Genomic DNA, 55,751 nt, shown 5'->3' on the forward strand with positions numbered 1-55,751 from the left:
CGAGGACGGCCGAGGTGCCCTCGGCCAGCGCCTGGAAGATGTGCGGGTGGTCGCCCGGGTAGGCGACGTAGTCGCCGGGGTGGAGTTCGATCGGGTCCTCGGTCGGGCCGACGAGGGCCCGTCCGGAACTGAGGACGACGTGCTCGACGACGCCGGGCATGTGGGGTTCGGAGATCCGGCCGGGTCCGGGGGAGGCAACGATCCGGTAGACGTCGCGGCGGGCGTTCGGTGGGCAGGACGCGACCAGAGTGGCGGAGTACTCGGCCTGGTCGGAGTAGATGACCGGACCCTCGCCCGCGCGGATCACCTGGACCTTCGGGCGGGGCGGATCGAGCAGCGCGGCGAACGGCGTGTCGAGCGCGACGGCCAGCGCCCACAAAGTCTCCACGCTGGGGTTGCCGGTGCCCGACTCCAACTGAGACAGCGTCGACTTCGCGACGCCGGCGCGTTTCGCCACCTCGGTGAGCGACAGTCCCGCGCGGGCGCGGTGCCGGCGCAGGGAGGCCGCGATGACGTCGAGCGGCGCCTTGCTGTCCATCGTGTTCGCTCCATCGGTCTAGTTGTTCGGCTTGACGAACGGACGGCCTGCTGTTCATCATAAAACCCATGCGTTCGATCTGGCGAACACTCGACCGTGGTCTGGCCCGCGACATCGGGCTGGTCTGCCTGGCCGACGGCGTCGTCGGGATCTCGTACGGCGCGATCAGCGTGGGCAACGGCCTGCCGCTGTGGGTGCCGGTGCTGTTGTCGATCGTGGTCTTCGCGGGTGCGTCGCAGTTCCTGTTCGTCGGGATCGTCGCGGCCGGCGGCAGCCCGATCGCGGCGATGGTCGCCGGGTTGCTGGTGAACTCCCGGCACGTCGCCTTCGGCCTCGCGCTCAGTGACGTCATCGGCGGCGGGTGGCGCCGGGTGCCGGGCAGTCACCTGATGACCGACGAGAACGTCGCGTTCGCGCTCGGGCAGGACGAAGTACGGCAGCGGCGGGCAGCGTACTGGGCCGCCGGGATCGGGATCTTCGTCTGCTGGAACGTCGGCGTGCTGGCCGGCGGTCTGGCCGGGTCCGTGATCACCGACACCGACGTCTTCGGTCTGGACGCGGCGTTCCCGGCGGTGCTGCTGGCCCTGGTACTCCCGGCGATGCGTGACAGATCGACGCGTACGGCGGCCTTGGCCGGAAGCGTCGTCGCCTTGGCCGCGACGCCGTTCCTGCCCGCCGGTCTGCCGGTGCTGCTCGCCCTGGCAGGTCTGGTCTTCTACCGCGCGGCCAAACCCGCGCTGGAGGTCTCCCGATGACTGTGCTGAATGCCACGCCTCCGGCGCGGCGGGTGTTGAATGCCACGCCTCCGGCGCGGCGGGTCATGGGGCCTTGTTTCCCGGCCTTCCCTCGTCGCTTCGGTCGCTTCGCTCCCTCCGCTCCTCAGTCCAGGCCGGGGGCCCCATGACCGGCACACCGGTGCTGCTCGCCGCGATCGCGGTCCTTGCCATTGGCACCTTTTCGCTGCGGTTCGCCGGACCGTTGCTGCGCAGCCGGTTCGAGATCCCGGAGCGGACCCAGCAGTTCCTGGCCGCCGCGGCGATCGTCCTGCTCGCCGCGCTGGTCGCGACCTCCACTCTGATGGACGGGCAGGGGCCTGCGGGGGTCGCCAGGCCTGCCGGTGTCCTGGTCGGCGGCGTCCTGGCCTGGCGCAAGGCGCCGTTCGTGCTGGTCGTCGTGGCCGCCGCCGCGACCGCGGCCGGTCTGAGGCTGCTCGGCGTACCCTAAACCGCGCGGCGGCTACGGTTCAGCCATGAGCGCATATCCGGGGCAGGCGGAGCCGAAGAAGAACAAGACGCTGACCTGGGTCGCGATCGCGTGCTTCGTGATCGGGCTCGGCCTGGCCGGATTCTTCACCTACCGGATCGTCGCGACGGTTCCGAGGACGCCGCAGCCGATCGAGGACGGCGTCGTCCACCTGGACAAGGAAGGCCTGACGGTCTACGCGTCGATCCCGGTGCTCACCCCGCCGTGCCAGGCAAAGGACTCCAGTGGCGCCGACGTCCCGCTGACGCCGGCGAAGGGCTCCGAGCAGATCACCGTCAACTCCGCGACCTGGTACGTCGTCGCCCGCTCGACCGACCCGGTCCCGGCCGGTGACTACAGCATCTCGTGCACCGACGACGAGACCGGCGCGACGTACGCCGCCGGTCCGCGGATGTCGGTCGTCGGTTTCGTCGTCTCCATCCTCGGTGCGATCTTCTCGTTCCTGATCTTCTTCGGGATCGGCATCGTCCTGCTGGTCGTCGGCGCGGTCAGGAACCGCCGCCGCAACCGCCCCTTCCCGGGGCCGCCGCAACAAGGTGCCCCGGGCACCTATCCGCCTCCCGGGCACACCTTTCCCACCCAGCACCCGGGCACCGGTCACCCGCCGTACCAGCCCGGCCCGAACCCGGACCGGCCGCAGGACCGCTAACTTCGGACCACCTCGCGGACCTTCGGCGTCAGCAGGAACGCACCCACGTAGAGCAGCGCCGCGACGATCAGCAGCCCGTCGAACCCGATCAGCAGGGCGGCGTACTCGAGGCAGCCTCCGAGCATCGCACCGAGCAGGTTCGCGCCGAACGACGCGGTTCCGTCCGCGGTGTCGGTGAACCGCTTGGCGAAGATGACGTTCGCGGCGAAGATCGGCAGGAACGCGATCAGGACGGCGACCACCGCGCGCGGGCCGACCGGCATCGCGAGCAGCCACTCGTCGGGGAAGATCCACGACAACGCCAGCCCGCCGAACAGGACGACGTACATCATCTTCAACGGTGGTGTCTTGAACCGTCTGGTCACCTCGACCGCGGCCAGCACGGCGACCAGGACGCCGGCGAACACGATCGCGTTCACCACCCACGTCGTACCGAACAGCAGGGCGAACCCGGTGATGCTCTTGGTCTCCAGCAGCATGAAGCCGGCGCCGAGCAGGAACAGGTCGGCGTACGGGCGCATCCGCCGGTACGACGATCCGCCGCCGGCGATCCCGACGCCGATCAGCCCGGCGACCATGATCAGGCCGAGCGTTACCAGGTAGAGCGACGGGATGCGGTCGGTGAACAGGTACAGGAACGGCCGGTTGTCGGTCGCGGGCGGAGGGGTGATCGAGGTCGCCCCGGCCCAGGCCTTCTCGCCGCAGGTCTGGTCGGCCTCGGTCAGCCCGACCGTGACAACGGCCTGCTGCAGGTCGTCGCCCACCTGGTCAACACACGGCTTGTGCCCGAACGCGGTCTCCGCGGTCGACGCCAGCCGGTCGATCAACCAGGTCTCGCGGTAGTAGTTGTACATCGCGAAGGCACCACCCGGGTTCAGGTGCTCCTTCGCGCTCCTGAACGCCTCCTCGGTGAACAGGTAGCTCTCCAGCCGCAGCGAGCTCGCGCCGTTCACCAGCGTCAGCGAGTCCGGCAGGGCCAGCAGGATCAGGTCGTACTTCTTGTCGGTCCGGGACAGGAACGCCCGGCCGTCGTCGATGTGCGACGACACCCGCGGGTCCTGGTACGGACGGTCCGGGTGCAGTTCCTTGCCGAGGTCACGGATCCGCGGGTCGATCTCGACCGCGTCGACGTGCTCCGCGCCCTTCTTCAGTGCGATCGCGACGTCCGAACCCGAGCCGGCCCCGATGATCAGCACGTTCTTCGGGGCCTTGCCGGCGTTCGCCCGCTCGTACGGCAGGCCGTACTGCGGCTCCCACTGCAGCCGCGAGTCGGCCGGGATCGCCTGCTGGTGCGGTACGCCGTTCACCGTGATGGTCAGCAGCGGAACGCCCTGCCAGGTGTAGCTCTTGGTCTGCACCTTGTAGTACGGCGACCAGCTGTTCTCCGGCTGCCTCGACTCGTGGAACAACACCCCGACCATCACCAGCAGCGGCGACAGCACCAGCGCCGCGCTCAACCCGGTGGCGACGACGGTACGACGCGACCACGCGGCGGTCCGGGTCCGCGGAATCATCAGGACGCCGAACAGCCAGGTGACGATCGCGCCCCACCAGATCGGCGGCGCACCGAGGAACGACAGCGCGGTGAACGCCCCGATGCCGATCAGGCTGCCGATCAGGTCGAAACGGTACGCCGTCAGCCGGGGGAGCTCGGTGAAACAGCGGCCGACCAGCTCGGCCGGCCCGGCCAGGATCACCGCGGCGGCAATGAAGACGATCGGGAGGATCACCCAGACCGGCGGCCCGGTGGTGTTCAGGCTGGTGAAGTAGATGACGCTGTCGGAGCCGCCGCGGTCGACGGTGACCGGCTTCCAGGCGACCACCAGGACCAGCAGCCCGAGCATCAACGGAGAGTAGTAAGGCAGTCGTTTGGCCCGGCTCGACCGCAGGATGCCGACACCGATACCGAGGAACGAGCCGAGCAGCACGAAGTTCGAGAAGTAGCTGAGGTGGACCACGTTCGAGCCGGTCCAGCGGATCAGCGCGAGCTCCAGGAAGAGCATCAGCGCGCTGGACGCGATCAACCGTGTCCGGAGCCCGAACGGGCTCGGCCAATTCGTCGTACCGACCTGGTCGGTGGAGGAGTCGACTGCCATGCGCCGCGACGTTACCCGATCCCGAGTGTGATGCGTCACTCGTACGGTGTCCCACCCCGGTCACACGGTCAACCTCCCGCGTGCCGCCTCCCGCCGTCTCAGGGGGTTGACCCCTGAGCGGGGGATCGGAGAGCTGGGGTCAGAGGCGGCGGGTGGGCTTGGGGAGCTGGCAGCCGGACTTGTTCAGGTCGAGGGTTCGGGTCGCGGTGAGGCAGGTGTAGATCCACCAGGTCTGCTGGCCGTAGGCGGCGCCCTGGTCGACGGTGACGGTGCCGTTCGCGTCGACCTCGCACGGGTTGTTCATCGTGCAGCGCTCGCCGTCCTCGTTGCCGGTGTTGTTGACCCCGATCACCTCACCGGTCGAGGTGCTGACCACCGGGGATCCCGACGTACCGCCGATCGTCTCGCAACCGGGCTGCTGGTACTTGATCGAGCTCTGCCAGGTCCAGCTGCCCTCGCGCAGTTGCGGGATCGTCGCCTGCACCGAGCAGGTGTAGATGCGCTTCCAGTAACCGGAGACGACCGCCATCCCGGCGCCGTCGGCCGGTCCCTGCTTGGCCAGCGTCAGCGGCGTGACGTTCAGCCGGGACCTGATCGACGCGTACGACTCGGTCACCTCGTAGACGAGCATGTCGGTCTTGGTCATGGTGCCGTAGACGATCCGGCTCGCCCGGACGGTCCCGGCCCGGCTCGCGTCGGGCCGCAGCAGCGTGATCGAGCGGCTCGACGCGCGGTTCACCAGGACGACGCCCGGGTTCAGGAAGCCGCCTTCGTAGCAGTGCCCATTGGTCAGGACGAGTGCGCGGTCGGTGTCGGCGGACTCGGCGTACCGGACCAGGGAGGCGGAGCAGTTGCTGAGCGCCGCGATACCGGTGAAATCGGCACCCGGAGCCTGAACGGCCGGTGCCGGTACGGCGGCCTCGACGGCCTGGGCCCAACTCGCGCCGGCCAGGGTGGTGGTGACTGCCGCGGCAGCGACCAGAAGGGTACGGAACAGTTTCATGGGGGCGGTTTCCTGTTCTCACGGATTGTGCTTGAAGCACTTCGTAACGCATTCGGCCCGGCGTCGACCATCACAATCGTGTGAAACCGGTTCGCCCAGGGTGTCGGCAGGGGTTTTCCTGCGCTGCGTGAGAAGACTGCTACTCTTCGTCTCCGGATCCGCCTCTGCTCGAACCATCACACCGCCCGGCACGTCGTACCCCGTGGTGGTGGGGACGACAAGGTACGGTCGACAACAGCTTCGGTCCGCCGTGCTGGATCAGATCAGGGAACGGAAGGACGTCATGCCGCAGGAGAAGCCTGACCTGCGCAGTCTCAGCGAGCCGGTGCGATTCAAGCGGGCGGTGACCCTGGTCTTGATGACGCTGGTGCTGCCCGGCTCCGCGCAGATCGCGGCCGGCAGCAAGCGCGCCGGCCGGTGGGCCTGGCGGGTGATCGCCGGGCTGATCGCGATCGTGGTCTTCCTGGTCCTGCTGTCCCTGGTGTGGCGGTCCGGCACGATCAACCTGATGGCCCGGCCGGGCACGCTGCGGATCGTCCAGATCCTGCTGATCGTGCTCGCGATCGGCTGGGCCGCCCTGTTCGTCGACGCCTACCGGCTCGGCCAGCCGCTGATGCTGGAGCGCAACCACCGGCTGGCGACCAGCATCCTGGACGCGGTGCTGGTGTTCGCGGTCGTCGGCGCGCTGATCTATGGCAGCGTGATCGTGAACGCCCAGCGCGACTTCGTCGCCAGTGTGTTCGGCAGCGGGCAGAGGTCGAAGGCCGAGAAGGGCCGGTACAACGTCCTGCTGCTCGGCGGCGACTCCGGTGCGGACCGGATCGGCACCCGGCCGGACAGCATCACGCTGGCCAGTATCGACGCCGACACCGGCCGGACCGTGCTGATCGGTCTACCGCGGAACATGGCGAGGGTCCCGTTCCCGGCCGGTACGGCGATGGCCAAGCAGTTCCCCGAGGGTTTCCGGTGGAAGAACTGCGGGTCGAACTGCCTGCTCAACGGCGTCTACATGTACGCCTCCGAGCACAAGGACCTGTTCCCCGGCGACCCGAACCCGGGCGTGACCGCGACCCGGCAGGCGGTCGAGGCGATCACCGGGCTGAAGGTGAACTACCACGTGCTGATCGACCTGGCCGGGTTCCGGGACCTGCTGAACGCGGTCGGCGGGATCACGCTGGACGTCGGCAAGCGGGTCCCGATCGGCGGCGGCAGTTCGCCGATCAAGGGCTACATCGAGCCGGGGAAGAACGTCCACCTGGACGGGTACCACGCGCTCTGGTTCGCCCGGTCCCGGGAGGGCTCGTCGGACTACGAGCGGATGACCCGGCAGAAGTGCGTGATGTCGGCGATGCTGAACCAGTTGTCGCCGCAGACCGTGCTGACCAAGTTCCAGGGCATCGCCGCGGCCAGCAAGCAGGTGGTCCAGACCGACATCCCGGCCGGTGAGCTGGGCACCTTCACCGACCTCGCGCTGGACGCGAAGAAGCTCCCGGTGTCAAGCTTCTCCGCGGTTCCCCCGCTGATCCGGACGAGCGACCCCGACTTCGCGCTGATCAGGACCAAGGTCGCCGAGGCGGTCGCGCGGTCGGAAGCGCTGGACAAGGGGGCGCCGGAAGGAGACGGTAAGACTTCGAGCACTCCCAGTAGCCCGAAGAGCAAGCCCACGACCAGCAGCACCACCAAGAAGACCCCGAAACCCAGCAGCTCACCGTCCAAACCCACCAACGACGTCGACGACGTCGCTTCGATCTGTAAGGCCTGACCTGATATGCCGCTGTCCCACTGGCCGCCCGTGTCCGTCGTGATGCCCGTGCTGAACGAGGAACGCCACCTCGAGGAGGCGGTCGGCCGCGTCCTCGACCAGGACTACCCCGGTGAGCTGGAGGTCGTGCTCGCCATCGGCCCGAGCAAGGACCGGACCCAGGAGATCGCGGAGAAGCTCGCCGACCGCGATCCGCGGATCACGATCGTGCCGAACCCGACCGGCAAGACGCCGGCCGCGCTGAACGTCGGCATCGCGCACGCCAAGCACGACATCCTGGTCCGGGTCGACGGCCACGGCGCCCTCACCGACGGCTACATCACCCGCGCGGTCGAGGTGCTCGAGGAGAGCGGTGCGGACAACGTCGGCGGCGTGATGGCGGCCGAGGGCCGGACGCCGACCGAGATGGCGGTCGCCTGCGCGTACCGGTCCCGGCTGGGGCTGGGCGCGTCCACGTTCCACCAGGGCGGTAAGGCCGGGCCGGCCGACACCGTCTACCTCGGTGTATTCCGGCGGGCCGCGCTGGAGCGGGTCGGCGGGTTCGACGAGACCATGCACCGGGCGCAGGACTGGGAGCTGAACTACCGGATCCGCAAGACCGGCGGCCTAATCTGGTTCAGCCCGGACCTGTCCGTCACCTACCGGCCGCGGTCGTCGCTGTCGGCGGTGGCCAAGCAGTTCTTCCACACCGGCCAGTGGCGCCGTGAGGTGATCCGCCGGCACCCGGAGACCGCGAACAAGCGCTACCTGGCGCCGCCGGTCGCGGTGATCCTGCTGGCGCTCGGCACCGTGCTGGGCATCATCGGCCTGATCACCGGGATCAGCTGGCTCGACCTGGGCTTCCTCGCCCCGCTCGGCTACGCGCTCCTGCTGCTGGTCGGCTCGGCCGTCGAGGGCCGCTACCTACCCTGGAAGGCGCTGTTCTGGATGCCGCTGGTCTGCGCCACCATGCACATCTCCTGGGGCCTCGGCTTCCTGATCGGCCTCCGCGAGAGCCCCAAGACAGCTTGAGGGGTTGTCCCTTCGTGTTGCCCCTTCTCCCGCCTTGATAGGAGGGGAGAAGGGGTGTGTCGGGGGGTTATCCCCTCGTGTTGTCGGGGGCGGGTGGGGTCAGCCGCGGGTTGATTTGGTGTAGGCGGCGACCACCTCGTCGGCGGGGCCGTCGAGGCGCAGTACGCCCTGGTCCAGCCACAGCGCGCGGTTGCAGGTGTCCAGGACGACGTCCAGGCTGTGGCTGACCAGGAAAACCGTGCCGGCCTGGTCGCGCAGTTCGCGGATCTTGCGTTCCGACCGGACCCGGAACTCGGCGTCCCCGGTCGCCAGTGCCTCGTCGACGAGCAGGATGTCATGCGTCTTCGCCGACGCGATCGCGAACTTCAGCCGGGCCGCCATCCCGGACGAGTACGTCGACATCGGCAGGTCGATGAACTCGCCGATCCCGGAGAACTCGACGATCTCGTCGTACCGCCGCTCGATCTCGGCCGCCGACATGCCCATCGCCAGGCAGCCGAGGACCACGTTCCGGTCGCCGGTGAGGTCGTTCATCATCGCCGCGTTGACGCCGAGCAGCGACGGCCGGCCGCCGGTGTAGATCGCGCCGGACGCGGGCGGCAGCAGCCCGGCGATCGCGCGCAGCAGCGTCGACTTGCCGGAGCCGTTGCGGCCGATCACGCCGATCGCGTCACCCTTGTAGGCGGTGAAGCTGACGTCCTTGACCGCGTGCACCTCGCGGATCGTCGGCCGGTCCTGCCGCTTCAGGATCCGCCGGAACGCGGTGGCCGCCGTACCCTTGCCGCCCTGGCCGGCGATCACCTTGTAGACGATGTCGACCCGGTCGGCGATGACCGTGGGCTCGGCCCCGGAATCAGCCTCGGCCATAACGGTCCTCCGCCTGCCAGAAGTACACGAAGCCACCGGCCAGCACGACGACCGACCAGCCGACCGCGATCGCCCACGCGTGGGGGAGCTGGTTGACCTCGTGCTCGTCGAGCAAGGCCCGCCGGACGATGTCGATGTACGCCGAGATCGGGTTGAACGCCAGGACCTGGATGACCCAGTCCGGTGCGTTCGCGTCGGTCAGCTTGGCCGGCAGGGAGAAGAAGATCCCGGACGCGTACAGCCAGGTCCGGGTGACGAACGGCAGCAACTGGGTGACGTCGGAGACGAACGTGCCGATCCGGGCGAAGATCAGCGTCATCCCGATGTTGAACATGATCTGCAGCACCAGCGCCGGTACGACCAGCAGCCAGCGCCAGCTGAGTCCGTCGGTCACGCCGACGATGACGAGCAGTAGGCCCATCGAGACGAGCAGCTGGTTCAGCTCGTTCAGCACGTAGGCCAGCGGGAGCGTGGCGCGCGGGAAGTGCAGGGTGCGGATGAGCGACAGGTTGAGGGCGAGCGACCGCGAACCCTCGGTCATGCAGCGCTGGGTGAAGGTGAAGACGAAGATGCCGCTGAGCAGGAACGCGACGTAGTTGTCGATCCCGTTCCTGGTGCCGAGCAGGACACCGAACGCTAGGTAGTACACGGCCGCGTTGAGCAGCGGGGTCAGCACCTGCCAGATCGAGCCGAGACGGGCGCCGGCGTACATCGCATAGGTGCGTGCCGCCGCATAGCTGACGACGAACCTGCGGCGGCTCCACAGTTCCCGCAGATAGGCGACCAGCGGCGGTCGGAGTGAGCTCTTGGTCAGCCCGTAACGTTCGGCCAATACCGCCGGGTCTGTCGCTCCGGTCGCATCGGCGGTTGGCATGGGGGCCAATGTACTGCGCAGGGTGACCCGGTGGTGACGGAGGCTCAGGTCAGTCGGCGGCGAAGGCGGTCGAGATCCTCGGTGGTGAGGCCGCCGTGGCGCAGGTACGCCTCCGGGCCGCCGTACTTCTCGTCAAGGTGGCGCAGGATCGCGACCATCGACTCGGCCCGGGTGTCGCGGAACTCGATCATCTCCGCGTGGAGCGAGGCGTCGGGTTCGTCGGCGAGTTGCTCGGCCAGCCAGGCCGCGAGCCGCTGCTGGGTGAGGAAGTAGTCGGCCACGATCTCTTCCTCGGGTACGCCGGCCACGCTCAGCGCCAGCGCGACGACCATGCCGGTGCGGTCCTTCCCGCCGTGACAGTGCACCACCACGGCGCCGTCGGGTGCGTCGGCGATCGCCTTCACCGCGGCCGCGAACAGCTCCGGCCGGCGGTCGAGCATCCACGTGCACGCTTCGACGATGGTCGCCTGCCCGTGGTCGGGATCCGCCGGATCCTGCAACGACTGCCGAACTCCCAACGGGTCGCCGGTGAACGCCGTCGGCCACGCGGACACCTCACCGTCGCCGCGCAGATCCAGGATCCGGCTCACGCCGGCCCGCCGCACCGCCTCCACGCCCTCGGGCGACAGGAACTGCAGGCTGTCCGCCCGGATCAGCACCCCCTCCCGAATCCGCCCACCGTCACCCGTCGGCAACCCACCCACATCACGAACGTTCCGGCACCCCGGCCAGTCGAGATCCACCTCGTCATCCAATCAGAGTCAGGCGTCGAGGTTGCGGCCCTCGGGGGTGATCGGCGGCTGGGTGGTCCGGACGTAGGCGTAGTCGTTGAAGTCGGCGATCTTGGCCATCGTTCGCTCCGGCGTCAGCGCGGCCTCCTCCAGCACGGTGAAGCGTCCCGGCCGGGTATGAGGCGCGAACGCGACGATCTCGGCGAACTCCTCGAGGGTGAACCCGAGATCGGTCGGCCGCACCGGCAGTCCGTGGCGGTGGAGGCAGTCGACGGTGGCGTGGAACTGCTCGAGTTCGCCGCGCAGGAACCATGCGAACGCGGCCCCCACGCCCACTTGCTCACCGTGGAACCCGTCCCGCCCCGGATGCAGCAGGTCGATCGCGTGCGAGATCTCGTGACAGGCACCGGAACAGGGCCGCGACGACCCCGCCACCACCATCGAGATCCCGGACAGCACCAGCCCCTCGGCCAACGCGGTGAGAAACGTGTCGTCGCCGATGCCACCCGGATGGTTCATCACCGCCTGCGCGGCGGTCCGGGCCAGCGACACCGCCAGTCCGTCGATCGACTCACCGCGCACGAGGTGCGAGATCTCCCAGTCGGCGATCGCGGACAGGTTCGAGACGATCTCCCCGATTCCGCTGGTGACCGACCGGGCCGGTGCCTGGCTGATCAGGTCCAGGTCGACCAGGACCGCCATCGGCGCCGGTACGCCGTACGAGCCGCGGCCGGCGTCGTTGCCCAGCGTGCAGATCGGGGAGGCGAACCCGTCGTGGGCCAGGTTCGTGGCGACCGCGACCATCGGCAGGCCGAGCCGGGCGGCGGCGAACTTGGTCACGTCCAGGACGGTCCCGCCGCCGATGCCGACGATCGCGTCGTACCGCTGCAGCCGGACCTCCTCGACCAGCTTGATCGCGGCGTCCAGGGTGCCGCCGGTCACCGTGAACCAGTCCGCACCGGGCAGCCCGTGGTGGAACTTCTCCCGCACCACCGGCCCGTACGTCGCCCCGACGGCGACCGCCATCCTGCCGGACGACGAGATCCGCCGGTCGGCGAGGACCTTGCGCAGGTCGGCGAGCGCTCCCCGCCGAACATCGACGAGGATCGGCGCCGGGATCATCCGGGCTAGGTAGGACATATGATCTCCCGGGCCCGGGCCAGGTCGGCGTGGTTGTCGATCTCGACCCAGTCCACGGCGCCGATCGCAGCGACGTCGATCCGGAATCCTTTGTCGACCAGAATCTGGTACCCATCCTCGTAATACAGATGCGGATCGCGCTCCCACGTCTCGCGCAGCGCGGTGGTCAGGTCGGCCGCGGCCTCGGGCTCGATGAGGGTGACACCGATGTACTCGCCGGTGGCGGTGGCCGGGTCCATCAGCTTGGTGATCCGCTCGACACCGGCCGCCTCCGACCAGATCACCTTCATCTCCTCGTCGGCCAGCGTCTTCACGGTGTCGAGCGCGAGAACGATCCGCCGGTCCGCGCCGCGGGCGTCCAGCAGGGTGCGCTGGACCGACGCCGGATGCACGGTGTCACCGTTGGTGAGCATCACGCCGTTCTTCAGCAGGTCACGGGCGCACCACAGCGAGTAAGCGTTGTTCCAGGTTTCGGCCTTGTCGTTGTGCACCAGTTCGAGGCGTACGCCGTACCGCTCCTCGAAACCCTTCACCCGGGCCTCGACCTGGTCGGCGGCGTACCCGACCACGATCGCGACGTCGGTGATGCCGACCTCGGCGTAGTTGGCCAGGGTGAGGTCGAGAACGGTGGTGGCTGGATCGGACCCGGGATCGATCGGGACCAGTGCCTTCGGCAACGTGTCCGTGTAGGGGCGGAGGCGGCGACCGGCGCCGGCAGCGAGTACAAGTCCGATCATTGCCTGATGGTACGGGTTCGGCCCGTCTGCGCGCCCTGGATCACGGTGTGGTGGCAGGATCGAAGACATGACATGGCTGGTGACTGGTGGTGCCGGATACATCGGGGCGCACGTGGTGCGCGCGTTCCTCGCGGACGGGATCGACGTGGTGGTGATCGACGACCTGTCCAGCGGGAAGACCGCGTTCGTCCCGGACGGGGTCCCGTTCGTGCAGGCGAACCTGCTCGATGGTCCGGCGGTCCGCCAGGCGCTCGACGGGGTGAGTGGCGTCGTGCACCTGGCCGGGTTCAAGTACGCCGGGGTCTCGGTCGAGCGGCCGCTGCACACCTACACACAGAACGTGACCGCGATGGTGTCGCTGCTGGAGGCGATGGCCGACCAGGAGGTCCGCAACATCGTCTTCTCGTCCAGCGCCGGCGTCTACGGGACGCCGAAGGACGAGGTGGTGACCGAGCAGACGCCGCCGGACCCGCAGAGCCCGTACGGCGAGTCGAAGCTGGTCGGGGAGTGGCTGCTCCGTGACCAGGCCCGCGCGACCGAGTTGCACCACACCTCGCTGCGGTACTTCAACGTGGTCGGTTCCGGGGATCCGTCGGTGTACGACGCCAGCCCCTACAACCTGTTCCCGATCGTGTGCGATCTGTTGACGCAGGGCAAGACCCCGCAGATCTACGGCACCGACCACCCGACCCCGGACGGTACGTCGGTCAAGGACTACGTCCACGTCGCCGACCTGGCGCGCGCCCACGTCGCCGCGGCCCGGGCGCTGGAGGAGGGCAAGACGCTCGAGCCGGTCTACAACCTCGGCAGCGGAACGGGTACGTCGGTCCGCGAGATCATGGACGCCGCCCGCCGCGTCACCGGCATCGACTTCACCCCGAGCGAAGGCCCCCGCCGGCCCGGCGATCCCTCCCGGGTCGTCGCGAACGGCGACCTGGCCGCCCGCGATCTGGACTGGAAGAACACCTTCACGGTCGACGAGATGTTCGCCACCGCCTGGGAAGCCTGGCCGAAGGCCTGACCCGGACCCCGGCCTACCATCTGGCCCATGACCGTCGAGCCGGGGAATCCTGCCGGCTCGCCCAAGGCCGGTGCCGGGCCGGGTGCCGCCGACGTGACGTGTCCGTGCGGGCGGCCGGTTCGGCAGCCGTGGCGGACGCGGAACGCGCTGTGGAGTCCGGCGTCGTTCATCGGCGGGCTGGTCTGGCTGGGACTCGCGCTCGGCTCCGTCGTCGGCGGCTGGACGAGATTCGGGTACGGGCTTCTCGGGGTCCTCGCGGTTCTGGTCCTCGGATCCCTTGTCCTGCAGGCGATCCGCCGCCATCGCGGCGGATGCCTGCTCGGCCGTGCCTGCTGGTTCGGTCTGGCCGCCCCCGGGCTGCCGCTCCGCGTGACCTTCTGGCTCCCCTGACCACCCTCGCCGCCGAAGGCGGCTGCCATGACCACCCCGCCGCCGTAGGCGGCTGCCTTTAATACTCTTTGCGGAAGTGGCCGGAGGGCGTCAGGTCGATCAGGCCGGGACCGGTGAGGACGCCACCTTCGACCGGCAAAGTGTGGCCGGTGATCCACGACGCGTCGTCGGAGGCGAGGAACGCCACCGCGGCCGCGATGTCCTCGGGCTCGCCGACCCTGCCGAGCGGGTACATCTTGGCGAACCGCTCCAGGGTCTCCGGCTGGTTGTCCCAGTTCGGGGTCCGGATGGTGCCGGGCGCGACGACGTTGAACCGGACGCCCATCGCGCCGTACCGGGCGGCGTAGTTGACCGTCATCGCGATCTGGCCGGCCTTCGCGGCGGAGTACTCGATGTTGCCGAAGGCAGCGAGGCCGTTGACCGAGCTGATCGTGACCACGTTGCCGCGGCTCTTCACCAGGTGCGGGAGCGCCGCCTGGATGCAGCGGGCCGCGCCGACCAGGGTGAGGTCCAGTTGGCGGTGCCATTCCTCCGCGGTCGCGTCCTCCGGTACCGACGTGACGATGCAGCCGCCGGCGTTGTTCACCACCACGTCGAGCCGGCCGAACCGCTCCACCGCGGCCGCGACCGCCGCGTCCACGTCGTCGCGGTTCGTCACGTCGACCCGCAGGCCGATCGCCTGCTCGCCGAGCTCTCCGGCGACCTCGGCGACCTTGTCCTCCTGGAGATCGGTCACCACCACCGAGCCGCCCTCGGCCGCGATCCGCCGCGCCACCGCCGCGCCGATTCCCTGCGCCGCCGCCGTGACCAGTGCCACCCGCCCCTTGAACCGCTGCGCCACGCTCTCCGCCACCCCTCAGCCCTCCACCACTCGATCGACCTTTTCGTCCGCCACCCGCCGCTCGAGCTTCGCCTCGTCGAGGTTGCGGCAGAGCACGATCGAACCACCTCCGGAGATCACTCCGACCAGCAGGCGCACGCCGTCCCGGCCGACCAGGTCGCGGGTGACCAGGATCCGGTCCGCGACCGGTTCCGCCGTACTGATCAGGTCCTCGTGCGTCAGTTCGTCGTACGCCGGTGACGTCGGCGCGGGCGGATCGAAGGGGACGAACAGGTCGGGGTGGTTGTACACCTCGGCGCCGTAGTCGTGGATGCCGTCCGGGAGCGGCTCGCGGAACCGGCCGCCGAGCGGCAGCAACGCCGACGCGACCGTCTCCCGCTCGCCGCGGATCGCGAAGTCCGGCCCGGTGATCGCCAGCGCGCCGGTGCCGCTGGTGAGCGAGGCGCCGGCCGACCAGGTGGACAGCGCCCAGACGACGCCGAGCCAGTGCGGCGGCAGCCCGATCGCGACCGTCTCGCCGGGCTCCAGGTCGTACTCGTCGACCAGCAGGTTGGCGGTCTTGGCGACCCAGTTCGCGGTGGTCACCGCGCTCAACTCGATCCGCTCACCGGTCGCGTCGTCGTAGTACGTGAGGAACGGAGCGGCGCCGTCGCGCCGGACCGCGGCGGCGAAAAGTTCCGGCAGAACTCGTGACATACGGCCCACCCTACGGTTCCCCCGCCGACATATCGTGGCCGGGGATTTCTCCGGAAGAAGGCTTGCCATGGTGCCACTGCTCGAACTGCCGCAGGGCGGCGAATGGATCGTCATCCTGGTCGTCGTGGTGCTGCTGTTCGGCGCGCGGAAGCTGCCCGAACTCACCCGCAACACCGCCCGCGCCCTGATCGAGTTCAAGAAGGCCACCGCCTCGGAGGACGACGAGGAGACCGACGCAGCCTCAGCCGACGTCCGAACTCGCCGCCCGTCGTCGTAGTTCACTCCTCGGGTACGCAGGGGCGCGGGCGGTCTACAGTCGGTGCATGCTGATTCTGGCCGGCCTGGGCCTCATCCTGGCGCTGACCGTTGCCACCGGCTACTTCGTGGCGCAGGAGTTCTCGTACGTCGCGGTGGACCGCAACCGGCTGCGGTCACTGGCCGACGGGGGTGACGCGGCGGCGGCCCGGGCGCTGAAGGTGACGGGTCGGCTGTCGTTCGTGCTGTCCGGCGCACAGCTCGGCATCACCATCACCGCCCTGCTGGCCGGGTACGTCGCCGAGCCCTATCTCGGCGAGGGACTGGCCCGCGTGCTCGGATCGGCCGGCGTACCGGACGCCGTCAGCCTGTCCGTCTCGGTCGTCCTCGCGTTGCTGGCGGCAACGATCATCCAGATGGTGCTGGGCGAACTGGCACCGAAGACCCTGGCGATCGCGAAGGCCGAGGCAATCGCGCTCAGCTTGTCCCGGTCGACCCTGCTGTACCTGGCGGTTGCCGGCCCGTTGATCAAGGTCTTCGACACGGCCTCGAACCGGATCCTGCGCCGGGTCGGGATCGAGCCGGTCGAGGAACTGCCGCAGGGTGCGACGGCCCAGGAGCTCGACCGGATCATCGTCACCTCGTACGAGCAGGGCCTGCTGGACGAGGACACGATGCGGCTGCTCGACCGCGGGCTCGACTTCCGCGGCCGGGACGCCGGTGAGGCGATGGTCCCGCGGGTCGACGTGGTCACCGTGCACCAGGACGACCCGCTGACCCGCGTGGTCGAACTGCTCGACACCGGGCACAGCCGGTTCCCGGTCATCGCCGCCTCGGTCGACGAGGTGGTCGGCGTGATCGCGATTGCCGACGTGGTCGAGGTCGAGCCGGGCGACCGGTCTCAGGTCACCGCCGGCGCGCTCGCTTCGCCGCCGGTCGTCGTACCCGCCACCTTGCCGCTGCCCGCCGTACTGGAACGCCTCCGGACCGCGCACCGCCAGCTCGCCGTCGTGGTGGACGAGTACGGCGGATTCGCCGGGATCGTGTCGCTGGAGGACATCGCGGAAGAGCTGGTCGGCGAGATCCGGGACGAGGACGACCTGCCGGAGACCGGGCTGGTCCAGGGCGCGGACGGGTCCTGGGTGCTGCCGGCCCGGTGGCGGCTCGACGAGGTCGCCGAGGCCACCGGGATCCGACTGCCCGAGGGCGGCGACTACGAGACCGTGTCCGGCCTGGTGATGGTCCGGCTGGGCCGGATCCCGGTGGTCGATGACGAGGTCGTGGTCGAGTTGCCGCAACGCTTCGACCACGACGGGCGGCCGATCCCGCACGAGTTCGTCCGGTTGAGGGTGCGAAGTGTCGAACGGCACGTGCCGGGCAGCGTCGCGATGGAGCGGGTGTCATGAGTACGACGGTCGCCCTGCTGATCTCGGTGCTGCTGCTGATCCTGAACGCGTTCTTCGTCGCTGCCGAGTTCGCCCTGGTCGCGTCGAAACGGCACCGGCTCGAAGCAGCCGCGGCCTCCGGCAGCCGATCGGCCCGGGCCGCGATCGCCGGGGTGAGCGAACTGTCGCTGATGCTCGCCGGCGCTCAGCTCGGCATCACCCTCTGCACCCTCGGCCTGGGGTCGCTGACCGAACCCGCGGTCGCCCACCTGCTGCACCCGCTGTTCGAGCTGATCGGCCTGTCCGAGACCGCCGGTCACGTCATCGCGCTGATCCTCGCCGTCGGCGGAATCGGTCTGCTGCACGTCCTCCTCGGCGAGATGGCGCCGAAATCGTGGGCGATCAGCAACCCCGAGCGCTCGGCCCAGCTGCTCGCCCTGCCGTTCCGCGGTTTCACGTACGTCTTCCGCCCGCTGCTCCTGGTCCTCAACTGGCTCGCCAACGGCTGCGTCCGCGCGCTCAAGGTGACGCCGCAGAACGAGTTGGCCAGCGCGCACGGACCGGAGGAACTTCGGCTGCTGATCGACTCGTCCGGCCGGCACGGCACCCTCGAGGCGCCCGAGCACGACCTGCTCACGGCGATGCTGGCGCTGCAGAACACCACGGTCGTCCAGGTGATGACGCCGCTCTCGCAGCTCAGTACGGTGTCCGCCGCCGCCTCCGCCCGCGACGTCGAGCTGACCAGCCGACGCGAGGGCCGGTCCCGGCTGGCGGTGGTCAGCTCGGGTACGACGATCTGCGGCATCGTCCACGTCCGCGACGCGGCCCGCGCCACCACGAGCGGCGGTACGACGCTGCGCGCCTCCGAACTGATGACGGCACCGCTGGAACTGCCCGCCGGCACTCCGGTGGCGACGGCGATCCGGACGATGCGAGACCACCGTTCGCAACTGGCCGTCGTACAGGACGGCGGTCAGCCGATCGGCGTGGTCGCCCTCGAGGACCTGCTGGAGGAGGTGATCGGGGAGTTCGACGACGAGACCGACCCGATCATCAGCGCCGCCCGCGCGGAGTCGCCGGAACAGTAGTTGCCGACGGCAAGCAGGTGGTGATGCCGTGGTCAGGGGTAACGGTCCTCGGGGCGGTTGGCTACCGTTGAGACAGTAACCGTCCGGAGGAGGACCGTCGTGCCTGTACGCCGGCTTGGGCTTGTTGTTCACCAGGGGCGTCCGCTGGCCGTGCAGACGGCCGGGACCGTGCGGGAGTGGGCCGACCGGCACGGGATCGGATGCACCGACATCGACGTGTGGAAGGCGCACGAGGAGCGGCGCAGCGGCGTCGACGAGCTCCACCACGCCGGGAACCCGGATCTGGTCGTCACGCTCGGCGGTGACGGAACGTTCTTGCGTGGCGCCCGGATCGCGGCCAAGAACGACGCCGCCGTACTCGGTGTTGATCTCGGCAAGGTCGGCTTCCTCACCGAGGTCGCCTGCCGCGACGTGGAGGCGGCGCTCGAGGCCGTGCACCACGGCGGCGCCACGATCGAGGAGCGGATGACGCTGACGATGCGCGCGTCCCGTCCGCTGGAGATCCCGAGCGGAATCGAGTCGCTGTTGCGGTACGGGCACGGGCCGTCACTGCCGCCGCCGACCGTCCGGCCGGAGAGCGCGGACGCTGACGGTTGGGGTGTCGCGCTGAACGTGACGGCGCTGAACGACGTCGTCGTGGAGAAGCTGGCCCGGGACCACCAGGTGGCGCTCGGTGTGTACCTGTCCGGGCGGCTGCTGGCGTCGTACTCGGCGGATGCCGTGATCGTGGCGACTCCGACCGGCTCGACGGCGTACAGCTTCGCGGCCGGCGGACCGATCCTGTCGCCGAACACCGAGGCGATCGTGTTCACCCCGGTCGCGCCGCACATGACCTTCAACCGCACCGTCGTCGCAGCGCCGGACGAGTCGATCGGGCTGCGCGTGCTCCCGCACTCGGGCCAGGCCGCGGTCAGCATCGACGGGCAACTGCGGGGCGTCCTCGACCCCGGCGACTGGATCGGCGTGTACGGCGCTCCTCGCCGCCTGCGCCTGGTCCGCCTGCGCCCGACCGACTTCTACGGCCGCCTGCGCGACCGCTTCCGCCTCACCGACGCCCCCGCCACCGCTCTCGACGGCGAATCCGAAGCCTTCTGGCGCCCCACCACCCCGGTCCCCCCAGACCTCGCCCACCTCCGCTTCCCCCCACCCCCCGACGAAAGCCACCCCTTCCCACCACCGCCCGACAACACCTGCGCCACCCCACCGCCCGACGCTGGACTGCCCGCCGCATCGCCGGAGGACGTCCGGCCGGCTTCGCCTTCGGACGACTCCCGGTAAGGTCTCCGCATGCGAAACGTGGTGATTCTCGCCGGCGGTTCCGGGACGCGGTTGTGGCCGATGTCCAGGGACGACAGGCCGAAGCAGGTGCTGCCGCTGGCGGCCGGCCAGTCGCTGCTGCGGGTGGCGTACAACCGGCTGCGCGGCCTGGTCGAGCCGGAGAACATCTACGTGTGCACGGTCGGCGCGTACACCGAGGTCGTCCGCAAGGAACTGCCCGAACTCGGCGAGCACAACATCATCGGCGAACCGGCCCGCCGGGACACCGCGAACGCGGTCGGCCTCGCCTCCGCGGTGGTCGCCCGCAACGACCCCGACGCCGTCGTGGCCTTCGTCGGCTCGGATCACCTGATCAGCCCGGAAGACGAGTTCCGGGCCGCGATCCAGAACGGTTTCGCGGTCGTCGAGCAACACCCCCGGTCGCTGGTGACGTTCGGGATCGAGCCGACCCACCCGCACACCGGCCTCGGCTACATCGAGCGCGGTGCGCCGATCGAAGGCACCGCGGCGTACGCCGTCGACCGCTTCCGCGAGAAGCCGGACCGGGAGACCGCCGAGGAGTACCTCGCCACCGGCCGGTTCTGGTGGAACTCCGGCATGTTCGTCTGGCGGGCCGAGACCGTGCTCAGCGTCCTCGACCACCTGCTCCCCGAGTCGGCCGCCCGGCTGCGCCAGGTCGCCTCCGTCTGGGACACCCCCGAACGCGACACCACGCTGGCCGAGATCTACCCCAACCTGCACAAGATCAGCGTCGACTACGCCGTGATGGAACCCGCCTCACAGGGCAAGGTCGACGCCGACGTGGTCGTCGTACCCATGCCCGTGCACTGGCTCGACGTCGGTTCGTGGGCAGCTCTGGCCGGCACGTACGACGTCGATGCCTGTGGCAACCGTACCGACGGCACCACGCTGAGCTGCCTGCTCGACTCCCACGACAACATCATCGTCACCGACGACCCCGACCACCTGATCGCCGCCGTAGGCCTCCGCAGCCACATCATCGTCCACACCCAGGACGTCACCATGGTCTGCCCCCTCGCCGACGGCGAACGCGTCAAAGACCTAGTAGCCCAAGTCCAAGAAAACCACCCCAACCGCTACATCTAAGCCCCCACCGGACACCCCCACCGGACACCGCCTCCGGCGGCGCTTGTTCCTTTTGCGCCTTCGGCGGGTCGCCCGACGTGGATCGGCGTTCAGGTGATCGGCGAGTGGACGGTGGACGCCGCGGGGTTGGGTTCTGCGGGTGGATCGGACACCGCCTTCGGCGGCGGCTGTTCTTCTGCCGCCTTCGGCGGGTCGCCCGACGTGGATCGGCGTCCAGGCGATCGGCGAGTCGACGGTGGATGCCACGGGGTGGGGTTCTGCGGGTGGATCGGGCACCGCCTTCGGCGGCGATTCCCTTGTTGGTCAGGGGTTGATGGACATCGTTTGGACGCCCTAGTAGTCTTTGGGCAGCAAAGACTTGAGCTTCTTGTCCTTCGGGGTTCGTGAGCCAGGTTGGCCCTCGGTGTAGCTACGGCAGCCGGGGGTTTGCTGCTTTCTAGGGCAACTGCACGACGTGCGCGAGGTTCTGGATCGTCTCGAACAGGTCATGACGACGAAGCACCGTCTTCTGGCGGTAGGCGCTGCAGACCAGGTCGGGCAGCCAGAGCAGGTGTTCCGATCCGGGCGAGACCGCTGCGAGGGTCATCGACTCGGCGATCGCACCAGTGGCGATCAGCTTCGCCCTCACCGACCGATCGAAGTTGTTGATGCGCGCGACCCGGTGCTCTTCGATGACCGTCAATCCGACTGGCGGGTGAGTTCCGTGCTCGGAAGTGTGGAGGGCGGTCAGAAGCCTGCCGAGCACGGCACCACGCGCTCGAGTCCCTTCCTTGTCGTCGTCCTCGTCGACAGACACCTTGTCCACGATGACGCAGGTCTCATCCGGGATCCGAAATGTCTCGAGCAACGCACGGGCGCGGTGACGGCCTTCCTCCGTCCGCAACTCATCGGTGGTATGCCACCAGCCAGTGGGGACGAGTCCGTCGAGTTCGTTGCGCAGCGGATCGCGATCGCGCTCGAGAACGACAACGGCTGCTATCACGTAGAACCGGCGCCGGCCGTCCTTCTCAAGATGGTAAGTCTCGTCCAGGTATGCCACCGGTCCCGTGCCGATGCGCTCGTAGTGGGCCTTCAGGACGTTGCGCTGTCCTGGCCCGACGGGCGGCGTCATCCGGCGATCCTGCTAGAGGCCCACTCTTGAGCGCAAATCCTGTTCACCGCCGGATCGCCGCTGCATTGCGGTACGTAGATCCTCCCGTGCCAGCGCCGAAATCTCTTGCCACGAAAGAGGGTCATGGGCAACTGCTGTGAAGGCGGTTGGTGGTCTGAGCCACTGGTGCGTCAGCACCTCGGTCCGTGGCGACCACAGTTGGTTCGTCGATCGCCTGCTGTGATGTCCAGGCTGGGCGGCCCGCCGGAGGCGCGAAAGAACTGGCGGAGGCGGTGTGCGCTTCGCTTGTGCTCTGACAAAGACTGCCGCCGCCGAAGGTGGGCTTCGGCGGCGGCGGGGTTTGGGTGGGGTGGGTCAGCCGCCGTTGGGTTCTTGGGCGTCGGAGGCGGGGTACTTGTCCATGAACTGCTGGAGGGCGGCGCCGCTGACGGAGCTGCAGAACTGGCGGTGGCCGAGGGCGGTGGTCTGGCCGGCCTGGTTGCCGCTCCAGTGGGAGAAGGCGACGTTCTTGCCTTCCGGCCACGGCTTGCCCTCGGACTCCTTGAACGGGGCGGCGATGAACTTGCCCATCGAGCTGTCCGGGAGCTTCGCCTTGGAGATCTTCTCGATCAGGTCGATCTGGTCCTTCGGCAGCGTGTCGCGGTACCAGAGGATGGTGTAGCCGTGTTCGAGGTTGTGCACCAGGTTCGGCACCGCGGGCCGGTCGTCGACGGTGTAGAACTTCTTCCCGAACGGCGCCCAGACGGCGTAGTGCGGGCCGGACGACGGCGGTGACACCGGGTAGGCGATGACCTCACCGTCCGGCTTGTGGTCCTGGGTGCCGGAGGCCGGGTCGTCGATGACCTTGTCGCAGGAGGCGGCCCCGGCGTCGACGCCGATCTCGGCGATGGCCTGGTTCCTGGTCCGGGAGTCCTGGATCAGCCGGATCGCCGGGTAGGCGATGATGGCGAGCCCCACCACGATCGACGCGATGACGATGAGCAGGGTCCGGTTGCGGTCGGCCCGCGCCTGGTCCCGCTGCATCTTCTCGATCATCTCGCGGCGCGACTGCTTCTGCGACGACGCTTTACCCACAGTGTTGATCTTCCCGGATCGGGGCGGCCAAGGCGCCGCCGTGCGGATGCAGTGTACGCATCGAGCCTGAGAGGTTGCCTAGAAAACTACTTCGACCGTGAGCCGAACGTGACCGTGGCCTCACTCCCGGGGCCGGTCCGTACGTCGACACCGTATCCCTCGGCGTGCAGCAGTACGGCGAGCCGCTCGGCGATCACGCCGACCGCGACGGGCTCGTCGCCGAAGACCGAGACAGCGTTGTCAAGCAGCTCGATGTGGACGTCCTCGACCTCGTCCAGCAGCCCGTCCCACAGGGCCGGATCCACCTCACGCGGCCCGGCCGGCGCCTTTCGGTCGAGTACGGCGGCCCGCGCCGCCTCCCGCGTCCCCAGGCTGAACAGGTCCAGCTCGGCGTCCCGAACCAGCGCCCGGGCGCCGGGTCCGTGTTCGCCGATCGGCAGGACGACGTCCTCGAGCCCGCGCAGTACGGCGACCGGTACGCCGTCCGCCTTGCCCTTCACCAACTCGCTCGCGCTCGCGATCTCGTCGGCCAACGCCGGCTCGGTGACCGCGAGGACGTTGCCGTGGCTGTCCGTCGTACCGCGAAGGTCCTCGATCACCCGGATCCCGGCGGCGCCGATGGCCAGGTCGGTCTGGCCGTTGCGCCAGGGGCGGCCGAGGGTGTCGGTGATGACGATCCCGACGTTCACGTCGTACCGCTGCTTGAGGGCGGTCCGAAGCTGCCGTGCGGACTCGTCCGGGTCGACCGGGAGCAGCAGGACGGTGCCCGGCGTGGTGTTGGAGGTGTCGGTGCCGGCGGCGGCCATCACCAGACCGTGGCGGGTCTGGACGATGCGGGTGTCGCCGCGCTGGGCGACGACCCGGACGAGTTCGGCGTCGACCGCCTCCTCCCGGGTGCCGGTGGTCATCCGCCCTTCGGCCTTGCTGACGATCTTCGACGTGACCGAGACGACGTCGCCGTCGCGCAGGTCCGCCCCGTCGCCGATCAGGCCCGCCAGGTCGGCGCCGGCGGCCACTTCGGGCAGGCCGGTGACCGGGTGGATCTCGAGGTGCTTCCTCATCGCCGGACTGCCTCCGCGAGGTTCAGCGCCGCGTCGGCCATGGCGGCGGTGGTGGTGTCGTCCGTCATCCACAACGGCACCGCCTGGACATGAATTCCGGCTCCGGCGATCGAGTCGGCCTGGATGGCGTCCGACGTGTCGATCAGCCAGCCGTCCAGTACGCCGCCGGACGCCCGCGAACCGTAGTACCGCGCCACGGCCGAGGCGGTGGAGGCGACGCCGACCGCGGCGAGCACCTTGTCGGCCATCCCGCGGACCGGGCCGGTGCCGATGATCGGCGACAACCCGATGACCGGGGCGGACGTCTCCCGGACGGCCTCGCGGATGCCCGGGACGCCGAGGATGGTGCCGATCGAGACGACCGGGTTGGACGGCGGCAGGATCAGGACGTCGCAGTCCGCGATCGCGTCCAGCACGCCGGGCGCGGGCTTGGCCTTGTCCTGGCCGACGGCGACGATCTGGTGGGCCGGAACCTCGGCGTGCAGGCGGACCCAGTACTCCTGGAAGTGGATCGCCTTGCGCCGGCCGGGGTTGTCCGGATCGTCGACCACGACGTGGGTCTCGATCCGGTCGTCGCTCATCGGCAGCAACCGGACCGGCAGCTTCCAGCGTTGGCACAGGGCCTCGGTGACCGCGGTCAGGCCGTAGCCGGCGTCGAGCATCTGGGTCCGGACCAGGTGGGTCGCCACGTCCCGGTCGCCGAGCCCGAACCAGGTCGGCTCCATCCCGTACGCGGCGAGCTCCTCCTTGATCACCCAGGTCTCGTCCTCCCGGCCCCAGCCGCGCTCCTTGGAGATGCCGCCACCTAGGGTGTACATCACGGTGTCCAGGTCGGGGCAGACCCGCAGCCCGAACAAGGTGATGTCGTCCGCGGTGTTCCCCACCACGGTGATCTCGGCGTCCGGCCGGGCCTTGATCAGCCCGCGCAGGAAGGTGGATCCGCCGATGCCACCGGCCAGCACTGTCAATCGCATGGGAAGAGTCTGCACGAGTCGTCAATGCGCCGGACCACCGCACGACTATGCTGCGGTGGGTCATAACCAACCGCACAGCTGTTTGTACGGCCCCCAACATCCCGAGGAGCCCTCGTGGTCACCGACGCAACCAAGAAGCTCAGAGAGCCGGTCGCGTACATCCTGCTCGCTTTCGCCGGCCTGATCGCGCTGGCTTCGATCATTCGCCTGTTCGTCGGTGGTGCCGGCTTCACCGCCGCCGCCGGAGGCGTGCAAGGCATCATCACGCCGCCGTCGTTCGGAGCGGTACTGCTCCTGCTGTCGCTGGTCGGGGCGGTCTGGCTGGTGAGCGAAGCGGGTGAGCGGACGCCGCACGCGCGTACCGTCGCACTGGCCGCGCTGGTGATCACCGGTGTGGCCCTGCTGATCGGCCTGATCACGGCGTTCGCCGGGTTCGCCGAGACCAGCACCGCCGGCCTGAAGATCGTCGGCTTCATCTACGCACTCGGCGGCCTCATGCTGTACGGCGCCGCCGGCCTCTACATCCTCAAGACGTTCCAGGCTCTCCCGGCGCCGGTGCGCGCGCCCAAGCCGGGCCAGTTCGCTCCGCAGGGTGGACAGCCCGGTCAGTACGGCCAGCAGGGCTACGGCCAGCAGGCGCCGTACGGGCAGCAGCAGGGCTACGGTCAGCCGGGCCAGCAGCAGGGTCAGTACGGGCAGTACGGCCAGGACCAGGGCGGGTACGGCGCTTATGGTGCGGCCGCCGCCGGTGCGGGCGCGGCTGGTGGTTACGCCGCGGCGCAGGGTGAGCAGCAGTGGCCGCAGGAGCAGAGCTGGCCTCAGGGTGAGCAGCAGAGCTGGTCGGCCGGTGAGGCGGAGGCTCAGCAGCAGCGGGCCGGTGAGCAGCAGTGGTCCAACGAGGCCCGGCACGCCGAGCCGACTCAGGCCTGGAGCTCCGAAGGCCAGCAGCAGTGGTCCGGCCAGGAGCAGGGCCAGCAGTGGTCGCAGGAGCAGCAGTGGAGCGGCGACGCCGGTCAGCAGCAGTGGAGTGGCCAGGACTACCCGCAGCAGGAGTGGCCTTCGCAGCAGCCGGAGCAGGGCCAGCCGGAGCAGCCGGAGACGTCGCAGCCCTGGCAGAGCGGATCGGAGCAGGCGCAGCCGGAAGCTCAGCAGTCCTGGCCGCAGGGTGAGCAGGCCTGGCCGGCCGAGGAGACTCCGGCCGCCGAGCAGCCGGCCGCCCAGCCCGAGCAGCCCGGTTCCGACGCGGCCGACGAAACCCGTGTGGATCCGCGGGTTTCCGACTCCGACAAGGACGAGCAGGGACAACAGCCTGGTCAGAGCCAGCAGGGCTGGTGGTCGCAGCCGTCCTGATCCGGCTTCGGCCTGATCACGCCGTCGGCGACGGCGAATCGCCTTTCAGGTAAGGCAGCAAGCCCTTGCCGAACTCTGCGCGGATAGGAATTTTCCGCCGGTTCGGCAGGTACCACACGGATGCGAGAGGCCTGTGTACGCAGGCCTCTCGTTCTTTTGCAGCCGTGTTGCGGATGATGCCAATAGCAGACCACGGCTTGACTTTCGTGGATTGCAGGAATGTAATTTCAACCGTGTCGTTCGTTGGACACTCGGTATCGGGGACCGTTGCAGAGCGCAGGACGGACGAGGTCAGGCATGTGGACCGCAAACCCACATGTACAGGGGAACGAACAGGGTCGAGGAGGTCGTACCGTGACAGAAGGCCTGATGGCGATTGTCGACGGTGAGGCGATCGAGGAGGAGCCGAACTGGCAGGAACGGGCACTGTGTGCCCAGACCGACCCGGAGGCTTTCTTCCCGGAGAAGGGCGGATCCACCCGCGAGGCGAAGAAGGTCTGCCTCGGCTGTGATGTTCGGGGCGAGTGCCTCGAGTACGCACTGCAGAACGACGAACGCTTCGGAATCTGGGGCGGCCTGTCGGAGCGGGAGCGCCGCAAGCTGAAGAAGAAGGCCGTCTGAGGCCCGGCTGATCGTCCGGTGTGGTGCCCTGCCACCCGCCACGATCGGCGTGGAAAACACACAACTTGAAGAGATTCACCCGCGGAGGCCCCGGCTCGACATTCGTCGCCGGGGCCCGCGGCATTCCGGGACCGGGCCGAGCCGCGCCCGGTACCTCCCGGGGTGAGCGCGGCGTAGCGCTGGGTCGCGGCTGTATGGTGAGTCCTCGCCGTGACCTTGGTCGTGGCGGGTCGTGTGTGGTGATCCCACGCCGTCGCGAGCAGGTGCTCGGTGCGGTAGCTCGCCGTGCTGGAGTGAAGGTCTCGATGTGGATCCATCGTGGCCTTTGCTCCAGTGCGGCGAGATGCCGTGCCGAGTGCCGCGCAGTAGGCGTGGGATCACCACACACGACCTAGGCCGTCCCTTCCCGCAAAGGTGTAGTCGCTCCGCATGGAACAAGAAGCTCCGGCCGGCTGGGAGTTCTTCGACTCCGTCGACTTCCCGACCGTCCACACCGACGACCCGATGGGTCGCCCGCGGGTTCGGCACGTCGTCACCGCGGTGGTGGTCGGGCACGAGGGCGCGGCCTGGCTGCCCCGGCTGTCCGAGGCATTGTGGGCGCTCAACCCACGACCGGACCGGCTGATCGCGGTCGACACCGGCTCCACCGACGAGACGGCCGAACTACTCGCCGCGATGCCCGGAGTCGAGCCCGTCGTCAGTGTCTCCGCCCGCACCGGGTTCGGTACGGCGGTCGCCCGCGGCATCGAGGCGGTCGGTTTCGCACCGATCCCGTCCGCCGTCGGACCGTACGGCGACGACGGTCACATGCCGGTGGTCGAGTGGCTGTGGCTGCTGCACGACGACTGCGCCCCGGCCCCGAACGCCCTGGAGAAATTGTTGCTCCAGGCCACGATGTCGCCGGACACCGGGGTCTGGGGACCGAAGCTGCGGTTGTGGCCCCGGGACCGCGACCTGCTCGAGGTCGGCGTCACCACCTCGCTCGGCGGCCGGCGCGACACCGGGATCGAGACCGGCGAACTCGACCAGGGCCAGCACGACCAGGTGCGGAACGTGCTCGCGGTCAGCTCGGCCGGAATGCTGGTCCGCCGGGACGTCTGGGAGGCGCTGCACGGGTTCGATCCGCGGCTGCCGATGTTCCGCGACGACATCGACTTCGGCTGGCGCGCCAGCCGGGCCGGCTACAAGGTCGGCGTCGCGCCGGACGCGGTCGTCTACCACGCACAGGCCGCTGCCACCGGTGAGCGGGCGCTGGCCGGCACCCGGCGGCACGCCTACCAGCTCGACCGGTCACACGCGTACTACACCGTGCTGGCCAACGCGCCGGCGAAGTTGCTGCCGCTGCTGATCCTGCGGTTCCTGCTCGGCGCCATCGTGCGTTCCGTCTGGTTCATCCTCGGCAAGACACCCTCGGGCGCTGTGGACGAATGGACCGCACTTCTCGGCACGCTGCTCGCCGGCGGCTGGACGCAGGCCCGCAAGAACCGCCGCAACCTCGATCGGGTTCCGTACGACGACATCAAAGGACTGTTCTCCCGGTCCGTGCACGCCCTGCGGCACAACCTGGAGGAGACGACCAGCACGATCTCCGAGCGGATCCGCGAGGCCTGGGCGGACGAGCCGGAGGAGCAGGTCGTCACGACCGCGCGCCGGGCGAAGTCCACGGCCCGTGTCGCCGTCGACCAGCCTCGTTGGCGAAGGCAACTGATCCGCCGGCCGTTCCTGGTCGCCTGGGTCTTCCTCGCGCTCGGTTCGTTCGTCGCGGCCCGCAGTCTGATCGGCAGCGGTGTCCTGCGGTCCAACTTGTTGTTGCCTCCACACGAGAGTCTCGGCGCGCTGTGGCATGCAGCAGCCTCTGCACCGCCGGATGTGACACCGCCTGCGTGGCTCGCGCAGTTCTGGGCTTTCTCCACTGTGATGTTCGGTCCGTCCGGCGCGACGAACCTGCTGCTCCTCGGCGCTGTCCCGTTAGCCGGCCTGGCGGCGTGGGCACTGCTTCGCGCGTTCGTCGTCGACCGGGTGGCGCGGGCTTGGGGTGCGTCGGCGTACGGGCTTGCCGTCTTCACGAACGGCGCCATCACGCAAGGACGGCTCGGCACCTGTGTGGCCGCCATCGTGCTGCCGCTGCTCGGTGCCGCTGTGCACACTGTTGCTCGTCGGCGTCGCGTCATCATCCAGGGCAGTTGGCGGGCGGCGTGGTTCGCGGGGATCTGTCAGGCCGTGCTGTTCGCGTTCACGCCGGCTCTGGGCCTGCTTGTCAGCGTCAGCTTGGTCCTGGGCGCAGTACTCGGACTGGGGTGGCGCCGACAGGGCCGCCAGCTGGTCTTCTCCGTCGTACTGGGTCTGCTGCTGGTGCTGCCGTGGACGATCCAGTTGGTGCTGCACCCATCGCGGCTCGGGCAGGAAGCGGGCGGGCCGCCTACGGCCGCCGTTGGCCCGGGTGACAGCCTTCCGCACTTGCTGACCGGTACGCCGATCGGTGCGCCGGTTCCTTGGTGGGTCGTCGTACCGCTGATTCTGGTTGCCTTGGTGAGCCTGTTGCGGGAGTCGCGGCAGCGCTACGAACTGCTGGGATGGTTCGCCGCCCTGGCCGGTCTGGCCGCGACGCTGGTCGCGAGTCGGCTGGGTGGTGGCAGTGGGCCGTTGATGTTCCTGATGACCGCGGGCTGGATCGTCGCGGTGACGGTCGCCTGGGACTCGGTCGGGAAGTCCACCGACCTCATCGTGCAGGGTGTGCTCGGGATCGTGCTGGTGACGACGATCGTGACGGCCGGGTTCTGGCTGGTGCGTGGTGCCGACGGTCCGTTGTGGCGTGGGCCGGCCCAGGACCTTCCGGCGTACCTGATCTCGGCGCAGGATCCGCCGCAGGACGCGTCGATCCTGGTGGTGCGCAAGGACGCGAGCGGCCCGATGCGGTACTCGCTGGTGAAGGACGGCGGCCCGCGGATGGGGTCGCTCGAGGCCGCGCCTAAGCCGGAGCAGGCCAAGCCGATCACGGATGTGCTGTCGACGCTCGGCGGTGGCGGGACCGGTGAGGAGGGCCGGCAGTTGGCCGGGCTGGCGATCGACTACGTGTACCTGCCCGCGCCGGTCGACCCGACGCTGCAGTCGACACTCGACTCGCTGCCTGGTCTGACCCGGGCCAGTGCGGCCGACGGCGACGCGGCCTGGCTGGTCGACCGGTCGGAGAACAAGGGCACGACACCGCTCGTCGACGAGACCCACAGCCTGTGGCGGGTGCTCGGCATCATCGCCTGGATCATCGCGCTGATCTTCTGCCTGCCGACCGTCCGGCGGACCGTGGCGGTCCCGCACGGCACCCACGCGAGGAGGGACCCATGAGGCGGCTGCTCTCGGACGCCCGGATCCGGCTCGGCGCCTGCGTGCTGGCGATGGGACTTGCCGCCGGGCTGGGCGTCGTGACGCACGCCAGGGAGCCGGTGACCCGGGTCGAAGGCGTCGAAGCACCCACGCGCACGGTGGTGAACCGTACGGCGTTGTCCTGCCCGGCCCTGGCCGGCGGCGGCAAGCTGTCGAGCGTGGTCAACGCGGTGGCGCCCGCACTGCCCGAAGGTACGCCGACCGCGGCGGGGAACGAGACACCGCTGTCGATCGGGCCGCTGGCGGAGACGTCCGATCCGACCGGATCGTTGCTCGTGCGCGGCAAGATCGGGTCGACCACTCCGTCCACCAAGCCCGCGCCGCAGATGATCCACGGCGTCGGCCCGTTGGCGGCCGGCACGGTCGGCACGAGTACGACGACCTCGATCGAAGGTGTGAACCGGGGGATGGCCAGTACGCCGTGCCAGCTGCCCGGCTCGGACTTCTGGTTCGTCGGCGCGTCCGGGGCGAGCGACCGGCGCGACGTGCTGGTGCTGACCAACCTGGACAGCATCAACGCCGAGGTCGACGTCACGGTCTACGCGCGCGGCGGTCCGCAGGACCTGCCGAACGCGCGCGGCATCGTCGTACCGGCGCGCGGCACGTCGGAGCTGTACCTCGGCCTGATCGCGCGCAACCTGCGGGACATCGCCCTGCACGTCGAGTCCACCGGCGGCCGGGTGGCGCCGGCGCTGCGGGACAACGCGACCAAGGGCGGCGAGCCCGCCGGCGTGGACTGGCTGAACCCGTCGTCACCGCCGGCCAAGAAGATCTTCGTGCCCGCCGTTGCGCCGGGAGCTGGACTCCGGATCCTGTCGGTGGCGAATCCGGGCGACCTGCAGGCGACCGCCGGCCTGACGGTGCACGGGCCGAACGGGCCGTTCAAGCCGGCCGGCCTCGAGACCGTGCAGATCGCGGCCGGGTCGGTGAAGACTTTCCGCCTCGACCCAGTGCTGCACGGTGACCCGAGTGCGATCACGGTGACGTCCGACCAGCCGGTGACGGCGTCGATGCGGATCGTCGACGGCAGTGGCCGCGACTTCGCGTCGATCGGGTCGGCGGAGGCGTTGAGCGGACCGGCGTACCTGGTGCTGCCGGCGCACAAGCAGCCGGCCGTCCTGCAGGTGACCGCGCCGGGCAAGGCCGGAAGCGTGAGGTTCGAGCTGCGTGACGCCGCCGGGCGGGTGCTGATCACCCGGGCGCTCGATGTCGTCGGTGGAGCGACGAGCCAGATCTCGTTCCCGGCTCAGCCGCGTCCGACGTACCTGATGGTCGAGCAGACCCGGGGCACGGTGGTCGCCGGTGTGACTCTGATGCCGGCCGCCAAGGCGGACGAGGACGAGGCCGCCGAGGTGGCCGCGTGGCCGCTGACCACGTCGCTGGTGTTCCGGGCGCAGCTCGGCGCGCAGCCGGACGTCCGCGCCGCGCTGCGGTAGCTCCGGTGCAGGTCAGCCCTCGGAGGAGTTGGCGCCGGGGTCCTGCAGCATGCGCAGGTGCCCTCGGCGGGCCACCTCGACCGGGGCGCCCGGAGCACCGCGGCCGGGCTCTCGCGGAGGCAGCGGGCGGGCGGCCTCGCGGACCGCGTTCGCCAGCGCCTCCAGGTCGTCCGACGACGGTCCGGCCGCGGCCGGGTCCGGAGCCAGCCGGATGACTTCCCAGCCGTTCGGAGCCGTCAGCCGGTCGGCGTGGTCGGCGCACAGGTCGTAGCAGTGCGGTTCGGCGTACGTCGCCAGCGGGCCGAGGACACAGGTGGAGTCGGCGTACACATAGGTGAGCGTCGACACAGCCGGCTTGTGACAGGCGGCGCGCGAACAGATCCTGGCGATGCTCACGACCAGACGTTACCCCCACTAGGCTGAGCGCGTGACCGAGGCTCGCCGTCATCGCAGGCACATCGACCGCCACGGCCGCGGCATGCTCGGCCCGATCAGCCGGCCGAGCAGGTTCGCGCCCCGCGGGCTGCCGCTGCAGCGCTCGGCCGCGGCCCAGTTCGACGAGGTGGTCGCGATCGAGGTGACCCGGCTGGAGAAGCGGCTGCCGCAGGTCGTCACCCGGGTCGAGTTCGCCATCGAGGACGTGCCGAACCTGGACCTCGACGCGACCGAGATCCCGCTCACCCACTCCACCGGTGGTACGTCGCACGAGCCGTACCGGATCGTGGTGTTCCGCCGCCCGATCGAGCTGCGCGCCGAACGGTCCGGCGCGGGCCTGGCCTGGCTGGTCCGCTCCGCGCTGGTGCTCGAACTCGCCGACGTCCTGGCGCTCTCCCCGGAGCAGATCGACCCCGAATTCGAGTCCGACGAGGACTGACTGTGTTGGATTGCCGCGCCTCCGGCGCGGCGGGTCCTGGGGCCTTGGTTCCCGGCCTTCCCTCGTCGCTCCGGTCGCTTCGCTCCCTGCGCTCCTCAGTCCAGGCCGGGGGCCCCAGGACCGGGCTCCCGAGGTCATCGGTCCAGGCTGGGGACTCATGGCACGCCGATGCGACCAGTGAACCACTGGTGTTCGAAGCTGTTTCGGAGTGTGGGAAGCGGTTTGTATCGCTGAACGGCGGTGGGAGAGGATCGCGAGTGTGAACGATCAAAAACTGCGCGTCGGAGTGGTCGGGCTGGGCTTCGCCGGACGGACGGCGCTGGAGGCCTTCTCCGAGCTGCCGGACGTCGAGGTGGTGGCGCTGGCCGGTCTGGAGAAGGACACGCTGACCAGCCTCGGTGAGAAGCACCGCGTCCCGCAGCTGTACGAGAGGTGGGAGGACCTGATCGAGACCGAGGGCCTGCAGGCGGTCAGCATCGGTACGCCGACCCAGCTGCACGCCCCGATCACCCTCACGGCCCTGGAGAAGGGGCTGCACGTCCTGTGCGAGAAGCCGCTGGCCCGCACCGTGGCCGAGGGCACCGCGATGGTCGAGGCCTCGAAGCAGGCCGGCCGGGTGCTGAAGGTGATCTTCAACCACCGCGAGCGCGGTGACGTCGCGGCCCTGAAGCACCAGATCGACGAGGGCCAGCTCGGCCGGATCTACTACGCGAAGGCGCACTGGATGCGCCGCAACGGCATCCCCGGCATGGGCGGCTGGTTCACCAACCGGGAGCTGTCCGGCGGCGGCCCGCTGATCGATCTCGGCGTGCACATCCTCGACCTGGCGCTGCACCTGCTGGGCGAGCCGCAGGTGTCGACGGTCAGTGCGAGCACCTTCGCCGAGCTCGGCCCGCGCGGGAAGGGCAGCACCGTTCCGAACGCGAACACGCTCGGCTCGGCCTTCGAGGTGGAGGACCTGGCCACGGCGTACCTGCGGCTGCACGGCGGCGGCGCGCTGCAGCTGGAGACCAGCTGGGCCACCTACCGCGCGCCCGGCGACAACTTCGGCATCGAGCTGTTCGGCACCGACGGCGGCGCCAAGATCGAGGTGCAGAACTACACCACAGAGGACACGCTGCGGATCTTCACCGACGTCGGCGGCGTACCGGCCGAGGTCAAGCCGGCCACCGGCGCCGGGCTCGGCCACCGCGCGGTCGTCCGGGAGTTCGTGCAGATCGTCCGCAGCGGCGACTGGGCGGCGCACAACGGGTCCGAGGCGCTCGCCCGGACCGAGATCATCGACGCCTGCTACGCCTCGGCGAAGGCGGGACGAGAGGTTGTTCTCCATGACTGAGTCACACCGTGGTCCGATTCGCGTCACCGTCTGGGGCGAGAACGTGCACGACCAGCGCGACGCCTCGGTGCAGAAGGTCTACCCCGACACCATGCACGAGACGATCGCGGCCGCGGTGCGGGCCAAGCTCGGCGACGACGTGGTGGTCCGGACGGCGTGGCTGCAGCAGCCCGAGCACGGCCTGACCGAGGAGGTGCTGGCCGAGACCGACGTACTCACCTGGTGGGGGCACGCCGCGCACGGTGACGTCGACGACGCGGTCGTCGAGCGGGTCCAGCGGCACGTGCTGTCCGGAATGGGCCTGATCGCGCTGCACTCGGCGCACTTCAGCAAGATCTTCATCCGGCTGATGGGCACCACCTGCTCGCTGGACTGGCGGTCCGACAACGACCGCGAGCTGCTCTGGACCGTGGCCGCCGGCCACCCGATCGCCCAGGGCGTGCCGCACCCGCTGGTCATCGAGCGCGAGGAGATGTACGGCGAGCTGTTCGACATCCCGCAGCCGGACGAGCTGGTGTTCGTCAGCTCGTTCTCCGGCGGCGAGGTGTTCCGTTCCGGCTGCTGCTACCGCCGCGGCCAGGGCCGGGTCTTCTACTTCCGCCCCGGCGACCAGGAGTACCCGACGTACCACCAGCCGGAGATCCAGCAGATCATCGCGAACGCGGTCCGCTGGGCCGCGCCGACCAGCCCGCGGCAGCTGCCCGAGGTGCACCACCGCAAGACCCCGGGCTGGTTCGACCAGGCTTGATCAGGCCTGAAATACAGCAATCGCACCGGGCCGGATAGGGTCCACGCATGGTGGATGTTGCTGCGATCTTCAAGGCGTACGACGTACGTGGGGTCGTCCCGGACCAGCTGGACGAGTCGGTGGCCCGGGCGACCGGGGCGGCCTTCGTCGAGGTCCTGGACGTCCTCGCGGCCCCGGGCGCGGTCGTGGTCGGCTACGACATGCGGCCGTCCAGTCCCGCGCTGGCCGCCGCGTTCGCCGAGGGGGTGACCAGCACCGGCGCGGACGTGGTCGACATCGGCCTCGCCTCGACCGACCAGCTGTACTTCGCCTCCGGCCGGCTCCAGTTGCCCGGCGCGATGTTCACCGCGAGCCACAACCCGGCGCAGTACAACGGCATCAAACTGTGCCGCGCGGGTGCCGCGCCGGTCGGCGCGGACTCGGGGCTGCGCGACATCGCCGACCTGGTCGCCAAGGCGCTCACCGAGGGCCCCACGGCAAGCGCCGTGCCGGGCAAGGTGACGCGCAAGAACCTGCTCACCGCGTACGCCGACCACCTGCACGACCTGGTCGACCTGAGCGGCATCCGCCCGCTCAAGGTCGTGGTGGACGCCGGCAACGGGATGGGCGGGCACACCGTGCCGGCCGTGTTCGCCTCCGGACCGGTCGAGATCGTCCCGCTGTACTTCGAGCTCGACGGGAACTTCCCCAACCACGAGGCGAACCCGCTGGACCCGAAGAACCTGGTCGACCTGCAGGCCAAGGTGCGCGAACTCGGCGCCGACCTGGGGCTGGCCTTCGACGGCGACGCGGACCGCTGCTTCGTGGTGGACGAGAAGGGCGACCCGATCTCGCCGAGTGCGATCACCGCCGCGGTCGCGGTCCGGGAGCTGGCCAAGCACCCCGGCTCGGCCGTCATCCACAACCTGATCACGTCCAGGGCCGTGCCGGAACTGATCGCCGAGCACGGCGGCACACCGATTCGGGCCCGGGTCGGGCACTCGTACATCAAGCAGAAGATGGCCGAGACCGACGCGGTGTTCGGCGGCGAGCACTCCGCCCACTACTACTTCCGGGACTTCTGGCGGGCCGACACCGGCATGCTGGCCGCGCTGCACGTGCTGGCGGCCCTCGGTGAGCAGGACAAGCCGGCCAGTGAGCGGTTCGCCGACTACGAGCGGTACGTCGCGTCCGGCGAGCTGAACAACAAGGTCGACGACGCCGCGGCCACGGTCGCGGCGATCGAAGACACCTACGGCGGCCGGGATGGCATTAGCGTTGACCATCTGGACGGCCTGACCGTGTCGGCGGGACAGTGGTGGTTCAACGTCCGTGCGTCGAACACCGAACCGCTGCTGCGGCTGAACGTCGAGGCGGCGGACCGGGCCACGATGGAACGCGTCCGTGACGAAGTACTGGCCCTGATCACCGGTGCATCGGTGGAGGAGAACTGAATGGCAGTCAATCTGGACCCGGACCTGCTCAGCATCCTGGTCTGCCCCAAGTGCCGGTCGGAGTTCCGGGTGGACGACGAGGCGAACGAGCTGATCTGCACCAACGCCGGCTGCGCGCTGGCCTACCCCGTCCGTGACGACATCCCGGTGCTGCTGATCGACGAGGCGCGGGACACGAAAGAGGCCGCGGTCGACTGATGAGCTTCTTCGACGACTCGCGGCTGGACGACCCGGCCGCGCTCGAGGCGACGGACCACCTGCTCCGCCGGCTGGCGATGGCCGGTGCCCGGGTCCGCGCCGAGCTGGAAGCGGCCGAGGACGTGCTGGCCAAGGTGGAGTCCGACGGCTTCCGGCCGCGGGCCGTGGTCGCCGCGGGCCGCGACGCCCGTCTGGTCCGCGCCGTGCTGGAGCCGGTGTGTCCGGTGCCGTTCGTCGCCTGGCCCGGTCCTGGGCTGCCCGGCTGGACCGGTCCGTTGGACCTGGTCATCGTGCTGGCCGGCGCCAACGCCGACTCGGACGCGGTCTCGGCCGCCGGTGAGGCAGTACGGCGTGGCTGCGGCCTGATGGTCGCCTGTCCGGAGGACTCGCCGGTCGCGATCGCCTCTGCCGGTCTCCGGCACGCGATCCGGCTGCCGTCCCAGTCCGACGACCAGTTGGCCTCGGCTGTCGCCGTACTGCAGGCGCTGCACCAGATGGAGCTCGGCCCGGAGGTGGACCACAAGTCCGTCGCGGCATTGCTGGACGACGTGGCGATCGAGTGCTCGCCGAACAACGACGTGGCGTCCAACCCGGCGAAGGACCTGGCCCTGATGCTGGCGGACGCCCTGCCGCTGGTGTGGGGCGGCTCTGTCCTTGCTGCCCGGGCCGCACGCCGTGTGGTGGAGGCCCTGCGGCTGGCGAGTGGCCGCCCGGCTCTGGCCGCGGACGCCGGCCACCTGCTGCCCGTGCTCAACCAGCCGCCGCGCGACCTGTTCGCCGACCCGTTCGACAAGCCGGAGGAGCTGCGGCCGGGGCTGGTCATCCTGGACGACGGCGTGGACGACCCAGGTGTCGCCGAGCACCGCCGCAAGCTGGAGCAGAAGGCCGAGCGCCACGACGTCCGGGTGCACGTGGTGACACAGGCCAACGGCACCGACATCGCCCGGTACGCCGCTCTGACCCAGCACGGCCGCTACGCCGCGGCCTACCTGGGCATCGGCCTGGGCCGCTACGGCGCTGCGATCGACGAGGATCCCGGGGAGACGAAGAATCCTTCGGAGGATCCGGCGTGGTAGCACGTTTGCAGAACACCATCCGGGACTACGCCTGGGGTTCGCCGACCGCGATTCCCGAGTTGACCGGAGTGGAGCCGGACGGCCGGCCGCAGGCGGAGCTGTGGATGGGTGCGCACGAGTCCGCGCCGTCCGTGCTGCCGTCCGGCGATTCCCTGTACGACGTGGTGTCGGCCGGGCCGATCGACGTCCTGGGACCGGAGACGGCCGAGCGGTTCGACGGCCGGTTCCCGTTCCTGGCCAAGCTGCTGGCGGCCGCGCAGCCGTTGTCGATCCAGGCGCACCCGTCGCGGGAGCAGGCGATCGACGGGTACGCGCGGGACGAGGCCGCCGGTATCCCGCGGGACGCCGCCGACCGCAACTACAAGGACGCCTGGCCGAAGCCGGAGATCCTGATCGCGCTCGGGCCGTTCGACGCCCTGGTCGGTTTCCGGCCGCTCGAGGCGACCGTAGCCCTGCTCGACGCCTTGGCCCCGGTCGGGTTCGAGGAGTGCACCGACCTGCTCCGCAACGGCAAGCTCCAGGACACGTTCACCCAGATCATGAGCAACGACCGGGACACCATCCGTCCGCTGGTCGCGGCGCTGGGGGAGGCGTGCGCGCGGTACTCCGGTGCGGCTTTCGAGCTGGAGCGAGAGACCCTGGCCAAGCTGTGCGCCGACTTCCCGGACGACCCCGGCGTACTGGCGGCGTTGCTGCTGAACCGGGTGCGACTGGAGCGGTTCGAGGCCGTGTACCTGCCCGCGGGGAACGTGCACGCGTATCTGCACGGGCTCGGGTTCGAGGTGATGGCCAACTCCGACAACGTGCTGCGCGGCGGCCTCACCAGCAAGCACATCGACGTACCCGAACTCGTCTCGGTGGTCGACTTCGAGCCGCTGGCCGATCCGGTGCTGACCGCGACCCCGCTGGGTGACGGCGTCTCGTCGTACGAGACCGGTTGCGAGTACTTCGCGATCCGCCGGGTCGACCTGGACGGCGACGAGCGGACCGTGGCCGGTGAGGGCCCGCGGATCGTCTGCTGCGTGGCCGGGAGTGTCGACGTCGCTGCCGGGTCGGACGCCGGCGGCACCGGATCCACCGTGACGTTGTCCGCCGGTCAGTCCGCGTTCGCGGCAGGACCCGAAGGACCCTGTAGCCTGCGTGGTTCCGGCACGGCGTTCGTCGTGGCGGCGCGCTGACCGGCGCTGATCAACCGACTGTTGGAGGACCTGAAGAGATGGCTGGTGGCGGAACCAAGGCGGTCGTCGCGGCTCTGCTGGCGAACACCGGTATCGCGGTCACCAAGTTCGCCGCCTGGGGACTGACCCTGTCGGCGTCGATGCTCGCGGAGGCGATCCACTCGGTCGCCGACGCGGGCAACCAGGTGCTGCTGCTGCTCGGCGGCAAGCGGGCCAAGCGGCAGGCCAACGAGTTGCACCAGTTCGGCTTCGGCCGGGAGCGGTACGTCTACTCGTTCATCGTGGCGATCGTGCTGTTCAGCGTCGGCGGCCTGTTCGCGCTGTACGAGGGCTATCACAAGATCCACGACCCGCACGCGATCGAGAACTGGAAATGGGTCCCGGTGGCGGTGCTGGTGGCCGCGATCATCATGGAGACGCTCTCGTTCCGGACCGCGATCGTCGAGGCGAACAAGGTCCGCGGGCCGGTCGGCTGGGGCAAGTTCATCCGCAACGCCCGGTCGCCCGAGCTGCCGGTCATCCTGCTGGAGGACTTCGCCGCCCTCACCGGTCTGATCCTGGCGCTCATCGGCGTCGTCCTGACCCTTGCCACCGGCAACGGCGTGTGGGACGGCGCGGGCTCGATGGCGATCGGCGCCCTGCTGGTCTGCGTCGCGATCTTCCTGGCGATCGAGATGAAGTCGCTGCTGCTCGGTGAGTCCGCGACCCGGGAGTCGCAGCAGAAGATCGTCGCCGCGATCGAGAACACCCCGGGTGTGCAGCGGCTGATCCACATCAAGACCCTGCACCTGGGCCCGGAGGAGGTCCTGGTCGCCGCCAAGCTCGGCGTCGAGCCGACCACCGACGCGGCCGTGGTCGCCGAGACCATCAACGCCGCCGAACAGGCCATCCGCGAGGCCGAGCCGATGTCGATCCACGTCTACCTGGAACCCGACATCTACCTCGAGAACTACACCCCCGCCGAACGCCCCCCGGTCCCCGAAGCCCCCTCCCACTGACCGGCAACACCAGCGGATATCCCCCTCGACGTACTCCTTCTCCCGTCATCTGAAGCAGGGAGAAGGGGCAACGGGAGGGGATAACCCCCCGGGTGATTTCGGGTCAGCGGGGTTTGGGCGGGAGGACGCCGGAGCGGCCGAGCCAGCGGAGGGCCCGCCGGCGGTCGATCTCGGACTGGGTGGGCGGCGTGGTGAGGCGGCCGGTCCGGTAGCCGAGGTTGCGGATGTCGGCCGCCACCGACGGTTCGGCTAGGGCTCGGAGGGCGAACGCGAGCGCGGCCGGAGTCACGTCGTACCGGCGCTCGAGGTCGAGGGCGAGTCGCACCGCGGCCAGGTCGCGTTCGTCGTACTGGCGCTGGGTGTTGTGCCCGGGACGGGATCGCGGTAGCAGGCCGAGAGCCTCGCGGTACCGCAGCATCCGGGGGGTCGTGCCCAGGTGTCTGGCGGCCTCGGTGATGCGCATGACACCAATCTTGACATTTAAGTGTCAGAAACACCGACTGAGCGATCAATTCGCCGGGCTCGGCGCTCTAGGCTCTGGCAGGCAGGAAGCAATCACAGTCTTCAGGGGAGCGGGAGCCGCATGACGTTCGACTACAAGGTCGCCGACCTCGGCCTGGCCGAGTTCGGCCGCAAGGAGATCCGGCTGGCCGAGCACGAGATGCCCGGTCTGATGGCGATGCGCAAGCAGTACGGCGACAGCAAGCCGCTGGCCGGGGCGAGGATCGCCGGCTCGCTGCACATGACTGTGCAGACCGCCGTACTCATCGAGACCCTGGTCGCGCTCGGCGCCGAGGTGCGCTGGGCCAGCTGCAACATCTTCTCCACCCAGGACCACGCGGCCGCCGCGGTCGTCGTCGGCCCCGACGGCACGGTGGAGAACCCGGCCGGTGTGCCGGTGTTCGCCTGGAAGGGCGAGACGCTGGAGGAGTACTGGGCCTGCACCGAGCAGATCCTCACCTGGCCGGGCGGTGAGGGTCCGAACATGATCCTCGACGACGGCGGTGACGCCACCATGCTCGTGCACAAGGGCACCGAGTTCGAGAAGGCGGGCGCCGTACCGGACCCGTCGACCGCGGAGTCCGAGGAGTACGGCGTCGTCCTCAAGCTGCTGACCCGGTCGCTGGCCGAGTCGCCGTCGAAGTGGACCACCATCGGTCAGGGCATCAAGGGTGTCACCGAGGAGACCACGACCGGCGTGCACCGGCTGTACGAGATGCACAAGGCCGGCACGCTGCTGTTCCCGGCGATCAACGTGAACGACTCGGTGACCAAGTCGAAGTTCGACAACAAGTACGGCTGCCGGCACTCGCTGATCGACGGCATCAACCGCGCCACCGACGTACTGATCGGCGGCAAGGTCGCGGTGGTCTGCGGGTACGGCGACGTCGGCAAGGGCTGTGCGGAGTCGCTGCGCGGCCAGGGTGCCCGGGTGATCGTCACCGAGATCGACCCGATCTGCGCGCTGCAGGCCGCGATGGACGGCTACCAGGTCTCCACCGTGGACGACGTGGTCGGGATCGCCGACATCTTCGTCACCGCGACCGGCTCGCGCGACGTGATCACCGCCGATCACATGGCGGCGATGAAGCACCAGGCGATCGTCGGCAACATCGGCCACTTCGACAACGAGATCGACATGGCCGGCCTGTACAAGATGGAGGGTGTCGAGCGGGTCACGATCAAGCCGCAGGTGGACGAGTTCCGGTTCCCGGACGGCCACACGGTCATCATCCTGTCCGAGGGCCGGCTGCTGAACCTGGGCAACGCCACCGGGCACCCGTCGTTCGTGATGTCGAACTCGTTCACCAACCAGGTGCTGGCGCAGATCGAGCTGTTCGTGAAGACGGCCGACTACCCGACCGACGTGTACGTGCTGCCCAAGCACCTCGACGAGATGGTCGCCCGGCTCCACCTCGACGCCCTCGGCGTCAAGCTGACCGAGCTCACCAAGGAGCAGGCCGCCTACCTCGGCGTCCCGGTCGAAGGCCCCTACAAGTCCGACCACTACCGCTACTGAGCCTCACGACGGACGTCCCACCGAGCGGTTCGGTGGGGCGTTCTGTCGTTTCAACGCAAGGCTAGAACCACTGACCGGATTCGTTGCTTCCCGGGGCGGCCCAACCCTGGGGGTTGACGGCGGGTGGCTGGTACGGCGCGACCGGAGCCGGTGCTGGAAATGGGCCAGGTGCAGGTGGTGGCACAGGCGGCAGAGCGCCGTACGGGCTCGGTGAAGCAAACGGACCGGCCGGCACGGTGTACGGAGTGGGTGGGCCGAAGGGGCCGGTGTTCACCGCTGGACGCTGTACGGCGAGGCGGTTGAGTTCGCGGCGGCGGCGTTCGGCCAGTACGGCGGACAGGAAAGCCGGCGCCACGATCGGCACCGGCGGTGCGGGCGCGGTCACCTCGCTGACCCGGTACGCCAACGCATCCCCCAACGCGGCACGCGCATCCGGCAGCAGCTCGGTATAGCGGGCCAAGTACTCCCGGGCCGCATTCGCCAGCTCGTCCGACAGCCGCGACAGCTCCAGCGACTGTGCCCACTGCACCAGATGCCCGGGCACGAACAGCGGCGGCGACGCCATCGGCTGGTGCCGTTCGCGGATGACCACGGTGCCGGCGACCATGTCGCCGATCCGCTTGCCCTGCTTGTTCATCAGGCTCGCCACGATCCCCGGGCTGGCCGCGAACCAGGGCGCGAAGTCGACGAAGAACCACATCAGCGTCCGCACCAGCGCGTGCCGGAACCGGATCGAGCTGCCGTCGTCGCGGACCACCTTGAGTCCGAGAACCATCTTGCCGAGCGTCCGGCCGCGGGTCAGCGTCTCCATCACCACGCGGTAGCCGACCACGACGACCAGTACGACGGTGAAGATCAGCGCCACCACGAGCGCCTCACTCGCCTCCCCGCCGACCAGGAACCCGGCCAACAGCGAGATCAGCACGCCGAGTACGACGCTCTGCAGGATCACGTCGATCGCACACGCCAGCGCCCGGGTCGGCATCCGCGCGATCCGCACCTGGAGGACGACCGCCTCGCCTGTGACCAGCTGAGACACTCTGTCGCCCCCCTCCTGCCAAGACACTAGGTCCGGCTAGTCTGCCAGCGCAGGGAGCCAGAACCGGGAGGAGGGCCGCTGTGGATGTCGAGGCGTTCGTATCGGTGCACCAGCCGCAGTGGGACCGGCTGGCGTACCTGACCCGCCGGCAGCGGCGTCTGACGGGTGCCGAGGCCGAGGAGCTCGTCACCCTCTATCAGCGCGTCGGTACGCACCTGGCCGCGCTCAGGGCCGCCGGTGCGGACCCGGTGTCCATCGGACGGCTCTCCGGACTCATCGCCGACGCACGGGGTGCTGTGACGGGCGCACAGGCTCCTGTCTGGCGTGACATCTCGAAGTACTTCCTGGTGAGCTTCCCGGCCGCCCTGTACGCGTCCAGACGCTGGTGGCTCACCATCGGCCTGTTGTTCTACCTGGTCGCGGCCTGGTCGGCCTGGCGCATCATCACCCGCCCGGAAGTGGTCGACTCGATCATGACCTCGGCACAGGTCCAGGAACTCGTCGACAAGCAGTTCGCCTCGTACTACTCGGAGAACCCGGCCCAGGACTTCGCCTTCCAGGTCTGGATCAACAACGCGACCATCAGCGCCGCCGTGCTGGCGCTCGGGATCCTGCTGATCCCGTCGGTCTTCATCCTCTGGGACAACGCGATCAACCTGGGTGTCGTCGGCGGCCTGATGATCGGCCACGACCGGGCCGACGTGTTCTTCGGCCTGATCACGCCGCACGGCCTGCTCGAGCTGACCGCGGTCTTCGTCGCGTCCGCGGCCGGTCTGCGGCTCGGCTGGGCGTGGATCGTCCCCGGCCCGCGGACCCGGATGCAAGCCGTCGCCTGGACCGGTCGGGCCACCGTCGGGATGGCCATCGGCCTGGCCGCGATCCTGCTGGTCACCGGCATCATCGAGGCCTTCGTCACGCCGTCCGGACTGCCGACGGCGGTCCGGGTCGGTATCGGCGTACTGGCCGAGATCGGCTTCGTCCTCTACGTCTGGATCCTCGGCCGCCGGGCCGTTCGGGCCGGCGAGTACGGCGACGTCGACGAGTCCGACCGGGAGGCCACGGCCCCGGTGTCGGCCTGAGCGCCGTTTCCCGCCTGGGCACCGGAGCCGGGTGAGTACCGCCCAAGAAGCACAACAGAGTCACACGTACGAGGCCGCGATCACCGTGGGGTTGATCGCGTACGGCGTCGTCCATCTGCTGATCGCCTGGGTCGCCCTGCAACTGGCCCTGGGCAACTCGTCGCAGGAGGCGTCACAGCAGGGAGCCCTCGAGGAACTGGCCGGCAAACCGCTCGGCGGCGTCCTGCTGTGGGCGATCGCGATCGGTCTGTTCGCGCTGGTGATCTGGCAAGGGTTGCACTTGCTCTACGGGCACCTGAAAACGTCGAAGAAGTTGTCCTCCGTCGGGCGGGGACTGGTCTACGTGGCCCTCGGCGTCCTCGCGATCAAGGTCGCGATCGGCTCCGGCGGTTCCAGCACCGGTCAGCAGCGCACGATCAGCGCCCGGCTGATGGAGCACGGTCCGGGCCGGGCACTGATCGTCGGGGTCGGCGTGGCGATCGTCGCCATCGGCGGCTACCACATCTACAAGGCGATCACGGCGAAGTTCATGGAGGACCTGATCGGCGGCGTGGCCGAGGTGACCGTTCTGCTCGGCCGGATCGGGTACGCCGCGAAGGGAGTCGCGTTCATCGTCGTCGGAGGCCTGTTCGGCTGGGCGGCGATCGACTACGACCCGCAGAAGGCCGGCGGCCTGGACACCGCCCTGCACACCATCAAGGAGCAGCCGTTCGGTTCGGTGCTGCTGACCGTCCTGGCCGTCGGTATCGCCGCCTTCGGGGTCTACGCGTTCGCCTGGTCACGCAACGCCCGGCACTGATCAGCCGAGCGTGGCCAGGAGAAAAATGATTACCGAAGTGTGACACTTTCTCGTATCTCGTTGACAGGACAACGCTTGCTGGTGTGGGTTCATCCCCAAACACGTCTGGGCTGAAGGGTGTGTGGGGCGATGAAGAAGGTCCTGGCGGCAGTGGCTGCCGTCGCACTGCTGGCGTTACCAGGTACGGCGGCCGTCGCGGCCGAGCCGTCCACGAAGGTCATCCGGGTCGGGGTGACGCAGTCGGTCGACTCGATGAACCCGTTCCTGGCCGTCCGGCTGGTGTCCGGGACGCTACAGCGGTGGATGTACGGCTTCCTGACCGTGCCCGACTCCAAGACCCTGCAGCCGAGTCCCGACCTGGCCGAGTCCTGGACGACGTCACCGGACGGTCTCACCTGGACGTTCAAGATCCGGCAGACGAAGTGGTCGGACGGGCAGCCGGTCACCGCGGCCGACGCGGCCTGGACGTTCAACAAGATGATGACCGACGACGGCGCCAAGACCGGCAACGGTCCGGCGGTGGAGAACTTCGCGAGTGTCAGCGCGAACGGCCAGGACCTGACCATCAAGCTGAAGAGCCCGCAGGCGTCGATGCTGGACAACCCGGTGCCGATCATGCCGAAGCACGTCTGGGAGAAGGTGCCGGACATCGCGAAGTACGAGGCCGACGTCTACCCGGCCGTCGGCAGCGGTCCGTACATCGCGGTCGAGCACAAGAAGGACCAGTACGTGAAGCTCGAGGCGAACCCGAACTACTGGCGCGGCGCCCCGAAGATCGACGAACTGCAGATGATCTTCTACGACAACCCGGCCGCCGCGATCGTCGGCCTGAAGAAGGGCGACATCGACCTGATCGGCCGGCTCGCGCCACCGGACTTCGAGTCGCTCAAGGGTGACGACAACATCGTCCAGTGGAACACCGCCGGCCGGCGGGCGACGTACCTGCAGATCAACCACGGCGCCACCACCAGCGACAACAAGCCGATCGGTGACGGCCACCCGGCGTTGAAGGACCAGCGGGTCCGGCAGGCGCTGCACCACGCGATCGACAAGCAGAAACTCGTCGACGAGGTGCAGAACGGGCTGGCCAGGCCGGCCGACGGCTCGATCATCCCGCCGATGTACAAGGACTTCTTCTGGGAGGCGACCGGCGACCAGAAGGTCACGTACGACGTTGCGAAGGCCAACAAGATCCTGGACGACGCCGGCTACAAGAAGGGCGCCGACGGGATCCGGACGATGCCGGACGGGTCGCGGAAGCTGCAGTTCCGGTTCAGCATCCACACCGACACCCCGATCGAGGACAAGCTGGCCGAGTACCTGACCGGCTGGCTCAAGGAGATCGGGATCCAGCTGTCCACCAAGCGGCTCGACTCCAGCAAGTTCACCGAGGAGACCGGGACGACCGCACTGTTCGACATCGCGATCAGCGGCTGGTCGGTGAACCCGGACCCGGAGGAGGTGCTGGCCACCCACCTGTGCAGCCGGCGGCCGACCGCGTCCGGCGAGGGCGGCGGCACCGAGTCGTTCTACTGCGACCTGCAGTACGAGGACCTCTACAAGCAGCAGCAGAAGGAACTCGACCGGCCGAAGCGGGCCGAGATCATCAAGAAGATGGAGGAGCGGCTCTACACCGACGCTCCGGTGATCGCGCTGTACTACCCGAACAACCTCGAGGGCTACCGCAAGGACCGGATCGCGAAGGTGACGCCGATCCCGGAGGACAACGGCATGCTGTACGGCGGCAGCAGCTACTGGCCGTTCTACACGCTGGAGGCCGTGTCGACCGACACCGCGGCAGCCGAGGGCGGTTCGAGTACGGGCGTCATCGCGGGGGCCGCGGGCGGTGTGGCCGTCCTGGCAATCGCCGGATTCCTCGTGATGCGGCGTCGCCAGGGTGCCGCCGACGAGCGCGAATGACGGTACTGTCGGCCGCGCCTCCGGCGCGGCGGGTCATGGGACCTTCGGCTCCCGTCCTTCCCTCGTCGCTCCGGTCGCTGTGTTGGATGCCGCGCCTCCGGCGCGGCGGGTCGTGGGGCTTCGGCTCCCGTCCTTCCCTCGTCCCTCCGGTCCTCAGTCCAGGACGGGAGGCCCCACGACCGGGCTCCCTGCACTCCTCGGTCCAGGACGGGAGGGCCGCATGACTGTCACGATCGAGGCGCCGGAGCAGACCCCGGCCCGCCACGGTTTGCTGCGCTACGCGGCGACCAAGGCGGGCGGGGCCCTGGTCAGCATCGCGATGGTGATCGTCGCGACGTTCTTCCTGTTCCGGCTGCTGCCGGGTGACCCGGTCCGGGCGCTCGCGCAGGGCCGGAACATGACGCCGGAGCAACTCGATCTCGAACGGGCCCGGCTCGGCCTGGACAAGTCGCTGCCGGAGCAGTTCCTGCAGTTCGTCCAGCAGACGCTCCGGTTCGACCTCGGGATCTCCTACGAGTACAAGCGTCCGGTGCTGGACCTGATCGGCGAGCGGATCGGATCGACGCTGCTGCTCACCGGGACCGCGCTGGTGATGGCGGTCAGCCTCGGGATCTGGCAGGGCGCGCGGGCGGGCTGGAAGCCGGGCAGCCGGTTCGACCGGTTCTCCACCGCGATCTCGCTGGTGCTGTGGTCGGTGCCGACGTTCTGGCTCGGGCTGCTCCTGCTGATGGTGTTCGCGGCCGGCGTCGGGCCGATCCCGGGGATCTTCCCGACGCGCGGGATCTCGAGTGTCGACGCGCCGGAAGGGTTCGGGTATGTGCTGGACGTTGCGCAGCACATGGTCTTGCCGTGCCTGACCATGGTCGCCGTCGTCTACGCGCAGTACCTGCTGGTGATGCGGTCGTCCGTGCTGGACGAGGTCGGGCAGGACTACATCACCACCGCCCGGGCCAAGGGGTTGCGTGACGACGACATCCGGCGCCGGCACGCCGTACCGAACGCGCTGCTGCCGACGGTGACGCTGGTGTTCATGCGGATCGGGTTCGTGGTCGGCGGCGCCGTCACGGTCGAGGCGATCTTCAGCTGGCCGGGGCTCGGGCAGTTGTTCTACGAGGCGATCCGGGTGCCGGACTTCACCTTGATGCAGGGCACGTTCCTGCTGATCACGGTGTCGGTGATCGTGATGAACACGCTGGCCGACGTGGTGTACCACGTCCTGGATCCGCGGGTGAGGTCGGCATGAGCAGTGTGACCTGGGTACGACGGCAGCGCGCGTTGCGACGGTTCTGGGGTGATTTCCGGACCCACCGGGCCGGAGTCGCAGGGCTCGCGATCCTCGTGCTGGCGGTGGTCCTGGCCTTGATCGCGCCGCTGTTCATCGACTCCGGCGTGACGAACGTCGTCAGCGGGACCGGCGAGAAGATGGCGCCGCCGAGTCTCGAGGACCCGCTCGGCACCGACGAGTCCGGGCGCTCGGTGCTGCTGATGATCTGGTGGGGGTCGCGGACCTCGCTGCTGATCGGCTTCCTCGCCGCCCTGCTGAGCATGGTGATCGGCACCGTCCTCGGGATCGCGGCCGGGCACTTCCGCGGCTGGCTCGGCGCGATCATCCTGCGGATCACCGACTGGTTCCTGGTGCTGCCGTCGCTGGTCACGGCGCTGGTGCTGGCCGCGATTCTCGGCGGGAGTACGGCGACCATCATCGTCGCGATCGGCGTGACGTCCTGGCCGTCGACGGCCCGGCTGATCCGTGCCCAGACGCTGGCTGTGGAAGCACGCCCGTACATCGAAAGATCGCTCGCCCTCGGCGCCGGGCACTGGCACATCACCACCCGGCACGTGCTGCCGAACGTCGCACCGTTGCTGTTGGCAAGTACGACGCTCGAGGTGGCGAGCGCGATCGTCACCGAGTCGACGCTGGCGTTCCTCGGCGTGAGCGCGAACAAGACGTCGTGGGGGACGATGCTGCGCGGGTCGTACGACTGGGGTGCGGCGACCGCGGGCGCGTGGTGGTACATCCTCGTCCCGGGTCTGTGCATCGTCACCGTGGTGATGGCGTTCACGCTGTGCGGACGGGCGTTGGAGAGTGTGCTGAACCCCCGGCTGCGGACGAGGACGGCGTGATGAGTCTGCTCGAGTTGGACGATCTGTCGGTCACCTACCGGATCGCGGCCGGTGAGGTTCCCGCCGTACGGGGTGTGTCGCTCTCACTGGACGCCGGTGAGGCCGTCGGGCTGGCAGGGGAGTCGGGGTCGGGGAAGTCCTCGGTCGCGATGGCGTTGCTGCGGTTGCTGCCACGGTCGGCACGCCTCGAGGGACGGGCGTTGCTGGACGGCGAGGACGTCCTGACCATGAACTGGGGACGGCTGCGGGCCGTCCGCTGGTCGGCGGCGTCGATCGTGTTCCAGGGTGCACAGCACGGGCTGAACCCGGTGCAGCGGATCGGCGACCAGATCGCGGAGCCCTTGCTGGTACATCGGCTGGCAACTCCCTCCGAGGCTTCGGCGCGGGTCCGGGAACTGCTGGAGCAGGTCGGGTTGCCGGCCTGGCGGGCGCGCAGTTACCCGCACGAACTCAGTGGTGGCCAGCGGCAACGAGTCATGATCGCGATGGCGCTGGCCTGTTCGCCGCGGCTGATCATCGCGGACGAGCCGACGACGGCGCTGGACCTGATGGTGCAGGCCCAGGTCCTCACGCTGATCCGGCAACTGATCGCGGATCACGACATCTCGCTGCTGATGATCTCGCACGACCTCTCGGTGCTCGCCGACGTCTGCGACCGGCTGGCCGTGATGTACGCCGGCCGGCTGGTCGAGGCCGGCCCGTCGTCCGGGGACTTCCGGCATCCGTACAGCAAGGCGCTCGCGGCCGCGTTCCCGACGGTCGGCGATCCGGCGTCCCGGCTGGCGCCGCGCGGGCTGGCGGGCGATCCGCCGGATCCGCAGCAGTTGCCCGGCGGGTGCGCGTTCCATCCGCGGTGTCCGGTGGCGCTGGAGTCCTGTTCGACGGTTTCTGTCGACCTTCGGCCGGCGGGCGAGCGCCGTACCGCGGCCTGTGTCCTGGTGGGGGAGGAAACTTGCTAGAGGCAACTGGTGTTGCGGTCGAGTTCGCGTCACGCGGCCGGCGGGCGCGGGCGGTCGACGGCGTCAACCTGGCCGTCGGCCCCGGCGAGATCGTCGCCCTCGTCGGCGAATCCGGCTGCGGCAAGACCACGCTCGCCCGGACCCTGCTCGGCCTCGAACGCCCGACCTCAGGTCAGGTCACGTACGACGGGACGCCGCTGAAGTACACCGGGCGGCACCTGCGGGCGTTCCGCCGGCAGGTGCAGCTGGTGCTGCAGGACCCGATGGGGTCGCTGAACCCGCGGCAGACGGTCTACGAGGCGGTGGCCGAGGGGCCGCGCATCCACGGACTGCCGGACGAGGAGGCGGTTGTCGCCGATGCCCTGTCGCGTGCGGGGCTGCGACCGCCGGAACGGTTCTTCCTGCGCTATCCGCACGAGCTGTCGGGTGGTCAGCGTCAGAGGGTCGTGATCGCCGGCGCACTGGCGTTGAGCCCGAAGGTGCTGATCGCCGACGAACCGGTCGCGTCCCTGGACGCGTCGGTGCGCGGCGAGATCCTCGCGTTGCTGCTGAAGCTGCGCGACGAACTCGGGCTGGCCGCGCTGGTCGTGACACACGACCTCGGGCTGGCCTGGAACATCGCGGACCGGGTCGCGGTCATGTACCTCGGCCGGATCGTCGAGTCCGGCCCGGCCGAGGAGGTGCTGACGAACCCCCAGCACCCCTACACGCAGGCGTTGCTGTCGGTCCTCCCCGAGTCCCCGCAGCGGATCGTCCTCACCGGCGAACCACCCGACCCCACCCGCATCCCCACCGGCTGCCGCTTCCACCCCCGCTGCCAGGTAGTCGCAGCCGGCCAAGGCACCCCCGCCTGCCACTCCACCCCCCTCCCCATCCTCCCCGCCACCAACTCCACAGCCGCCTGCCACCTGACCCCAATCCCCACCCCCACCTAACCCGCCGCCCCTGGGGGTTCCGGCGCACGGCGGCCGACTCCGATGGAGTCGATTCCTGGGGGTTGTGGCGTACGGCGGTCTGACTCGGGTGGAGTGGATTCCTGGGGGTTGTGGCGTACGGCGGTCTGACTCGGGTGGAGTGGATTCCTGGGGGTTGTGGCGTACGGCGGTCTGACTCGGGTGAAGTGGATTCCTCGGGGTCCCGCCTTACGACGGGTTGGCCCCGGTCGAGCGGATTCCCGGGGTACTGGACGTAGGTCACGGCGGCGACGTAGGTACGACAAAGCGGGTCCCGACGTACGACCGCCCGGCCCTGGCCGAGCAGATGCCCTGGGTCCCGCTGTACGGCGGCCAGCCCCGGTGGAGCGGATTCCCAGGCTTACGCCGTACGACGGGGAACCCAATCGAACGGACTCCCCGGTGTCCCGACGTACGTCGGCTGACCTGGGTCGAGCCGATCACCCGGTCCCTACATACGACACCCGACCCCCGGGTCGGGAGGACCCCCGGTGGTCGCCGTACCCCGCCTCCAAGGGTGCCCACCGAAACACGAGAGCGGATAACCCGCGGACTTGCCGGTTGTTCCCCCGTGACACGAGGGCAGAACCGGCAAGTCGGGCGGGTAACCCCTGGGATTGCGGGGTGGGGGTCAGACCTCGGGGTTGTCGGCCGGGGGTTCTTCGTCGGCTTCGGCGATGGACCACTTCAGCTGGAACTCGACCTCTTCCTCGCTGTCGCCGCGCTCGTGCTCGACGCTGATCCGGGCGTTCTTCGGTACGGTGAACCGCTCACCGGCGATCTGGATCCGGAACGGCTTGCCCGTCTCCAGCGCGTCCGCGAGCCGCCGCAGCTTGGCCGCGAAGTCGGCAACCGAGTAGTCCTTCTCGACATCTCTCTCACTCATGCGACCCATCCAACCAGGCGGAAGGTTCTTCGACCCATTGACAATAGTTAAGAAGAGATAGAACTATTGCGCCATGGTGGAAGATCAGGTCGACCGATTCTTCGAGGTGCTGGCCGATCCGACCCGGCGACAGGTGGTGCGGCTGCTCGGCGAAGGTCCGCGGCGGGCCGGGCAACTGGCGGCCGCGACCGGTTCGTCCTCACCGGCGATGAGCCGCCACCTGCGCATCCTGCTGGCGGCCGGCCTGGTCGCCGACGAACGCGGACCCGACGACGCGCGGGTGCGGATCTTCCGGCTGAACCCCGAGCCCGTGGTCGCAGTGCAGGCCTGGCTGGATCAGGTGCAGGCGCACTGGCGAGACCAGTTGGGCTCGTTCAAACGACACGTCGAGCAGAAGGAGTCGTCATGACGCAGCAGTCCGCATCGGCGTCCGTCGAGGTCGCCACCGATCCGCAGAGCGCGTTCCGCATCTTCACCGAGGAGATCGACCTGTGGTGGGTGCGCGGCCCGATCAACTTCTTCGACTCGGCGCGGGCGACCGCGATGCGGATCGAACCGGGAGTCGGCGGCCGCATCCTCGAGGTGTACTCACTGCCGGGCGACGTACTCGAACTGGGGACGATCACCGAGTGGGAACCGGGTGAGCTGCTCGCGTATCGCAGTTCGGTCGACGACACCGAGACGCGGATCAGCTTCGACGCGCTCGACGGAGGGACTCGCGTCACCGTCGTACAGACCCTGGTGCCAGGTGGGACGAAGGCGTTCTACTTCTGGCCGAACATCCTGCACTGGGTGCCGCAGTGGTTCGACCGGCGCAACGTGCCCCAGGCCCCGCGCGAACTCGACCGGCTCTCGATCGGCTTGTACTACGACGATCCGGCCGCCGCGGCGCGGTGGCTGCACTCGGTGTTCGGCCTGGAGTCGTGGGACAAGATCCCGGCCGAGGGCGAGCAGCCGTCGTGGCTCGAGCTGCACGTCGGCTCGTCCGCGATCCTGCTGTTCAAGCGCACCGACGACCGCGCCACCGCCCTGGACCACGAGGTCTGGGTCTACGTCGACGACCTCGACGCCCACTTCGCCCGCAGTACGGCGAACGGCGCCAAAATCATCTCCGAGATCCACCAACACGGCTACCGCCGCTACGAAGCCGAAGACCTCGAATCCCACCGCTGGACCTTCGCCCAGGCCCGCCCATCGATGGCGTGACGACACCACTGACCGGCGGACGGACCACGAAGGGCGTCGTCCGGATCGGCGAGACCGTCCGCCGCCCCGTCTCGCCGAAATCGCCTTTCACCGCAGGCCTTCTACGCCTGCTCGAAGAGCGCGGGGTCGACACCACCCCGCGTTACCTCGGCCAGGACGACGAGGGTCGCGACGTCCTCACATACCTGGACGGCTGGGTCCCCACGAGGTTCCAGCGCTGGGCGGATGCGCAGGTCGCGGCCGTTGGCCGGTTGCTGCGCGGCTTCCACGACGCAACCCGCGGCAGCCGACTTGCCGGCCACCACGACGTGGTCTGCCACCACGATCCCGGACCGACCAACTTCGTCTTCCGCGACGGCGTCCCGGCGGCCCTCATCGACTTCGACACCGCCGAGCCGGGCAGCGTCCTTGAGGACATCGGGTACGCCGCCTGGACCTGGTGCATCGCCTCGAAGTACGGCGACGTCGAGCGACAGGCGGGGCAGGTCAGGGTCTTGGTCGACGCCTACGACCTCCCCGGACCGCAACGAGACGCAGTCGTCGACGTCACACTGGAACGCCAACTCCGCAACGCCCGCTTCTGGACCGAGGCGCCTGTCAGCGCGACCGCCCAGCAGCGCGCCGACCGCATCGCCTGGTCCCGCCGCGAGCACCACTTCACCATGACCCACCGGAACACCTTCGAACGAGCGCTGACGTAGACCCGAGGGATTCTGGAAGCGTCTGTGGTGGTGGGCCGCACGCAAGCCCTTGTGCGGTTACAGGCGGCCGGCTTTCTTGAGGGCTAGGTAGGTGTCGGCCAGGGCGGGGGCTATCTCGTCTGGGTTTTCATCGACTACGGTGACGCCGGCTCGGGTGAGGATGGCGGTGACGCGTTCGCGGTCGAGGCGGGTGCGGGCGGCGGATGCGGCGCCGTACACCTCGATCAGGTCGGAGCGGGCGGACTCGAGTTCGGTGAGCCGTGGGTCGGCGACCGAGGCGAGGACGATGACGTGCCGGCGCAGCAGCGGGCCGATCACGGGTAGCAGGGACTCCTCGATCACGGCCGGGTCGAGGCCGGTCAGGAGTACGACGAGGGAGCGCTGACCGAGGCGTTCGAGCACCTGGGACACGACCACGCGGAAGTCGGTCTGCACCAGTTCGGCCTCGACGTTCGCCAGCGCGTTCACGAACGACGGCAGCACGTCCTCCGGAGCAGGACGCCGTACGTCGGCCCGGACTGCGGAATCGCACGCCAGCAAGGAAACCCGGTCACCCGCGCGGGTCGCCAGCGCCGCCAGCAGCAGCGCCGCGTCCATCGCGTGGTCGAGTCGCGGCGCGTCGCCGACCCGGCCGGCGGACATCCGGCCGGAGTCGATCACGATGGCGACCTGGTGATCGCGCTCGGGCCGCCAGGTCCGCAGTACGACGTTGCCGCGCCGGGCCGTCGCCCGCCAGTCGATACTCCGTACGTCGTCACCCGGCACGTAATCGCGCAGCGAGTCGAACTCGGTGCCTTGACCTCTGACCAGCAAGGCGGTCCGCCCGTCGAGCTCCCGCAATCGCGCCAGCCGTGACGGCAGGTGCTTGCGGCTCGTGAACGGCGGCAAAGCCCGCACAGTCCACGGCACCTTGTGTGACCCCTGCCGACCGGCGAAGCCGAGCGGACCGATCGACCTGATCGTCACCCGGTCCGCCTGCCGGTCACCTCGACGCGTAGGCAGGAGGTTCGTCGTCAGCCTTCGCCGCTCACCACGCGGCAGGTCCAGCTTGTGCGGAGGGTCCTGTACGCCGGCCGACGGCGGCCAGGCGTCACGCAACAACCCCTTGACCCGGCGACCCGGGTTGGCAACCAGGAGGTGCACCACAGCCGGTTCACCCAGCCGTACGGCGTTGTCACCCTCGCGACTGAGCTGGAGCCGCCGAGGCGACCCGGCCAGCAGTATGTCGACCAGGCACACCACCAGCACGACCGCGACCACCACACCGACTCCGGCCCAGCTAGGCATCGCCAGAGCCACGAAGACGACTCCGGCGGCTGCCAGCAGGCCGGCCCGGCCAGTCAGCACCATCAGCGGGGCACCGGCACCGTGGCGAGCACACTTTCCAGTACGGCGTCCGCACTCACACCCTCGAGCTCGGCCTCCGGACGAACCTGAACCCGGTGCCGAAGGCAAGGACGCGCCATCGCCTTCACGTCGTCGGGAATGACGTAGTCACGCCCGGACAGCCACGCCCACGCCCTCGACACGGCCAGCAGCGCCGTCGCCCCTCGCGGCGACACACCGAGCTGCAGCGACGGAGACTGCCGCGTCGCCCGGCACAGGTCGACCACGTAGGCCAACACGTCCTCCCGCACCGCGACCCGCCGAACGGCGGCCTGCCCCGCAAGCAGGTCTTCCGGCCCGGCCACCGGCCGCAGACCTGCCGCGGCGAGGTCACGCGGGTCGAAGCCCTGCGCATGCCGAGCCAGTACGGCGATCTCCGCGTCGCGCGGCGGGATGTCGAGGGTGACCTTCAGCAGGAACCGGTCGAGTTGGGCCTCCGGCAACGGATAGGTGCCCTCGTACTCGATCGGGTTCTGCGTCGCCGCGACCACGAACGGCGCCGGCAGCTTGCGCGGCACTCCGTCCACGGTGACCTGGCGTTCCTCCATCGCCTCCAGCAGCGCGGCCTGGGTCTTCGGCGGTGTCCGGTTGATCTCGTCGGCCAGCAGGATGTTGGTGAACACCGGTCCCGGCCGGAACTCGAACTCGCTGGTCTTGGAGTCGTACACCAGCGACCCGGTCACGTCACCGGGCATCAGGTCCGGCGTGAACTGCACCCGCTTGGTGTCCAGCCGCATGGCCGTCGACAGCGCCCGCACCATCAGCGTCTTCGCCGTACCGGGCACGCCTTCGAGCAGGACGTGACCGCGGCAGAGCAGGGCGAGCACCAGCGCCGTCACCGCGGTGTCCTGGCCGACCACCGCCTTGCCGATCTCGGTCCGCAGCGCAACCAACGCCTGCCTCGCCTGGTCAGCACTGATCTCGGTAGTAGTCACGGGGCCTCCCGGCGTGGACTGAGGAGCTTGAGGAGCGAAGCGACGGTCATGGGGCCCTCCCGCCCTGGACTGAGGAGCGGAGGGAGCGAAGCGACCGGAGTGACGAGGGAAGGGCGGGAGCCAAGGGCCCCATGACCCGCCGGCGCCGAAGGCCCGGCCAGAA

55 protein-coding genes (1 of these 55 cut by a window edge) are annotated in these 55,751 nt (G+C 69.4%); 35 read left to right on the plus strand and 20 right to left on the minus strand.

What is annotated here, in order from left to right:
* Positions 1-538, minus strand: partial view of a helix-turn-helix domain-containing protein gene (locus ACYVOK_RS15875; RefSeq protein ID WP_460663182.1) — the 5' portion only. 17 nt of this gene lie to the left of the window's left edge; the window shows 538 of its 555 coding nt (coding positions 1-538); the start codon lies at positions 536-538; its stop codon lies off the left edge, out of view.
* Positions 539-606: 68 nt separating this feature from the next.
* Between ACYVOK_RS15875 and ACYVOK_RS15880 the strand changes: the two genes are divergently transcribed.
* The 3 genes from ACYVOK_RS15880 to ACYVOK_RS15890 all read left to right on the plus strand — a co-directional run bounded on the left by ACYVOK_RS15880 (position 607) and on the right by ACYVOK_RS15890 (position 2,450).
* Positions 607-1,293 (plus strand): AzlC family ABC transporter permease, encoded by a 687-nt coding sequence (locus tag ACYVOK_RS15880; RefSeq protein WP_460663183.1) that lies wholly within the window; start codon positions 607-609, stop codon positions 1,291-1,293.
* Between the two features lie 145 nt (positions 1,294-1,438).
* A complete protein-coding gene (locus ACYVOK_RS15885; RefSeq protein WP_460663184.1) occupies positions 1,439-1,762 on the plus strand; it encodes an AzlD domain-containing protein in 324 nt (107 codons plus the stop codon).
* A gap of 25 nt (positions 1,763-1,787) precedes the next feature.
* Positions 1,788-2,450 carry a hypothetical protein gene (locus tag ACYVOK_RS15890; protein WP_460663185.1) on the plus strand — a complete coding sequence of 221 codons (663 nt, stop codon included), beginning with the start codon at positions 1,788-1,790 and terminating at the stop codon, positions 2,448-2,450.
* On the opposite strand, the gene ACYVOK_RS15895 is transcribed toward ACYVOK_RS15890, so the two are convergent.
* Together ACYVOK_RS15895 and ACYVOK_RS15900 are read right to left on the minus strand one after the other, a co-directional pair.
* Complete coding sequence (locus ACYVOK_RS15895) at positions 2,447-4,546, minus strand: spermine/spermidine synthase domain-containing protein (protein ID WP_460663186.1); 2,100 nt, start codon at positions 4,544-4,546, stop codon at positions 2,447-2,449. The two genes, ACYVOK_RS15890 and ACYVOK_RS15895, sit on opposite strands and share 4 nt — an antisense overlap.
* A 139-nt stretch (positions 4,547-4,685) precedes the next feature.
* Positions 4,686-5,549 carry a S1 family peptidase gene (locus ACYVOK_RS15900; protein WP_460663187.1) on the minus strand — a complete coding sequence of 288 codons (864 nt, stop codon included), beginning with the start codon at positions 5,547-5,549 and terminating at the stop codon, positions 4,686-4,688.
* A gap of 250 nt (positions 5,550-5,799) precedes the next feature.
* Between ACYVOK_RS15900 and ACYVOK_RS15905 the strand changes: the two genes are divergently transcribed.
* Entirely contained in the window at positions 5,800-7,311 is a 1,512-nt protein-coding gene (locus tag ACYVOK_RS15905; RefSeq protein ID WP_460663188.1) for an LCP family protein, read from the plus strand.
* A 6-nt stretch (positions 7,312-7,317) separates the two neighbouring features.
* Complete coding sequence (locus ACYVOK_RS15910) at positions 7,318-8,322, plus strand: glycosyltransferase family 2 protein (RefSeq protein ID WP_460663189.1); 1,005 nt, start codon at positions 7,318-7,320, stop codon at positions 8,320-8,322.
* 99 nt (positions 8,323-8,421) lie between these two features.
* On the opposite strand, the gene ACYVOK_RS15915 is transcribed toward ACYVOK_RS15910, so the two are convergent.
* Genes ACYVOK_RS15915 through ACYVOK_RS15935 form a run of 5 tightly spaced genes read right to left on the minus strand, consistent with a single transcriptional unit; the run spans position 8,422 to position 12,671 of the window.
* Positions 8,422-9,189, minus strand: coding sequence for an ABC transporter ATP-binding protein (locus ACYVOK_RS15915; RefSeq protein WP_460663190.1), 768 nt, complete (start codon positions 9,187-9,189; stop codon positions 8,422-8,424).
* The gene (locus ACYVOK_RS15920; protein WP_460663191.1) at positions 9,176-10,063 is read right to left on the minus strand and encodes an ABC transporter permease; all 888 of its coding nucleotides are present in this window, start codon (positions 10,061-10,063) and stop codon (positions 9,176-9,178) included. Before ACYVOK_RS15920 ends, ACYVOK_RS15915 begins: the two co-directional genes overlap by 14 nt.
* A gap of 44 nt (positions 10,064-10,107) precedes the next feature.
* On the minus strand, positions 10,108-10,806 hold the full coding sequence (locus ACYVOK_RS15925) for a tyrosine-protein phosphatase (RefSeq protein ID WP_460663192.1): 699 nt from the start codon (positions 10,804-10,806) through the stop codon (positions 10,108-10,110).
* 18 nt (positions 10,807-10,824) lie between these two features.
* Positions 10,825-11,934 carry an iron-containing alcohol dehydrogenase family protein gene (locus ACYVOK_RS15930; RefSeq protein ID WP_460663193.1) on the minus strand — a complete coding sequence of 370 codons (1,110 nt, stop codon included), beginning with the start codon at positions 11,932-11,934 and terminating at the stop codon, positions 10,825-10,827.
* Positions 11,922-12,671 carry a phosphocholine cytidylyltransferase family protein gene (locus tag ACYVOK_RS15935; RefSeq protein ID WP_460663194.1) on the minus strand — a complete coding sequence of 250 codons (750 nt, stop codon included), beginning with the start codon at positions 12,669-12,671 and terminating at the stop codon, positions 11,922-11,924. Before ACYVOK_RS15935 ends, ACYVOK_RS15930 begins: the two co-directional genes overlap by 13 nt.
* A gap of 67 nt (positions 12,672-12,738) precedes the next feature.
* Between ACYVOK_RS15935 and galE the strand changes: the two genes are divergently transcribed.
* Complete coding sequence (gene galE / locus ACYVOK_RS15940; RefSeq protein WP_460663195.1) at positions 12,739-13,692, plus strand: UDP-glucose 4-epimerase GalE; 954 nt, start codon at positions 12,739-12,741, stop codon at positions 13,690-13,692.
* A 27-nt stretch (positions 13,693-13,719) separates the two neighbouring features.
* Positions 13,720-14,082 (plus strand): hypothetical protein, encoded by a 363-nt coding sequence (locus ACYVOK_RS15945; RefSeq protein ID WP_460663196.1) that lies wholly within the window; start codon positions 13,720-13,722, stop codon positions 14,080-14,082.
* 58 nt (positions 14,083-14,140) lie between these two features.
* Here the strand turns inward: ACYVOK_RS15945 and ACYVOK_RS15950 are convergent, their stop codons facing one another.
* Together ACYVOK_RS15950 and ACYVOK_RS15955 are read right to left on the minus strand one after the other, a co-directional pair.
* Complete coding sequence (locus ACYVOK_RS15950; protein ID WP_460663197.1) at positions 14,141-14,935, minus strand: SDR family NAD(P)-dependent oxidoreductase; 795 nt, start codon at positions 14,933-14,935, stop codon at positions 14,141-14,143.
* 3 nt (positions 14,936-14,938) lie between these two features.
* Entirely contained in the window at positions 14,939-15,619 is a 681-nt protein-coding gene (locus ACYVOK_RS15955; RefSeq protein ID WP_460663198.1) for a TIGR03089 family protein, read from the minus strand.
* A gap of 67 nt (positions 15,620-15,686) precedes the next feature.
* Between ACYVOK_RS15955 and tatA the strand changes: the two genes are divergently transcribed.
* From tatA to ACYVOK_RS15980, 5 genes are all read left to right on the plus strand, one after another.
* On the plus strand, positions 15,687-15,896 hold the full coding sequence (tatA, locus tag ACYVOK_RS15960; RefSeq protein ID WP_460663199.1) for a twin-arginine translocase TatA/TatE family subunit: 210 nt from the start codon (positions 15,687-15,689) through the stop codon (positions 15,894-15,896).
* Between the two features lie 46 nt (positions 15,897-15,942).
* Entirely contained in the window at positions 15,943-17,280 is a 1,338-nt protein-coding gene (locus ACYVOK_RS15965) for a hemolysin family protein (RefSeq protein WP_460663200.1), read from the plus strand.
* Entirely contained in the window at positions 17,277-18,347 is a 1,071-nt protein-coding gene (locus ACYVOK_RS15970) for a hemolysin family protein (RefSeq protein WP_460663201.1), read from the plus strand. The genes ACYVOK_RS15965 and ACYVOK_RS15970 overlap by 4 nt, the downstream gene beginning before the upstream one ends.
* A gap of 99 nt (positions 18,348-18,446) precedes the next feature.
* Positions 18,447-19,625 (plus strand): NAD(+)/NADH kinase, encoded by a 1,179-nt coding sequence (locus tag ACYVOK_RS15975; RefSeq protein ID WP_460663202.1) that lies wholly within the window; start codon positions 18,447-18,449, stop codon positions 19,623-19,625.
* 9 nt (positions 19,626-19,634) lie between these two features.
* Positions 19,635-20,732, plus strand: coding sequence for a mannose-1-phosphate guanylyltransferase (locus ACYVOK_RS15980; RefSeq protein WP_460663203.1), 1,098 nt, complete (start codon positions 19,635-19,637; stop codon positions 20,730-20,732).
* Positions 20,733-21,168: 436 nt separating this feature from the next.
* On the opposite strand, the gene ACYVOK_RS15985 is transcribed toward ACYVOK_RS15980, so the two are convergent.
* From ACYVOK_RS15985 to cofD, 4 genes are all read right to left on the minus strand, one after another.
* Positions 21,169-21,843 carry a hypothetical protein gene (locus tag ACYVOK_RS15985; RefSeq protein WP_460663204.1) on the minus strand — a complete coding sequence of 225 codons (675 nt, stop codon included), beginning with the start codon at positions 21,841-21,843 and terminating at the stop codon, positions 21,169-21,171.
* Positions 21,844-22,197: 354 nt separating this feature from the next.
* A complete protein-coding gene (locus ACYVOK_RS15990; protein ID WP_460663205.1) occupies positions 22,198-22,917 on the minus strand; it encodes a DUF3105 domain-containing protein in 720 nt (239 codons plus the stop codon).
* An 86-nt stretch (positions 22,918-23,003) separates the two neighbouring features.
* The gene (locus ACYVOK_RS15995) at positions 23,004-23,978 is read right to left on the minus strand and encodes a coenzyme F420-0:L-glutamate ligase (protein ID WP_460663206.1); all 975 of its coding nucleotides are present in this window, start codon (positions 23,976-23,978) and stop codon (positions 23,004-23,006) included.
* Positions 23,975-24,952, minus strand: a complete 978-nt coding sequence (gene cofD / locus ACYVOK_RS16000; protein WP_460663207.1) for a 2-phospho-L-lactate transferase — start codon at positions 24,950-24,952, stop codon at positions 23,975-23,977. The genes ACYVOK_RS15995 and cofD overlap by 4 nt, the downstream gene beginning before the upstream one ends.
* Before the next feature lie 114 nt (positions 24,953-25,066).
* Between cofD and ACYVOK_RS16005 the strand changes: the two genes are divergently transcribed.
* The 4 genes from ACYVOK_RS16005 to ACYVOK_RS16020 all read left to right on the plus strand — a co-directional run bounded on the left by ACYVOK_RS16005 (position 25,067) and on the right by ACYVOK_RS16020 (position 31,740).
* Complete coding sequence (locus tag ACYVOK_RS16005) at positions 25,067-26,302, plus strand: hypothetical protein (RefSeq protein ID WP_460663208.1); 1,236 nt, start codon at positions 25,067-25,069, stop codon at positions 26,300-26,302.
* A gap of 369 nt (positions 26,303-26,671) precedes the next feature.
* Entirely contained in the window at positions 26,672-26,923 is a 252-nt protein-coding gene (locus ACYVOK_RS16010; RefSeq protein ID WP_020389877.1) for a WhiB family transcriptional regulator, read from the plus strand.
* A gap of 429 nt (positions 26,924-27,352) precedes the next feature.
* Positions 27,353-30,265 carry a glycosyltransferase gene (locus ACYVOK_RS16015; protein ID WP_460663209.1) on the plus strand — a complete coding sequence of 971 codons (2,913 nt, stop codon included), beginning with the start codon at positions 27,353-27,355 and terminating at the stop codon, positions 30,263-30,265.
* On the plus strand, positions 30,262-31,740 hold the full coding sequence (locus ACYVOK_RS16020; protein ID WP_460663210.1) for a DUF5719 family protein: 1,479 nt from the start codon (positions 30,262-30,264) through the stop codon (positions 31,738-31,740). Before ACYVOK_RS16015 ends, ACYVOK_RS16020 begins: the two co-directional genes overlap by 4 nt.
* A gap of 12 nt (positions 31,741-31,752) precedes the next feature.
* Here the strand turns inward: ACYVOK_RS16020 and ACYVOK_RS16025 are convergent, their stop codons facing one another.
* Positions 31,753-32,136, minus strand: coding sequence for a DUF3499 domain-containing protein (locus tag ACYVOK_RS16025; protein ID WP_360521722.1), 384 nt, complete (start codon positions 32,134-32,136; stop codon positions 31,753-31,755).
* A 31-nt stretch (positions 32,137-32,167) separates the two neighbouring features.
* Here ACYVOK_RS16025 and ACYVOK_RS16030 point away from each other — a divergent pair, with 31 nt between their 5' ends.
* From ACYVOK_RS16030 to ACYVOK_RS16065, 8 genes are all read left to right on the plus strand, one after another.
* A complete protein-coding gene (locus ACYVOK_RS16030) occupies positions 32,168-32,614 on the plus strand; it encodes a metallopeptidase family protein (RefSeq protein ID WP_460663211.1) in 447 nt (148 codons plus the stop codon).
* A 259-nt stretch (positions 32,615-32,873) separates the two neighbouring features.
* A complete protein-coding gene (locus ACYVOK_RS16035; RefSeq protein WP_460663212.1) occupies positions 32,874-33,950 on the plus strand; it encodes a Gfo/Idh/MocA family protein in 1,077 nt (358 codons plus the stop codon).
* Positions 33,943-34,698, plus strand: coding sequence for a ThuA domain-containing protein (locus ACYVOK_RS16040; protein WP_460663213.1), 756 nt, complete (start codon positions 33,943-33,945; stop codon positions 34,696-34,698). The genes ACYVOK_RS16035 and ACYVOK_RS16040 overlap by 8 nt, the downstream gene beginning before the upstream one ends.
* A gap of 47 nt (positions 34,699-34,745) precedes the next feature.
* Entirely contained in the window at positions 34,746-36,131 is a 1,386-nt protein-coding gene (locus tag ACYVOK_RS16045) for a phosphomannomutase/phosphoglucomutase (protein WP_460663214.1), read from the plus strand.
* Entirely contained in the window at positions 36,132-36,329 is a 198-nt protein-coding gene (locus ACYVOK_RS16050) for a Trm112 family protein (protein ID WP_460663215.1), read from the plus strand. It begins immediately after the preceding gene.
* Entirely contained in the window at positions 36,329-37,405 is a 1,077-nt protein-coding gene (locus tag ACYVOK_RS16055; protein WP_460663216.1) for an SIS domain-containing protein, read from the plus strand. Before ACYVOK_RS16050 ends, ACYVOK_RS16055 begins: the two co-directional genes overlap by 1 nt.
* Positions 37,399-38,583, plus strand: a complete 1,185-nt coding sequence (gene manA / locus ACYVOK_RS16060) for a mannose-6-phosphate isomerase, class I (protein WP_460663217.1) — start codon at positions 37,399-37,401, stop codon at positions 38,581-38,583. The genes ACYVOK_RS16055 and manA overlap by 7 nt, the downstream gene beginning before the upstream one ends.
* Before the next feature lie 38 nt (positions 38,584-38,621).
* Positions 38,622-39,581 (plus strand): cation diffusion facilitator family transporter, encoded by a 960-nt coding sequence (locus ACYVOK_RS16065; RefSeq protein ID WP_460663218.1) that lies wholly within the window; start codon positions 38,622-38,624, stop codon positions 39,579-39,581.
* Positions 39,582-39,684: 103 nt separating this feature from the next.
* Here the strand turns inward: ACYVOK_RS16065 and ACYVOK_RS16070 are convergent, their stop codons facing one another.
* Positions 39,685-40,044: a MerR family transcriptional regulator gene (locus ACYVOK_RS16070; protein ID WP_460663219.1), complete on the minus strand. Its 360-nt coding sequence runs from the start codon at positions 40,042-40,044 to the stop codon at positions 39,685-39,687.
* 120 nt (positions 40,045-40,164) lie between these two features.
* Here ACYVOK_RS16070 and ahcY point away from each other — a divergent pair, with 120 nt between their 5' ends.
* Positions 40,165-41,601, plus strand: a complete 1,437-nt coding sequence (gene ahcY / locus ACYVOK_RS16075; protein WP_460663220.1) for an adenosylhomocysteinase — start codon at positions 40,165-40,167, stop codon at positions 41,599-41,601.
* Positions 41,602-41,662: 61 nt separating this feature from the next.
* On the opposite strand, the gene ACYVOK_RS16080 is transcribed toward ahcY, so the two are convergent.
* Positions 41,663-42,640 (minus strand): RDD family protein, encoded by a 978-nt coding sequence (locus ACYVOK_RS16080; RefSeq protein WP_460663221.1) that lies wholly within the window; start codon positions 42,638-42,640, stop codon positions 41,663-41,665.
* Between the two features lie 80 nt (positions 42,641-42,720).
* Between ACYVOK_RS16080 and ACYVOK_RS16085 the strand changes: the two genes are divergently transcribed.
* The 7 genes from ACYVOK_RS16085 (at position 42,721) to ACYVOK_RS16115 (ending at position 50,456) form a co-directional block, all read left to right on the plus strand.
* Positions 42,721-43,719: a stage II sporulation protein M gene (locus ACYVOK_RS16085; protein WP_460663222.1), complete on the plus strand. Its 999-nt coding sequence runs from the start codon at positions 42,721-42,723 to the stop codon at positions 43,717-43,719.
* 31 nt (positions 43,720-43,750) lie between these two features.
* Complete coding sequence (locus ACYVOK_RS16090) at positions 43,751-44,518, plus strand: DUF1206 domain-containing protein (RefSeq protein ID WP_460663223.1); 768 nt, start codon at positions 43,751-43,753, stop codon at positions 44,516-44,518.
* Between the two features lie 129 nt (positions 44,519-44,647).
* Positions 44,648-46,438 (plus strand): ABC transporter substrate-binding protein, encoded by a 1,791-nt coding sequence (locus ACYVOK_RS16095; protein ID WP_460663224.1) that lies wholly within the window; start codon positions 44,648-44,650, stop codon positions 46,436-46,438.
* 220 nt (positions 46,439-46,658) lie between these two features.
* A complete protein-coding gene (locus ACYVOK_RS16100; protein ID WP_460663225.1) occupies positions 46,659-47,681 on the plus strand; it encodes an ABC transporter permease in 1,023 nt (340 codons plus the stop codon).
* The gene (locus tag ACYVOK_RS16105; protein WP_460663226.1) at positions 47,678-48,562 is read left to right on the plus strand and encodes an ABC transporter permease; all 885 of its coding nucleotides are present in this window, start codon (positions 47,678-47,680) and stop codon (positions 48,560-48,562) included. The genes ACYVOK_RS16100 and ACYVOK_RS16105 overlap by 4 nt, the downstream gene beginning before the upstream one ends.
* Positions 48,562-49,521, plus strand: coding sequence for an ABC transporter ATP-binding protein (locus tag ACYVOK_RS16110; protein ID WP_460663227.1), 960 nt, complete (start codon positions 48,562-48,564; stop codon positions 49,519-49,521). The genes ACYVOK_RS16105 and ACYVOK_RS16110 overlap by 1 nt, the downstream gene beginning before the upstream one ends.
* Positions 49,515-50,456 (plus strand): ABC transporter ATP-binding protein, encoded by a 942-nt coding sequence (locus tag ACYVOK_RS16115; RefSeq protein WP_460663228.1) that lies wholly within the window; start codon positions 49,515-49,517, stop codon positions 50,454-50,456. The genes ACYVOK_RS16110 and ACYVOK_RS16115 overlap by 7 nt, the downstream gene beginning before the upstream one ends.
* Positions 50,457-51,105: 649 nt before the next feature.
* Here ACYVOK_RS16115 and ACYVOK_RS16120 read toward each other — a convergent pair.
* Positions 51,106-51,360: an amphi-Trp domain-containing protein gene (locus ACYVOK_RS16120; protein ID WP_460663229.1), complete on the minus strand. Its 255-nt coding sequence runs from the start codon at positions 51,358-51,360 to the stop codon at positions 51,106-51,108.
* Between the two features lie 73 nt (positions 51,361-51,433).
* Between ACYVOK_RS16120 and ACYVOK_RS16125 the strand changes: the two genes are divergently transcribed.
* The 3 genes from ACYVOK_RS16125 to ACYVOK_RS16135 are packed head-to-tail and all read left to right on the plus strand — an operon-like array spanning position 51,434 to position 53,267.
* Positions 51,434-51,769, plus strand: coding sequence for an ArsR/SmtB family transcription factor (locus ACYVOK_RS16125; protein ID WP_460663230.1), 336 nt, complete (start codon positions 51,434-51,436; stop codon positions 51,767-51,769).
* The gene (locus tag ACYVOK_RS16130) at positions 51,766-52,566 is read left to right on the plus strand and encodes a VOC family protein (protein WP_460663231.1); all 801 of its coding nucleotides are present in this window, start codon (positions 51,766-51,768) and stop codon (positions 52,564-52,566) included. Before ACYVOK_RS16125 ends, ACYVOK_RS16130 begins: the two co-directional genes overlap by 4 nt.
* Positions 52,563-53,267: a phosphotransferase gene (locus ACYVOK_RS16135; RefSeq protein ID WP_460663232.1), complete on the plus strand. Its 705-nt coding sequence runs from the start codon at positions 52,563-52,565 to the stop codon at positions 53,265-53,267. Before ACYVOK_RS16130 ends, ACYVOK_RS16135 begins: the two co-directional genes overlap by 4 nt.
* 57 nt (positions 53,268-53,324) lie before the next feature.
* Here ACYVOK_RS16135 and ACYVOK_RS16140 read toward each other — a convergent pair whose 3' ends face one another.
* A complete protein-coding gene (locus ACYVOK_RS16140; RefSeq protein WP_460663233.1) occupies positions 53,325-54,617 on the minus strand; it encodes a DUF58 domain-containing protein in 1,293 nt (430 codons plus the stop codon).
* Positions 54,617-55,588 carry an AAA family ATPase gene (locus tag ACYVOK_RS16145; RefSeq protein ID WP_460663234.1) on the minus strand — a complete coding sequence of 324 codons (972 nt, stop codon included), beginning with the start codon at positions 55,586-55,588 and terminating at the stop codon, positions 54,617-54,619. The genes ACYVOK_RS16140 and ACYVOK_RS16145 overlap by 1 nt, the downstream gene beginning before the upstream one ends.
* Positions 55,589-55,751 lie beyond the last annotated feature (163 nt).

Source organism: Kribbella swartbergensis, from assembly GCF_054784135.1.

Excerpts from the sequence above, each read along its gene's own strand:
- ACYVOK_RS15880 (WP_460663183.1), top strand. The coding sequence starts at position 607 with ATGCGTTCGATCTGGCGAACACTCGACCGTGGTCTGGCCCGCGACATC.
- ACYVOK_RS15885 (WP_460663184.1), top strand. The coding sequence starts at position 1,439 with ATGACCGGCACACCGGTGCTGCTCGCCGCGATCGCGGTCCTTGCCATT.
- ACYVOK_RS15890 (WP_460663185.1), top strand. The coding sequence starts at position 1,788 with ATGAGCGCATATCCGGGGCAGGCGGAGCCGAAGAAGAACAAGACGCTG.
- ACYVOK_RS15895 (WP_460663186.1), bottom strand. The coding sequence starts at position 4,546 with ATGGCAGTCGACTCCTCCACCGACCAGGTCGGTACGACGAATTGGCCG.
- ACYVOK_RS15900 (WP_460663187.1), bottom strand. The coding sequence starts at position 5,549 with ATGAAACTGTTCCGTACCCTTCTGGTCGCTGCCGCGGCAGTCACCACC.
- ACYVOK_RS15910 (WP_460663189.1), top strand. The coding sequence starts at position 7,318 with ATGCCGCTGTCCCACTGGCCGCCCGTGTCCGTCGTGATGCCCGTGCTG.
- ACYVOK_RS15915 (WP_460663190.1), bottom strand. The coding sequence starts at position 9,189 with ATGGCCGAGGCTGATTCCGGGGCCGAGCCCACGGTCATCGCCGACCGG.
- ACYVOK_RS15920 (WP_460663191.1), bottom strand. The coding sequence starts at position 10,063 with ATGCCAACCGCCGATGCGACCGGAGCGACAGACCCGGCGGTATTGGCC.
- ACYVOK_RS15930 (WP_460663193.1), bottom strand. The coding sequence starts at position 11,934 with ATGTCCTACCTAGCCCGGATGATCCCGGCGCCGATCCTCGTCGATGTT.
- ACYVOK_RS15935 (WP_460663194.1), bottom strand. The coding sequence starts at position 12,671 with ATGATCGGACTTGTACTCGCTGCCGGCGCCGGTCGCCGCCTCCGCCCC.
- galE (WP_460663195.1), top strand. The coding sequence starts at position 12,739 with ATGACATGGCTGGTGACTGGTGGTGCCGGATACATCGGGGCGCACGTG.
- ACYVOK_RS15945 (WP_460663196.1), top strand. The coding sequence starts at position 13,720 with ATGACCGTCGAGCCGGGGAATCCTGCCGGCTCGCCCAAGGCCGGTGCC.
- ACYVOK_RS15955 (WP_460663198.1), bottom strand. The coding sequence starts at position 15,619 with ATGTCACGAGTTCTGCCGGAACTTTTCGCCGCCGCGGTCCGGCGCGAC.
- tatA (WP_460663199.1), top strand. The coding sequence starts at position 15,687 with ATGGTGCCACTGCTCGAACTGCCGCAGGGCGGCGAATGGATCGTCATC.
- ACYVOK_RS15965 (WP_460663200.1), top strand. The coding sequence starts at position 15,943 with ATGCTGATTCTGGCCGGCCTGGGCCTCATCCTGGCGCTGACCGTTGCC.
- ACYVOK_RS15970 (WP_460663201.1), top strand. The coding sequence starts at position 17,277 with ATGAGTACGACGGTCGCCCTGCTGATCTCGGTGCTGCTGCTGATCCTG.
- ACYVOK_RS15980 (WP_460663203.1), top strand. The coding sequence starts at position 19,635 with ATGCGAAACGTGGTGATTCTCGCCGGCGGTTCCGGGACGCGGTTGTGG.
- ACYVOK_RS15985 (WP_460663204.1), bottom strand. The coding sequence starts at position 21,843 with ATGACGCCGCCCGTCGGGCCAGGACAGCGCAACGTCCTGAAGGCCCAC.
- ACYVOK_RS15995 (WP_460663206.1), bottom strand. The coding sequence starts at position 23,978 with ATGAGGAAGCACCTCGAGATCCACCCGGTCACCGGCCTGCCCGAAGTG.
- cofD (WP_460663207.1), bottom strand. The coding sequence starts at position 24,952 with ATGCGATTGACAGTGCTGGCCGGTGGCATCGGCGGATCCACCTTCCTG.
- ACYVOK_RS16010 (WP_020389877.1), top strand. The coding sequence starts at position 26,672 with ATGGCGATTGTCGACGGTGAGGCGATCGAGGAGGAGCCGAACTGGCAG.
- ACYVOK_RS16015 (WP_460663209.1), top strand. The coding sequence starts at position 27,353 with ATGGAACAAGAAGCTCCGGCCGGCTGGGAGTTCTTCGACTCCGTCGAC.
- ACYVOK_RS16020 (WP_460663210.1), top strand. The coding sequence starts at position 30,262 with ATGAGGCGGCTGCTCTCGGACGCCCGGATCCGGCTCGGCGCCTGCGTG.
- ACYVOK_RS16040 (WP_460663213.1), top strand. The coding sequence starts at position 33,943 with ATGACTGAGTCACACCGTGGTCCGATTCGCGTCACCGTCTGGGGCGAG.
- ACYVOK_RS16045 (WP_460663214.1), top strand. The coding sequence starts at position 34,746 with ATGGTGGATGTTGCTGCGATCTTCAAGGCGTACGACGTACGTGGGGTC.
- ACYVOK_RS16050 (WP_460663215.1), top strand. The coding sequence starts at position 36,132 with ATGGCAGTCAATCTGGACCCGGACCTGCTCAGCATCCTGGTCTGCCCC.
- ACYVOK_RS16055 (WP_460663216.1), top strand. The coding sequence starts at position 36,329 with ATGAGCTTCTTCGACGACTCGCGGCTGGACGACCCGGCCGCGCTCGAG.
- ACYVOK_RS16065 (WP_460663218.1), top strand. The coding sequence starts at position 38,622 with ATGGCTGGTGGCGGAACCAAGGCGGTCGTCGCGGCTCTGCTGGCGAAC.
- ACYVOK_RS16070 (WP_460663219.1), bottom strand. The coding sequence starts at position 40,044 with ATGCGCATCACCGAGGCCGCCAGACACCTGGGCACGACCCCCCGGATG.
- ahcY (WP_460663220.1), top strand. The coding sequence starts at position 40,165 with ATGACGTTCGACTACAAGGTCGCCGACCTCGGCCTGGCCGAGTTCGGC.
- ACYVOK_RS16095 (WP_460663224.1), top strand. The coding sequence starts at position 44,648 with ATGAAGAAGGTCCTGGCGGCAGTGGCTGCCGTCGCACTGCTGGCGTTA.
- ACYVOK_RS16100 (WP_460663225.1), top strand. The coding sequence starts at position 46,659 with ATGACTGTCACGATCGAGGCGCCGGAGCAGACCCCGGCCCGCCACGGT.
- ACYVOK_RS16105 (WP_460663226.1), top strand. The coding sequence starts at position 47,678 with ATGAGCAGTGTGACCTGGGTACGACGGCAGCGCGCGTTGCGACGGTTC.
- ACYVOK_RS16110 (WP_460663227.1), top strand. The coding sequence starts at position 48,562 with ATGAGTCTGCTCGAGTTGGACGATCTGTCGGTCACCTACCGGATCGCG.
- ACYVOK_RS16120 (WP_460663229.1), bottom strand. The coding sequence starts at position 51,360 with ATGAGTGAGAGAGATGTCGAGAAGGACTACTCGGTTGCCGACTTCGCG.
- ACYVOK_RS16125 (WP_460663230.1), top strand. The coding sequence starts at position 51,434 with ATGGTGGAAGATCAGGTCGACCGATTCTTCGAGGTGCTGGCCGATCCG.
- ACYVOK_RS16130 (WP_460663231.1), top strand. The coding sequence starts at position 51,766 with ATGACGCAGCAGTCCGCATCGGCGTCCGTCGAGGTCGCCACCGATCCG.
- ACYVOK_RS16140 (WP_460663233.1), bottom strand. The coding sequence starts at position 54,617 with ATGGTGCTGACTGGCCGGGCCGGCCTGCTGGCAGCCGCCGGAGTCGTC.